The sequence below is a fragment of the Paenalicyclobacillus macrosporangiidus genome (genome assembly GCF_900116805.1).
Taxonomy (GTDB): Bacteria; Bacillota; Bacilli; order Alicyclobacillales; family Alicyclobacillaceae; genus Alicyclobacillus_H; species Alicyclobacillus_H macrosporangiidus.
The window spans coordinates 1-54,946 of record NZ_FPBV01000023.1 but is presented as its reverse complement, the minus strand read 5'-3'; the positions used below and the strand labels follow the sequence as shown (position 1 = coordinate 54,946).

At 54.3% G+C, this 54,946-nt stretch carries 51 protein-coding genes; 8 read left to right on the top strand and 43 right to left on the bottom strand.

What is annotated here, in order from left to right:
• The first annotated feature begins 242 nt into the window (after positions 1-242).
• Positions 243-1,088, top strand: coding sequence for a hypothetical protein (locus BM357_RS15725; RefSeq protein ID WP_139234758.1), 846 nt, complete (start codon positions 243-245; stop codon positions 1,086-1,088).
• A 142-nt stretch (positions 1,089-1,230) separates the two neighbouring features.
• Here the strand turns inward: BM357_RS15725 and BM357_RS19480 are convergent, their stop codons facing one another.
• The 13 genes from BM357_RS19480 to BM357_RS15665 form a co-directional block, all read right to left on the bottom strand.
• On the bottom strand, positions 1,231-1,830 hold the full coding sequence (locus BM357_RS19480) for a hypothetical protein (RefSeq protein WP_139234757.1): 600 nt from the start codon (positions 1,828-1,830) through the stop codon (positions 1,231-1,233).
• Positions 1,820-2,593: a ParA family protein gene (locus BM357_RS15715; protein ID WP_074955637.1), complete on the bottom strand. Its 774-nt coding sequence runs from the start codon at positions 2,591-2,593 to the stop codon at positions 1,820-1,822. Before BM357_RS15715 ends, BM357_RS19480 begins: the two co-directional genes overlap by 11 nt.
• Positions 2,594-3,138: 545 nt before the next feature.
• Positions 3,139-3,948 (bottom strand): hypothetical protein, encoded by an 810-nt coding sequence (locus BM357_RS15710; RefSeq protein ID WP_074955633.1) that lies wholly within the window; start codon positions 3,946-3,948, stop codon positions 3,139-3,141.
• A gap of 740 nt (positions 3,949-4,688) precedes the next feature.
• The gene (locus BM357_RS15705) at positions 4,689-5,069 is read right to left on the bottom strand and encodes a hypothetical protein (protein WP_074955630.1); all 381 of its coding nucleotides are present in this window, start codon (positions 5,067-5,069) and stop codon (positions 4,689-4,691) included.
• A gap of 552 nt (positions 5,070-5,621) precedes the next feature.
• A complete protein-coding gene (locus tag BM357_RS15700) occupies positions 5,622-6,812 on the bottom strand; it encodes an FtsZ/tubulin family protein (RefSeq protein ID WP_074955627.1) in 1,191 nt (396 codons plus the stop codon).
• Positions 6,813-6,814: 2 nt separating this feature from the next.
• Positions 6,815-7,153: a hypothetical protein gene (locus BM357_RS15695; RefSeq protein WP_074955624.1), complete on the bottom strand. Its 339-nt coding sequence runs from the start codon at positions 7,151-7,153 to the stop codon at positions 6,815-6,817.
• A gap of 137 nt (positions 7,154-7,290) precedes the next feature.
• A complete protein-coding gene (locus tag BM357_RS15690; RefSeq protein WP_074955621.1) occupies positions 7,291-8,178 on the bottom strand; it encodes a glucosaminidase domain-containing protein in 888 nt (295 codons plus the stop codon).
• Positions 8,179-8,181: 3 nt separating this feature from the next.
• A complete protein-coding gene (locus BM357_RS15685) occupies positions 8,182-10,617 on the bottom strand; it encodes a TraC family protein (protein WP_074955618.1) in 2,436 nt (811 codons plus the stop codon).
• Positions 10,580-10,918 (bottom strand): hypothetical protein, encoded by a 339-nt coding sequence (locus tag BM357_RS19955; RefSeq protein WP_175511558.1) that lies wholly within the window; start codon positions 10,916-10,918, stop codon positions 10,580-10,582. The genes BM357_RS15685 and BM357_RS19955 overlap by 38 nt, the downstream gene beginning before the upstream one ends.
• Positions 10,911-11,822 carry a conjugal transfer protein TrbL family protein gene (locus BM357_RS15680; protein ID WP_074955615.1) on the bottom strand — a complete coding sequence of 304 codons (912 nt, stop codon included), beginning with the start codon at positions 11,820-11,822 and terminating at the stop codon, positions 10,911-10,913. Before BM357_RS15680 ends, BM357_RS19955 begins: the two co-directional genes overlap by 8 nt.
• An 11-nt stretch (positions 11,823-11,833) precedes the next feature.
• On the bottom strand, positions 11,834-13,747 hold the full coding sequence (locus BM357_RS15675; RefSeq protein ID WP_074955612.1) for a VirD4-like conjugal transfer protein, CD1115 family: 1,914 nt from the start codon (positions 13,745-13,747) through the stop codon (positions 11,834-11,836).
• An 18-nt stretch (positions 13,748-13,765) separates the two neighbouring features.
• Positions 13,766-14,092, bottom strand: a complete 327-nt coding sequence (locus BM357_RS15670) for a hypothetical protein (RefSeq protein WP_074955610.1) — start codon at positions 14,090-14,092, stop codon at positions 13,766-13,768.
• An 88-nt stretch (positions 14,093-14,180) separates the two neighbouring features.
• Positions 14,181-16,547, bottom strand: a complete 2,367-nt coding sequence (locus BM357_RS15665; RefSeq protein WP_074955607.1) for a type IA DNA topoisomerase — start codon at positions 16,545-16,547, stop codon at positions 14,181-14,183.
• Positions 16,548-16,956: 409 nt separating this feature from the next.
• Here BM357_RS15665 and BM357_RS15655 point away from each other — a divergent pair, with 409 nt between their 5' ends.
• Positions 16,957-17,247 carry a hypothetical protein gene (locus BM357_RS15655; RefSeq protein ID WP_074955601.1) on the top strand — a complete coding sequence of 97 codons (291 nt, stop codon included), beginning with the start codon at positions 16,957-16,959 and terminating at the stop codon, positions 17,245-17,247.
• Between the two features lie 105 nt (positions 17,248-17,352).
• Here the strand turns inward: BM357_RS15655 and tnpB are convergent, their stop codons facing one another.
• Both tnpB and BM357_RS15645 read right to left on the bottom strand, forming a co-directional pair.
• Positions 17,353-18,465: an IS200/IS605 family element RNA-guided endonuclease TnpB gene (tnpB, locus tag BM357_RS15650; protein ID WP_074955650.1), complete on the bottom strand. Its 1,113-nt coding sequence runs from the start codon at positions 18,463-18,465 to the stop codon at positions 17,353-17,355.
• A 169-nt stretch (positions 18,466-18,634) separates the two neighbouring features.
• The gene (locus tag BM357_RS15645) at positions 18,635-18,859 is read right to left on the bottom strand and encodes a hypothetical protein (protein ID WP_074955598.1); all 225 of its coding nucleotides are present in this window, start codon (positions 18,857-18,859) and stop codon (positions 18,635-18,637) included.
• A gap of 575 nt (positions 18,860-19,434) precedes the next feature.
• Here BM357_RS15645 and BM357_RS15640 point away from each other — a divergent pair.
• Entirely contained in the window at positions 19,435-19,998 is a 564-nt protein-coding gene (locus tag BM357_RS15640) for a site-specific integrase (RefSeq protein ID WP_074955595.1), read from the top strand.
• Positions 19,999-20,077: 79 nt separating this feature from the next.
• Here the strand turns inward: BM357_RS15640 and BM357_RS15635 are convergent, their stop codons facing one another.
• The gene (locus tag BM357_RS15635) at positions 20,078-20,428 is read right to left on the bottom strand and encodes a helix-turn-helix domain-containing protein (RefSeq protein WP_074955592.1); all 351 of its coding nucleotides are present in this window, start codon (positions 20,426-20,428) and stop codon (positions 20,078-20,080) included.
• Positions 20,429-20,499: 71 nt separating this feature from the next.
• Positions 20,500-20,868, bottom strand: coding sequence for a type II toxin-antitoxin system RelE/ParE family toxin (locus BM357_RS15630; RefSeq protein WP_074955589.1), 369 nt, complete (start codon positions 20,866-20,868; stop codon positions 20,500-20,502).
• Positions 20,869-21,212: 344 nt separating this feature from the next.
• Between BM357_RS15630 and BM357_RS15625 the strand changes: the two genes are divergently transcribed.
• The 4 genes from BM357_RS15625 (at position 21,213) to BM357_RS15610 (ending at position 23,461) form a co-directional block, all read left to right on the top strand.
• Positions 21,213-21,458 carry a hypothetical protein gene (locus tag BM357_RS15625; protein ID WP_074955586.1) on the top strand — a complete coding sequence of 82 codons (246 nt, stop codon included), beginning with the start codon at positions 21,213-21,215 and terminating at the stop codon, positions 21,456-21,458.
• 504 nt (positions 21,459-21,962) lie between these two features.
• Positions 21,963-22,160 carry an alpha/beta-type small acid-soluble spore protein gene (locus BM357_RS15620; RefSeq protein ID WP_074955583.1) on the top strand — a complete coding sequence of 66 codons (198 nt, stop codon included), beginning with the start codon at positions 21,963-21,965 and terminating at the stop codon, positions 22,158-22,160.
• Between the two features lie 218 nt (positions 22,161-22,378).
• A complete protein-coding gene (locus BM357_RS15615; RefSeq protein ID WP_074955647.1) occupies positions 22,379-22,867 on the top strand; it encodes a helix-turn-helix domain-containing protein in 489 nt (162 codons plus the stop codon).
• 6 nt (positions 22,868-22,873) lie between these two features.
• Positions 22,874-23,461: a PIN domain-containing protein gene (locus BM357_RS15610; protein ID WP_074955579.1), complete on the top strand. Its 588-nt coding sequence runs from the start codon at positions 22,874-22,876 to the stop codon at positions 23,459-23,461.
• Positions 23,462-23,487: 26 nt separating this feature from the next.
• Here the strand turns inward: BM357_RS15610 and BM357_RS15605 are convergent, their stop codons facing one another.
• The 20 genes from BM357_RS15605 to iscB all read right to left on the bottom strand — a co-directional run bounded on the left by BM357_RS15605 (position 23,488) and on the right by iscB (position 48,081).
• Entirely contained in the window at positions 23,488-24,342 is an 855-nt protein-coding gene (locus BM357_RS15605) for an ATP-dependent DNA ligase (RefSeq protein ID WP_074955576.1), read from the bottom strand.
• Between the two features lie 315 nt (positions 24,343-24,657).
• Positions 24,658-25,566 carry a hypothetical protein gene (locus BM357_RS15600; RefSeq protein WP_139234756.1) on the bottom strand — a complete coding sequence of 303 codons (909 nt, stop codon included), beginning with the start codon at positions 25,564-25,566 and terminating at the stop codon, positions 24,658-24,660.
• A 674-nt stretch (positions 25,567-26,240) separates the two neighbouring features.
• The gene (locus tag BM357_RS15595; RefSeq protein ID WP_074955570.1) at positions 26,241-26,489 is read right to left on the bottom strand and encodes a DUF6504 family protein; all 249 of its coding nucleotides are present in this window, start codon (positions 26,487-26,489) and stop codon (positions 26,241-26,243) included.
• Positions 26,486-26,692, bottom strand: a complete 207-nt coding sequence (locus BM357_RS15590; RefSeq protein ID WP_074955567.1) for a hypothetical protein — start codon at positions 26,690-26,692, stop codon at positions 26,486-26,488. Before BM357_RS15590 ends, BM357_RS15595 begins: the two co-directional genes overlap by 4 nt.
• 38 nt (positions 26,693-26,730) lie before the next feature.
• Entirely contained in the window at positions 26,731-27,186 is a 456-nt protein-coding gene (locus BM357_RS15585) for a hypothetical protein (protein ID WP_074955564.1), read from the bottom strand.
• A gap of 226 nt (positions 27,187-27,412) precedes the next feature.
• Positions 27,413-28,699 (bottom strand): RNA-guided endonuclease TnpB family protein, encoded by a 1,287-nt coding sequence (locus BM357_RS15580; RefSeq protein ID WP_074955560.1) that lies wholly within the window; start codon positions 28,697-28,699, stop codon positions 27,413-27,415.
• Between the two features lie 347 nt (positions 28,700-29,046).
• Positions 29,047-29,271, bottom strand: coding sequence for a hypothetical protein (locus tag BM357_RS15575; RefSeq protein WP_074955557.1), 225 nt, complete (start codon positions 29,269-29,271; stop codon positions 29,047-29,049).
• Between the two features lie 1,501 nt (positions 29,272-30,772).
• On the bottom strand, positions 30,773-31,327 hold the full coding sequence (locus BM357_RS15570; protein ID WP_245784042.1) for a restriction endonuclease: 555 nt from the start codon (positions 31,325-31,327) through the stop codon (positions 30,773-30,775).
• Positions 31,328-31,406: 79 nt separating this feature from the next.
• The gene (locus BM357_RS15565) at positions 31,407-32,006 is read right to left on the bottom strand and encodes a hypothetical protein (RefSeq protein WP_074955554.1); all 600 of its coding nucleotides are present in this window, start codon (positions 32,004-32,006) and stop codon (positions 31,407-31,409) included.
• A 20-nt stretch (positions 32,007-32,026) separates the two neighbouring features.
• A complete protein-coding gene (locus BM357_RS15560; RefSeq protein WP_074955551.1) occupies positions 32,027-37,330 on the bottom strand; it encodes a hypothetical protein in 5,304 nt (1,767 codons plus the stop codon).
• A 27-nt stretch (positions 37,331-37,357) separates the two neighbouring features.
• Complete coding sequence (locus tag BM357_RS15555) at positions 37,358-38,686, bottom strand: hypothetical protein (RefSeq protein WP_074955548.1); 1,329 nt, start codon at positions 38,684-38,686, stop codon at positions 37,358-37,360.
• A 288-nt stretch (positions 38,687-38,974) separates the two neighbouring features.
• Positions 38,975-39,469, bottom strand: a complete 495-nt coding sequence (locus BM357_RS15550; protein ID WP_074955545.1) for a hypothetical protein — start codon at positions 39,467-39,469, stop codon at positions 38,975-38,977.
• A complete protein-coding gene (locus BM357_RS15545) occupies positions 39,466-39,843 on the bottom strand; it encodes a hypothetical protein (protein WP_074955542.1) in 378 nt (125 codons plus the stop codon). The genes BM357_RS15550 and BM357_RS15545 overlap by 4 nt, the downstream gene beginning before the upstream one ends.
• 387 nt (positions 39,844-40,230) lie before the next feature.
• Entirely contained in the window at positions 40,231-41,079 is an 849-nt protein-coding gene (locus BM357_RS15540) for a hypothetical protein (RefSeq protein WP_074955539.1), read from the bottom strand.
• A gap of 12 nt (positions 41,080-41,091) precedes the next feature.
• Positions 41,092-42,078 carry a hypothetical protein gene (locus BM357_RS15535; RefSeq protein WP_074955536.1) on the bottom strand — a complete coding sequence of 329 codons (987 nt, stop codon included), beginning with the start codon at positions 42,076-42,078 and terminating at the stop codon, positions 41,092-41,094.
• Entirely contained in the window at positions 42,078-43,517 is a 1,440-nt protein-coding gene (locus tag BM357_RS15530; RefSeq protein WP_139234755.1) for an ATPase, T2SS/T4P/T4SS family, read from the bottom strand. The genes BM357_RS15535 and BM357_RS15530 overlap by 1 nt, the downstream gene beginning before the upstream one ends.
• Before the next feature lie 5 nt (positions 43,518-43,522).
• Positions 43,523-44,605: a CpaE/TadZ family protein gene (locus BM357_RS15525; protein ID WP_074955530.1), complete on the bottom strand. Its 1,083-nt coding sequence runs from the start codon at positions 44,603-44,605 to the stop codon at positions 43,523-43,525.
• Between the two features lie 89 nt (positions 44,606-44,694).
• A complete protein-coding gene (locus BM357_RS15520; RefSeq protein WP_074955527.1) occupies positions 44,695-45,441 on the bottom strand; it encodes an SAF domain-containing protein in 747 nt (248 codons plus the stop codon).
• Positions 45,438-46,787 (bottom strand): CpaE/TadZ family protein, encoded by a 1,350-nt coding sequence (locus BM357_RS15515; protein WP_074955524.1) that lies wholly within the window; start codon positions 46,785-46,787, stop codon positions 45,438-45,440. The genes BM357_RS15520 and BM357_RS15515 overlap by 4 nt, the downstream gene beginning before the upstream one ends.
• Positions 46,788-46,845: 58 nt before the next feature.
• Positions 46,846-48,081 carry an RNA-guided endonuclease IscB gene (iscB, locus tag BM357_RS15510; protein ID WP_425426560.1) on the bottom strand — a complete coding sequence of 412 codons (1,236 nt, stop codon included), beginning with the start codon at positions 48,079-48,081 and terminating at the stop codon, positions 46,846-46,848.
• Positions 48,082-48,484: 403 nt separating this feature from the next.
• Between iscB and BM357_RS15505 the strand changes: the two genes are divergently transcribed.
• Positions 48,485-48,823 (top strand): hypothetical protein, encoded by a 339-nt coding sequence (locus BM357_RS15505; protein ID WP_074955516.1) that lies wholly within the window; start codon positions 48,485-48,487, stop codon positions 48,821-48,823.
• Here the strand turns inward: BM357_RS15505 and BM357_RS15500 are convergent.
• The 6 genes from BM357_RS15500 to BM357_RS15470 all read right to left on the bottom strand — a co-directional run bounded on the left by BM357_RS15500 (position 48,820) and on the right by BM357_RS15470 (position 53,883).
• On the bottom strand, positions 48,820-49,554 hold the full coding sequence (locus tag BM357_RS15500; protein ID WP_074955513.1) for a hypothetical protein: 735 nt from the start codon (positions 49,552-49,554) through the stop codon (positions 48,820-48,822). The two genes, BM357_RS15505 and BM357_RS15500, sit on opposite strands and share 4 nt — an antisense overlap.
• Positions 49,547-49,951 carry a hypothetical protein gene (locus tag BM357_RS15495; protein ID WP_074955510.1) on the bottom strand — a complete coding sequence of 135 codons (405 nt, stop codon included), beginning with the start codon at positions 49,949-49,951 and terminating at the stop codon, positions 49,547-49,549. Before BM357_RS15495 ends, BM357_RS15500 begins: the two co-directional genes overlap by 8 nt.
• Positions 49,952-50,491: 540 nt before the next feature.
• Complete coding sequence (locus tag BM357_RS15490; protein WP_074955507.1) at positions 50,492-51,352, bottom strand: ArdC-like ssDNA-binding domain-containing protein; 861 nt, start codon at positions 51,350-51,352, stop codon at positions 50,492-50,494.
• Between the two features lie 970 nt (positions 51,353-52,322).
• On the bottom strand, positions 52,323-53,024 hold the full coding sequence (locus BM357_RS15485) for a hypothetical protein (protein ID WP_074955504.1): 702 nt from the start codon (positions 53,022-53,024) through the stop codon (positions 52,323-52,325).
• A 94-nt stretch (positions 53,025-53,118) separates the two neighbouring features.
• Complete coding sequence (locus tag BM357_RS15480; protein ID WP_074955501.1) at positions 53,119-53,367, bottom strand: hypothetical protein; 249 nt, start codon at positions 53,365-53,367, stop codon at positions 53,119-53,121.
• A gap of 330 nt (positions 53,368-53,697) precedes the next feature.
• Positions 53,698-53,883, bottom strand: a complete 186-nt coding sequence (locus tag BM357_RS15470) for a hypothetical protein (RefSeq protein ID WP_074955494.1) — start codon at positions 53,881-53,883, stop codon at positions 53,698-53,700.
• Positions 53,884-54,946 lie beyond the last annotated feature (1,063 nt).

Genomic DNA, 54,946 nt, shown 5'->3' with positions numbered 1-54,946 from the left:
AAAAGCGCGGTACCGGACTGAGCGAAGCGAGGGAGGATAAGGAGCGCGACCCTTTGTGGCGGGGAGGAGCTGGCGATAGCCTTGATAAGGCGGAGCCGATCGGAAGCGCGAGCCAACCAATCCTAAGTTTCTCACCCTCACCTTGAATGCCTATAAAGCACGATATAAAGGCATTAGAAAGGCATTTACATTAGGCATGAAAATGATATACTGGAGGTACCACAATGTAGGGAGTGATCCATATGGCCCGGCGCACTGTCGATCTACCGGATGATTTGAGCGAGGAACTGGAACGGATGTCGAATGACTTGAGAATTTCGCAAGTAGGACTGTTGACAATTGCGGGTTATTCCTTGGTTGCGCGCTACAAAACGCACGGCCCGACGCTTTTTGAAACCTCGCAGTCCAATGTGGACGACCGTGTTACGTTGGTTGAAAGCGGTATTACAGAGGAAAACATCCAATACGTGAAAGACCACATTGAAGAGTTTGGCCGAATCACCTTAGTAAAGGTCTTTGGTGTAAAGGCAGTGCCTAAACAGTATCATGTACCGACTGTAGATGGGCAGCACACGTGGTACACAGACTATCGGTTGATTCTCGCCAATGATAAGGGCCGAGAATGGTGGTTCGCGGGATGTGCCTGTGGTTACGGTGGCGAAGGAGTGAGAGGGACACATCAAATATTGACGCTACTCAACATTCCTTTTCCGTTTGTACGGCTGGCCGAAGAGGATCGTATTATGTTTGAGCCGTACCAGGATCACACGATCAGAGTGGCGGTAAGCCGTTTGGGAAGTTCATTGGAGCGTCAGCCTATCGCACAGTATGAGCTCACTTTTGAAAGTGCAGGGGACCTCTACCGGTTCAAAGAGATCGCCGAAAATTTAGGCTATGTGAATGAACTTATTACGCCTGGTCGTGAGCATGACGACCGTTGGGCGTATATTCGAGACATCGAAATAGCGCGATACAGCGACGTTGACACTGGCGCACTGAAACGATGGTTCACGGAGAGCCTGGGATTTATCGTAAAGCATCGGCTGAGGGGCACTCTGAGAGTCATCAACGATTCCGATAGGCCATAGACAGGAACAGAAGTAAGGTCTCAGATTCGAGAGACACCAAAGCCCCAGGACTGGCCTGGGGCTACTTGTAATCGAATGAATAGGCTGCTGATGAAAACACTGTGTAGTGTACTGTGCAATACACAGTGCTATATTTATGGTTTCATTTGTCCGTTGCAATTCTATCTTGCTCCTCGAAATACGCACGTAGTAATCCGTTGATGAGCTTCGTGGGCCACCCGCGCGGCCGTCGTCTTGCCTCGGCCTCAAGCCGCTCCACCAGGTCGTTTTCAATGAGATACGTTCTCCTAGTGTGTGTTTCTTCGACACGTTGCTTTCCGACGTCTCCGGCAATCTCTCTCACGAAGTTCACGATCCCCTGACCGGGCTCTAGTGTTGCCTCCTGTGCAGAAGACTGTGCGATATTCTGTTCAGTGGTCTGTGTTTCATGCTGTGCAATATTTTGTGTTGAGGTGTTGGTCGCATCCCGAAGTGACGTATCTTCGAATGGAACGGGCGTAGTGCTGTCTTCGGTTAGGGTATGTTCAGACGTCTGTGTCATAAACTGTTCAGTATGCTGTGCAGAGTGTTGTGCATTACCTGGTGTTATATTCTGTGTAGTACTGAGAGTGGAATGTGGTTCACTCTTTCCTGTTGTATTCAGTGTACTACTCTCATCCGATTGGTCCTCAAACACCGGCATGGCCCGTGCCGCCAAGTTACGCTCCCGGATAGCTGCCCTAAGGTTGGTCTTACTGGACACGCCGCATTACCTCCTCAAACAAAGATTCATATTGGGCCAGGGCCTCCGCCATTTCTGGATTCGCTTCACCAAGACCATAAATGGGGAGCCGACCGGTGGCGGCCTTTCGACGGATGATAGTTTCGAAAACTAGATCAGGATACGTCTCTGCGATGAGTTCGTTGAATTCCTTGTTGTCCGAGCGGCGTATGTCATTGAGAGTCCTCACGATGCCGGCGACCTGCAGGTGAGGATTGAGTTTGCGAGCCACCTCGACGGAATCCATAAAGTTTGGGATTGCGGAAAAGCACCATTGCGAACACTCGAACATTACCACGACCCAGTCCGACGCCACGAGAGCCTGTACAGTGTGTTCAGACAGAGCAGGGGGGGTGTCGATGATAATGTAATCGTACTCGTCTTCGACCTCCCTTAAGAGATCTCGGAGTATCGTGTACACACGGTTAGAGTGGAATCCGTATTTCTGATACAAGAGACGCGGCAGTGTGGCTAGGAGATTATTTGCGGGCAGAATGTGTAGCTTGTCCGTGATCTTGTATATATACGGATGGATGTTTTCGTCTCGTATCGCCTCAAGAACGGAGCGGTCTGCAAACTCGTTGGCGCTTTGATTGGTCAGCAGCTCTGTGAGGTTGCCCTGAGAATCCATGTCGATCGCGAGTCCGCGGAAGTCGCGGGTTACAAGCTGATGAATGAAGATGCCGCTGGTGGTTGTTTTGGAACAACCGCCTTTCTGAATCCCGAAGGAAATTTTTGTCGCCACGGTCGCACCTCCTATTCAGTATTCTGTGTAGTGTTCTGCAGGATTCACTGTGAATGTAGCACAGAGGGGATATAGGTTACCAGAGAGCTTTTTTAACTAATTATCAGACCTGTTAACCTGTGGCATGTATCGTGTCGAATAGGCTGAGAGTCTAACAGAACCTCTAATTGCTGGTGGGGAAGTGAGGTGTCGCTGTAGCAGGAGCCATGGTTAAAAAGAAAAAGAAAGGTGGAGTATGAATCAATCAGGGTCGAAAAGATCAGGATTAAGTGTCATTGTAGCAGCCCCGAACTTTGCTGTAGTGGCAAGGGAAACAGGTAGGCGGAGGCAACCAAGAGATGCGCACCGGTGTCCAGGCATTGCGCTTGCTGAAAGGTGTACTGGCCACGAAACGTAATAAGTGAAGTCATGGTGATACAGGGAATGGTAGGACAGCCAGCCATGTATAAGTCTGGGATCGAAAAGAAGCGCTATGGGAAAAGGAAGACATGCTAAAGCCCACCGCTTGATTCAGCGGTGTTGACAGGGGATATGGAGGTCTGCGATTACGCGGCGTCCAGGTAGAAAGACAGGTCCAGCCGGCGGAGAAATGCGATAACGAAAGCAACAGGCTTGCGCACCGGTTCGCGAAGGTCCGCAATGCTGGTGACGAACTCGCGCGCTACGCGCCTTGCGAGCTCACCCTGGAGGCGCTTGAGCTTTATGTAATCCCACATCCGGGCGACAACCGCGTTCAGGTATGTGGGCACCGCAGGACGAAGGATTTCCTTCATCTCGCGTTTCAAAAGCCACTCATTGCGCTCAGAATCGCGCATGTGAGCGTCTTTTTCGTAGCGGAAGTGTAACACATCGCGGTTCTTGCCGGGGAAGGCCACAATGGCATCACGGAGGTATCCAAGGTACTTCCGGATACGCGACCGCCTGGAGCCGAGACGATAGGTTCGAGTGAGGGTGGCATATGTATAGTGTGGATCGGCATCTGGCACGCGGAGCTGGTTAAAAAGCTGTAAAGCAAAGTCGTAATACGCGGGCAATGCAGCCCGAACGTACCGCGCGAGTCCGTCGAGCGCAATGGACGGGATGTAGGTATATGATGCTTCGATGGCCCTGCATTCTGCGTATAGAGGGAGTGCTGCCTCGTTACCTTGGACTAGGAGCAATCCAGCCGATTGTAAGACATGGCACGCAGCGCGGACAGTATTAGGGGCCAAGTGGCTTACTTCTGCAAGGAGTGTCACAGAAAACGGAGCGGTGCCGGTGTCGTTGTCGAATCGTTCCAAGCAGTGAATGGTGGTGTAGATGTGCTTCGCGGATACCGGCAAGGCCTTCAAAGCCTCGATCTCGCGCACGTACATGCGCCCAAATCTCTTGGTGTAAGTCATGTCTTTGCGCGGAATACCTTTTTTGGGTTGACTTTAACCAAGCCCGCATGGTATCCTTTTTTTGCGAGTTTGTTTCGGATTTCCATGTGGGCGGCTGCTAAAGCCGTTCTTTTTTTTCGTCAACCGGTAGGTACCGCTCTACCCTCCTTTTGAGAGCTTCATCGAAGCAGTGTCGCGAACATGAAAGCGGGCGTCCCGTTGGTCACATATACCAAGGAATGCCCGCAGATTTTCTGGGTCAAGTAGGAGGAGTTCCGTATATTTTGTAGTATAATATACGTGAATCCTCGATGATCCAGGAATGAGGCGACATTCCTTGATCTATGGACCAGGGATTGCGGCCCTGGTCGTCAAACGCTCACCTTGGCAGGGGTGGGCGTTTAACTTTTGTGTTCGCGGCTAGGTTACCAGTTTCGACACATGATGGCGATCTCCTGCTCCCATCCCACAACACTGGCTTGTCGTTTCGTCCGTTCGGCCGACAGACCGTCGTGTTGCCGGCCAGGTCTTTGTTGGCCGGGTTTCAGACGAGCAGTTGCTCGTCATACCTTATCGAGTGTTGCCAGCGCGCGGGCTGGCACTTCTCGATTTGACGCCGCTGGGTCGGCGTGGCTTCTCGCAATCATAATTGCTTGATATAAGAATATAGAAAACTTGTTTGGATGGCAAGTCTGATAGCTTCAAGAGATTGGATGGGTATGGAAGGCCTCCGTTTATGCGGAGGCCTCAACAATGCTTACGAAAAAATGAGGATCGCTGGGGTCCACGAGAACTTCCACTTGAACCAAGTCATCGGGGTCACCGTGGTCACGGTGAGGAGGCCCGAGAAATTTTCTCCGGAACCAAGCTGGTATGACCAACTTCCCGTCGCGTACAGAGGGTATACCGTGATCTTTGCTGATCATGAGAGCAGAGGCATTGTAACGCGTACCGTTGATGACATACTCGGACACGTGGAGCATTCCCACATGGCCATTCTCCAGCCAGGACCGAATCTGCGCGACGGAGAAACGACCATATTCCGCGTCGTATCCTTCGTTCGTGATGTACCGGCCTTCGATGAACAGGTCTGAGCTGCGACGTTCGACTGTCATTGTGTAATTCCTCCCTTCGTGTTGGGCTCGTGCGCCCCCTAGGGGGGCTCCGCCCAAGGCGGAGGAATCGCCAGCTCAGGGGCCCCCACACAAAGGGGAAAAGCGCGGTACCGGACTGAGCGAAGCGAGGGAGGATAAGGAGCGCGACCCTTTGTGGCGGGGAGGAGCTGGCGATAGCCTTGATAAGGCGGAGCCGATCCGAAGCACGAGCCAACACAAAAAGGAGCCCCAGGATGTCCTGGGGCAACCTTTTTGCGGTTCCACCCCGATGGGTCTCCGGAGCGAGAGCAGGTGGCGGTGAGGTAGCGAAATCGAGTCCTAATCCAATGGCACTCCACCGACCGAAGGCCTGCAGATGAACTCAATGCTGGTTAGGATGAGGACCTCATGTTCGCACTTTGGGCAAGTGACAATTTGGTCCTCTGCCCAATCAGGGCTCCCGTCCACATCGCAGGGAGAATTAACCGAGCGACACCAGGGGCATTTCCAGTTATCGATCATCTTCGTTTGCTTAAGGGGTTTCTTGTATTTCGGCATATGAATTCCTCCGAGTTACCTCTTGCGCAGGAGAGGATTGTCTCGTGAGGCCTGAGCGGTCCCGGCAGAAAGCGTGGTGCGCCGCTTGAGCAACGGATTGTCCTCGGAAGCTCCTGCTTTGCGGCGCAGCAACGGGTTGGTAGTCGAGCTGAACGCAGGCAGATCGGAGACATCGAGATCGAGACGTTTGACCTGGCGCGATTCCACAACCTTGATCTGATCTTTGAATTGGAACACTCTTTCAGGTAGACCAAGGCCACTGACCACGGACAGCACGTGATTCTTGTGATTGGTGTAATAACCAAAGAAGCTGTCGGTGGCGTTCGGGAAGAGAGACTTTAAATGGGTGACGAAGTGCTGTTCGTATGTGGACGAGCGCACCTTAGATCCCTCTTCGTTGAGCGTGAAGCAAAGCGCGTAGTACTCGGCCTCTTCCAACCGGTACCCTGAGGAGAAGAATCCCTTTTGGATCGAGTTACGGATCGTTTGATAAACGCTGTCCTGGTCTAAGTCGCGCAGATTTGCGCTCCCGATGGCAAGGCAACCGCTCGAACAGAGGATCTTGAGCAGATCGGTGCGGTCGAAGTTACTCTGTCCGCTCTCAATGGTGATCGTGTTGAGGTCGTGAAGCGTCTTGGCCAGCAACAAGTTACTGTGATCACGCCAGTCACCGGGGCGATTCTCCGCGGCAAATTGGCGGAAGAAGCGGTCGTTGTCGACGATGAGGACGGCACCAATGCGCTTTTCGTTGATGGCGTCCTGGATGTACTTGAGCGCCCCCATGGCATTGGCCTTCTGAACAGCTCCATCGTCGTCACGAGGAATCGTGATAATGAGCCCAATGGGCTGCTCAAACAGCTCCGTACCGTGCTGTAGGAAGCCCTGGAGCGCCCCAGTACCAGTTCCGCCCCCAAGGCCTGCGACAACCCAAATAAAATCGCAATCCTTGGTGACCGTCTGCGCCGTCGCAACGAACTCCGGACCATTGTCGAGAAACGCATTGTACGCCAGCTCCGGAGTGCGCCCGGCACCAAAGCTGTTCCCTTTCAACTGAAGCCGAAAGCCGTCGGGGACGTTCGTGAGCCCTTCGAGGTCGTTGACGGCTGTGTTGACGGCCATACCCGTGTAGTGTTCGCTGAGGGGCAGTAGGACGTCAACCTGCCGACCACCGTACTGTCCAAAACCGATAAACCCGAACTTGAGCATCCTTAATTCCCCCTGTGCTCGCGAAGTTGTAGCATCCTTAACCCGTTTTCCGTGATCTCAACGTCTTTTGTCCGAGCGTCGGCGAAGCCGGCATTGACGCGGATGGCGTTGGCCCCTTGGAGCATCGCCACGTGGACACGAAAATGCTGCGGGCTGATTTTGATTCGGTCGGCGAGCTGCATCATCGTGAGTGTGACCGGCTTCGGATTGGCCACCTGTTCTCCCGTCTCGTCTACGAGACCAGCCAGGATCTCAAGAAGTGTCCAGGTGGGCAGCGTGAAATTTTGCATGAGCTCCAGCAGGATCTCGTCGGGGTAAAGACTGATCTTCTGCCCGTGCATCTATTGACCTCCCGTGTTGTAATCTGCCATCATGATACCACTATAAAAATTTATATACAAGTACATTATGATAACCATATTTATTTTCTTGTTGTATGAGAGCAAACGATAGGCCACGCTGAACGTGGCCCTATGGTTTAATGGCTGTTGATGTAAGCCTCTATACTGTGGAAGATGTCCTCGACGCCGTAGGCCCAGTGAGGGTCCTCGGCGTATATACCCCAAGGGTTGAGTGGGTCGTTCAGCCACTGGATGGCATCCTCGTTCTGAGGCGGAGGATTGAGGAGTTTATGATAGATGGTATTCGCCGCGATCATCGCCGAGTCTGCGAGAGTGGTGTTGTATTCCTGCCAGGAGTGGTAGACATTGAAAGGATTGTTTCGTATCTGCTGCGCATTGGGCCAGTTAGCAGGCACGAAACTCTCCTCCTGGCCGGTGATGGCGATGAGAAGTGCCGGGTTAATATCGTATGCCTGGGCAGCAGCCTCAATGGTCTGGATGTCTTGCAAAGTAAAAATGGAGCCGCGTTGGTGAACGTAGTCGTAAAGTTTTTCGGGCGGAATGGGTGTATAACGCAGCTCCGGTACGGAGATGTCTCCGATTGGGCCGGCGGGCATATCTGCTCCTCGAAGAATCTCTTCTAGGGATATGGCCATCTCGTAGTCATCGTGGGTGTATCCGGCTTGAGTCATCACGTCGAGGAGACTGAGAATGATAGTCTCGGTGTCATATTCCGCCTTACCATCGGACCCAGTTACACGGACACGTTTCTGTTTGATGAAGCGCCGAGCGGCATTCTCGATGTCAGTGTCGGTGATATTTTCGAAGTCATTTTGTCGAACAAAGTACTCGAACATATAAACATCCATCCAGTTGATTTGCGTGGACACCTTTGCCGTGATGTCCTGGAATCGTTGAATGACGTCAGGCGATCCGGACGGCATGAGTGCCGTAAATGCCCCAGCAAATAGGATGATGGGAAGACCGACCGCAAGAATGGCGGCGGGCAGGAGGTGTCGGGTCAATGGTCACGCCTCCTGTTCGATCCCGTAAAGTGCGTGGTACCGCTCGGGGTCGTACTGACGCAGCTCCAGCGGCGTCATAAAGGTGCGAATTTCTGCGTGTTGGCCGCCCACGATGAGAATGCCTTGACCACGCGTAGCTTCGGGGTCCTTTCCACCGGCGAGAAGCTTTTTTTCCCGTTCGGACAACGTCTCGAATTCAGCGATCTTCTCGATCTCCTGCTTGTTCATGCGCAGCAAGAGCTTGACTTGCGAGTTTGTGATGATGGCTTGGCCAGGCGGCTCCGGCAGGTCTTTGGACGTCCGAAGAAAGTCGCCCACATTTTGAGTGGCCCCAGTGAGATAAACCCCGTACTTACGCCCACGCTTGACCATCTTGTAGATGAAGTCGAGGCTTTGAGGATTACGGGGGTCCGCGAGGACGTGCTCTTCGTCGATGATCATGTTCTTGGGCACCTTCGGATACCGCTTCATAAACTCCCACATGTCGTGAACCAACAGGTGCATGAGGGGACGGAGTGCCGGTGTGTCCGTATCGTACAGATCGCGGATGTCCAGGCGCGTATATGGGTAGATGACTTCCTGCACGACGGACTGAGAGCCACGGGTCACGGTGCGTTGGTAGGTGTAGCTCCAGTTGGTCGGGCCGTCAAACATGCGGGCATACACACCGTCACCGTGATACGGGTCGAGAGCCAGGAGCAACCTGTCAGTTTGAGGCATGTCGCGCAAATAGGTCACGAGATCCGACATCGTCGGAAAGGCTTCTGGATCGTCAGGGATGGTGGTCGAGTCAAATGTGAGACCTTTCTGCTGATACGCCTGGATCATAGCCTTTTGGAGCGCTGCCTCGTCGATGGCGTTCATCTCCGGATGAATCCAGCGGAAAAAGGTCAGCAGATGGCCGATCTTGAGGCGGAGGTAATCTCCAGCGGTCGTGGGTGTGACCGTCGTCCGCTCATCTGTGTCCACCACGGCAGAGCGAATGTGGAAGGGATTTACGGTGTTTTTGTGGTTAAGCCCAAAGTAGATGTGATTTCCGGGTATCGTCGCGCGTTCGCGCTCGACGTCCATATCAATGACGTGCTCATTTTGGTCCAAGTGCCGGAGGACTTTGTAAAACAAAAAATAGGATTTGCCTGAGCCTGTAACCCCGAGAACGATCATGTGGGGATAGACCTCGCGTACACCTTTCCCGAGGATCACCAGGTCGTGAGACTGGCTGTTTTCACCGAGGACGAAACCGTCATTGGCAGCGAGGGTGGAGGAGTTGTATGGTTGCATACTGGCCAGGCTTTCAGCAGGAAGATTGTAGTAGATCACTTTCTCCAGATCACCTTTGTAACAGAGCGGCAGCGTGTACCAAAGTGGTTGCTGCGCCCAGCGCAGTAGAGGGCGGGAAGCCATCTGCTTGGAGCTGATGCGGGTACGCAGGCTCTTCTCGGCGTGCTGTAGCTCCTCGAGGGAATTGGCCCGGATAGTGAGAACGGTGGTAACCTGGAACAGCGCCTCATTTTCATTGGTGAGGAGCTCCAGGATGTACTCCGCATCGGCCTCTTGTCGTTCGAGCTTCTTTTGCTGCAACGCGTCGCGTTTATTGGTTGACTTCGCAAAGCGAATGGTGCGGATGGACTTGTTAAAGGCCTGCAGAATCTTTTCCTTGTCCGTCGCGGCCAATGTGATGCTAATGTCCACGTCGATGGGAAGTTGCGAAACAGGCGCAAGCCACCCTGCCCGCGACTGTTTGGTCGGGTACGAAATGATCGTGAAGCTCTTGCAGTAGGTCTCATCAAGAATGTAATACCGTGGGCTGCTCTTCGTATCGAAGAGGGCGGGATATATGTCAGGTAGCTCCATGTTGGGTTTTGGCGGCTCGACCAAGGATGTATTGGGATTCAGCTTCTGGTACCAGAGGGCGAGGAGCTGTTGCTTGGTGAGCCGTCGGGTGGTGATGGACTCGTTCTTGAGAATGTCGTTGATCTGTTTACACAGGTCGGCGAGTTCCGCCAAAGCAGGTGCCTCTTTCTCGAACTGACTCTGGATTACCAGGTAAAACTTGAGAACCTTTTCGTTTTGCACAGATCGGCCCCGGATGTAGTCGATCATGGATTGGATGCGCTCGAACTGAGCGGCGTCGGCCGCGTCGTCAAGGAAAGTCTGAAGATAGGAGATGTAGTCATCGAGGTTCAGGCGCTCACTGGAGACGAGCATTTGAATGCGTTCGGGAGCTGCATTTAAGGCCTCTCGAAGTGCCTGAACAACCCGGTCTGCCTCCTCGTCCTCCAAAAGGGCCATATTGACGGGCGTGACCGACATGCAAGCACAGAAGCGTCCATCTTTCCGCTTGAAGTAGTCTGCCCCCACCTCGGCCACAGGAAAAACTTCAGCAAACGACGATTGCTTGTTACTGGCGGCGGCCTTGGATTTTTTGAAGAACAGCATTCGGATCACTCCTCCAACGTAGCATGGTGGCGTGTTTTCTGTGGTAGCGGACTTGTCGTAGAGCTGAGAGCAGCGTTTCATCTGATAGGGCGATCCAGGTTAGAAAGACGACGAGCGCAGCGATTGCAAATTTCTTGGCCAGCCACCCGAGTTGGTGTGTACCAAGGAACACGAAGAGGATGGCCAGAATGACGACGAGAGAAAAGATGATCCAGCCCGTGACATCCAGGCGCCAAAGCGTGAGTTTGGTGCGGATGTTTTTGGGGATTCGGTACACAGTCGTAGGTTTTGGGTTAGACACCGAGTTTCACTCCCTTCGCGGCAGTTTGAATGATCGACCCGACAGCCCGGAGACCTGTTTGGTTACCGGCGGAGATAATTCCGCGGAGGGTACGAGGGCCAGCAATGGCAAAAATGAGGAATCCAATAATCATGAGAATCTTGAGCGCTGCTTCGATGGGTAGACCGTTGGCACGATCCATGAAGTCGGGATGTGCGAGGACGGTCAATGCCATGACACAGCCGAAGTACTGAACGATCTGCGATAGAGTTGTAGCGACTGTTTCCCGGAGCCAGAGGTTCCAGGAGTTACTGAAACTCGCCTTGCTCAGTGCGAGAATGGGGCCAACGAGGGCCAAGAAGTATAGCTCTGCCCAGCGCAGGCCAGCCTGAACGCCGATGATGAGTACTGCGAGCAGGATAATGGCAGTGACAAGAAGGCCGCTCCAGGGCCCGATTTCGGGCGCTATCCGGAGCAGGACAGCGCTGACGCCAGACGTACCAATGGCGAGGCCTGAACTGAGGTCGACGGTTAAGTTTGGTGTGCTGCCAATGGTCGCGTTGACGATATCGATGAGTTCCAACGTGATGGGTATTAGAACATCCGTGATGAGCATTGGACTGAGCCAAATAAGCACAGCAGCTATGAGTGTGTTTTTTAGGATCACAAGAGGCGAGACGGCGCTGTCCCCAAGCTCTTCTAACTGGTTGAGGAACAGTTCCTTCACCAAGACGAATGCGAGAGCAAGCGAACAAAGGTACTGTATCCACGCGATAATCGCGTCAAAGCCAGGTAAAGCGTTCATTTGGATGGGATTGACGAGTAATTCATTCAAAATGCTCATGATGAATTTCAAGAGGTCGTTGATGACGTTATCAAGGAAGGTCGTGATCATGTTGGTAAACTGCTGGGCTAACCATGACATAGACGAACCTCCTAAATGTAACGGGATGCCTTGGGCTGTGGTTGTGGCTGTGACTCAGCGACGATAACTGGCTCCGTTTGCTGATCTTCGTCCGGACCATTCTCTTCGGTTGCCGTGCTCTCCGTGCTCTCGAAGTTGGCGGCAGGAGGGTGCGCATCGGCGGATACGTTGGACTCCAGACCGTAAGAGGGCAGGTCATCGAGCGAAGCATGCGGGCAGATTTCGTACTCCCAGTAGCGGTATTGCAATTTGTTGAGGAGTACGGGCGGCCGGCCGCTCTGGATTACTACGCTGAATCGGCGGTCAAGGGCCATGAGTTCGGCGGGCTGGAGCAGTCGTCGCCCGGTGAATTGATTTGTGGCCTGGGCTGTGTCGACGAGGATGGTGCGGCTTGCCCTTTTGCTTTGCGTCTCAATGGTGGTATCACCGAGAATTTTGCTCACGAGTTCGGCGGTTGGCATGTCACCGCAGGCCAGAATGATCTTTGTGTCGCAAGCACCCATGATCGCGTCGGCGTAGTCGGTGCCGTACTTGAGTTTTAACTGGGGATAGGAATGCCAGATCATCATTGGATAAATCTTGCGGCTACGCATCGTCGTGAGTTTGACGTCAAAGTCTGCAATCTTGCCAATGTTGCCCATCTCGTCCATGAGGCAAACAACAGGATTTGGGAGTGAGCCCCGATTCTGACGCGCTCGTTCGTAGAGGGCCGTAAACAGTACGGTCCAAAAAACACTGATGATCGGCGCGTACGTCTTTTGAGAGTCACTGATCCAGACGTACAGAATGGTCTTTTCATCAGCGATGCGGCTTAGATCAAAGTCTGTTGCAGAAGTCTGCGCTTGGACGTTGCTCAGCGTGAAGAGATTGAGTTTTTCGCTCAGGGTGCCCACGACGCTGGCCATCATGGCTTCGGCTTTGGCACCTCCGAGAATGCCTTGGATGAGCAGCATAGGCGCGCCGTGTACACCGTTCTTTTTGAAGAGATGTAGAAGTTTGTCAGGATTGTTGGCAACGAGAGCAAGCATATTGTAAACGTCCGTGAGAGTCCCCTTCTCCCGAAACACTTGATGGACGTACCCGATCAAGGCCGTCATGAGCTCCTGAGCCTTGCCCTCCCAGATATCACGTTGATCACCCTCGTTTCGAGTGGCGGAGAGGTACATCGAAGCGAGTTCTGCATACTGTTCTTCGGCGTAGATGTAATGGAGAAGATTTTGCCGGTGGCCGTACTTAAACCACAGGTAGTCAAGGACAAGGACGTTGTAACCGCGTTGGCGGGCATATTCGGCTGTGAGCTCGTACAGCTCGCCCTTCGGGTCGGTCACCACCATGGACAGACCTAGCTGAGCCAGATGAAAGATGTTGGGCAGGATGAAACCTGTGGTCTTCTGGCTTCCAGGCGGTCCGAAGATGATGTACTGCTGATTAAGTTGCGACGCAAACGGATGCACGCTATAGGTGGCAATCCGCGGATTGTGGAAGGCCTCATCCGGTAGCGGCCGGTAGACGGCCTTGTCGTAGTCTCCCAAAAGGATGCCCTTGTTATCCCGATGGTAGAGAGCCCTGGTCTCATGTTTCTCCTGCCAGTGGGCGGTACCGTGACTGGCATATCCGTGGCGCTGCTTGTACTTTTTGCGTGTATCGCTGTAAGAGCGGTAGAGACGAATGGACTGCCACAGGACGAACACGCCCGTTGCGAGGAGGGCAAGGTTGGTCCACTCCTGCGGGTGTGTAAAGGCCCAGAGGAGATACGTTCCATGTTCGGCATGGGTTTTTATCTGGACCAGGTCGGCGGTGGTGAGGTGCCTCAAGTGCAAGACCGCCTCCTGGAACGCTCCTGCAAGAGTTGTGAGTCCGGCAAAGATGACGAAGGTTAAAGAAGCAATGGCTCCAATGCGTAGCCAGAGAGTCCGGTCTTGCACGTTGAGGCCTCCTTTCGTTTACATGCCGTAGGCGTTGCGCACGTACGCGACGATAGCATTGCCGAGGATGCCAATGATGAGGCCACCGATGGAGCGTCCGAGCATCTTCTTGCCTTGTTTCATGTCGGCCTCGTCGTCGGCACCACTGATCTTGAGGCCGGCCCGGATGATGAAACCGACCGCACCGGCCGTAAAAAGGATGAGAAACCATTGGACGCCCTGACCAATGAGGTCTTGAGTTGTGGTAATCCCCTGGTCTAGGCTCGTTGGGGCAGCCATAGCGACACTGGCGGGAAAAGTGGCCGTGGTGATGATCGCGGACGCGATGCGCTTGATGGACTTCATAGAGATCCTCCTTGTTATAAAATATTGTATACAAGTTATAAATACCATATAGGGCAAGAGACGTGCCATTATTCGATGGATGGACTGACTATGAACCGGAATTCGACTTGGTGAATCGAATCGCTCCTTTCTCGTCGAGTTGCAAGCCTGCGGCGAATGTCGTACCGTCCTTCTTTTTGAATCCTTTAATGTTGGGAATGGACTTGCGGTCGAGCAGCCGTCGAATCTGGGCATCGGTAAGATTGACGCCGGCGACCGTGCGAAAGAGGACCCAGTCGCAACGGTTGCAGCCGCAGATCTTGGGCGTTTTGGAGTACACGATGCCATCTGTGCACATGGGACAGCTCCCGAGGCTGCGCTCTTCGACGGTGGGGAACGCGATGGATACGCGCTGACCGTCGAGGACGAGTTTTGCCTGATACGTCCGCCTGCCGTCTTTTGTTTTGAAGGTTAGGATGGTCGTGTGGCCGTGAGTTACGAGGTCCTGGATGTCTTTCGGTTTGAGGGAGTATCCGTTGTAGACCTTGGGAATCTTGAACGAACAGTCCGTGTTGGCACAGGCGTAGAGCCGGCCCTTGTCAACGATGTCGGCGTGAGCATCGCAAAAGGGGCAGGCGACGCCGACCTTTGGCAGCTTGAGGAAGCTAGAATCGGCTTTTTTGCAAAAAGAGACGTTGCGTTGCACGAGCTCGAAGACATCTTTGAGGTACGTATCGACTGCATCAGGGTTCGTGAAGTCGTTAAGGAGTTGCTCCATCCTGGCGCGCTGGACAGCATTCCGGAGCTCGGGAGCCACGGTAGCAATGACTGCTCGTCCAAGCGGCGTGGAAATGAGAGATTTTTTCTTCTTCTGAAGATAGCCGCGACGTAACAACAAGTCGATGATGGCAGCTTGAGTGGCGGGTGTCCCCAGGCGACCGCCAACTGCCTTCATGGCCTGTCGGAGTTCTTCGTCTTGGATGGTGTTGGCGATGTTCGCCATGGCTTTGAGGAGGGTTGCCTCGGTGTAGCGCTTGGGCGGCTCGATGGTTTTGTGCAATAGCTTCGGACGGTCGACGAACTTGAGCACTTGGCCCTGGCGCAACTTAAAAAGGGCTTCGTGCACCTGGTTATCCTCCTCATCCTGGGATGGGGCATGTCCAAGCTGGCGCCATCCAGGCTCGGTTTGGACGCGCCCTGTTGCTTCGAACTGGGGAGCGTCGAGGGTGTTCACGACCTTGAGAGTGACCTTGATCTTCTGGTCCATGCCCGGCAGACCGAAGGCCTGAAAGAAGCGGATGAGAACCAGGTTATAGATCTTCTTCTCGCTTTCGGAAGCGGTCTCCGGAAGCGGCTTCAACGGCAGCAAGGCGTGATGATCAGTGAGCTTGGCGTTGTTGACGTTTCGTTCGGTAAAATGCAATTCGCCGTACTGAAAGCCGTAATGTTGGGCGAGTTGCTGTGCGAGGGTGTTCACCATCGTCAGCATGGAGTCGCCGATGACCTCAGAGTCGGTGCGGGGATAGCTCAAGTAGTGCTCGTCGTACAATTTCTGTGCAATTTTCAGAGTGGCGGACGCTGAAAACCCGAATTTACGATTGGCGTCCACCTGCAGGGTGGTGAGACTGTAGAGCAGTGGCGGCGCGACGGTGGTAGACGTGGTTTCGATGGATTCGACTCGCGCTGTCTGACACTGGAGAAAGTATTCCAGCCATTCTTGGGCCTCCTTTTCATCGAGGCTGTACGGGTGGTCAGGATATTTTGGAGCTAGCGGCTTGTAGCGGGCAGTGAAGCCTGGAAAATAGACCTCGATTTCGGCGTACGGGATGGACGGGAAGTTTTCAATGGCGTCGTCTACGCCAACGACAAGGGCGAGTGTGGGTGTTTGGACGGGGCCGACGCTGTAGAGCGTGCCGGCCATGGCCGAGTAAGCGACGGTGAGGTTCATTCCGACGTACCAGTCCGCTTGTTGGCGGGCGTACGCGGCTTTTCGGCGCGGCTCCCAAAAGTCTGGTCCCTTGAGATTTTGGAGGCCTCTGAGCACCACCGGGCGGGACAGGGACTCGGACTCCCAAAAGCGCAGGACGGGCTTGTCGCAACCAGCGTACTGATATACCTCCCAAAATAGGAGCTCTCCTTCCCGCCCGGGATCGCAAGCATTGATGACCGTGTCGATCGCGGGATCGAGTAGATGTTTGGTAACGGTTTTGAGTAATGCCTGGTCCGTGACCTTGTACATGGACTTGTGGGCAAGATCAGGGAAGACGGGCAAGTGGTCGAGGATCGAACGGTCCCATTTTCCTTGGAAGACTTCGTAGAGCTCCTGAAGACCTTTGAGTGCCAAAAGGTGTCCACGGAGATGTACGATCCTGTACTCATGGCATTCGTAGGCCTGGGTGTCTTTGTTGAACCGAGCCCCGAGAGCAGTGGCGAAATCCTGTGCGGCACTGGGTTTCTCAGCGACGATTAGGCGCATTATCATCCCCCCGAAGAAGTTCAGCGACGGCGTGCAGGGTGTTGCGGGTGTGCCGGTGTGTGAGATCAGCCATGGCCCGTTGGAGTGAATAAATACGCCACATCAGGACAGCGAGTATTGGAATTGGGGCGAGGAGCAGGATAACCAAGGCGAGTTGCATGAGGATCCCTCCATCGGGCTCCAGTTTGTGCAAATAGTATACCTCTATATATGATGTATGACAAGTTTTATTAACTTGTTTTCATGTGATGGGCGACAATACATGATATAAATGTGGTGATGACGAGGGCAGAATAGATGTATAGAGATGCACCCCGCAAGACAGGGGTAAGGAGATAAAGGGTTTTCAATACGGGGTGTGGAACAAGATGGATATGACACGGGAGATCGGACGAGCGGAGGTAATGCGGTGGAGCGGGATTTGCATGAAACGGAACTGACGAATCGAATAAAGGCATCTGGCATCATAGAGCGGCTGAGGGAGGCGATGGATAGGGAGGACCGCGATGCGGTCGAGGCCATTGTACGCGAACTGGTGCACTTCATGGAAAGTGAGGAGGAGGAATACGAGAAACGGACGTTTGAGATCCGCAAGAGTCTGCACAAGCGGATGAAACAGTACTGTGCGCGACACGGATATACACAGAAGACGTTCATCAACGTGGCGATTGAGGCATTTCTGGATTTAGAAAACGATTGACACTCCGCACGGCTAAAGCCGTGGGATTCTTGGAAGCACTCCTGCAACCAGGAGTTCTGCCGAGAGGCCCCAAGCTATCCCCGTGTGTCCCACGGTTGAGTCCGCTCAGGCGGACAAAAGACGCAATCCTTCGTGGAGAATGTTTCTTGCGGCGTTAATATCCCGATCGTGTATTTCGCCGCACATTGGGCACGCCCATTTCCGGACAGACAAGTCTTTTGTCTCAGTGTTACGGTGTCCGCAATTGGAGCAAAGTTGGCTGGAAGGGAAGATAGGCGACACGAACACCACCTGCCGACCATACCATTTCGCTTTGTACTCCAGTTGCCTCCGTAATTCCGACCAACTGGCGTCGGCAATACTTTTAGCCAGGCGGTGATTCTGCTGCATGTTCCGCACACGCAAATCCTCCAAGCACATCACTTGGTTCTCGCGAATCAGCATGGTGGACAACTTGTGCAGGAAGTCAAGTCTCGCGTTTCGAACCTTCTCATGAAGCCGGGCCACTTTCAGCCGGGCCTTCTCCCGGTTCTTCCCGCCCGGCTTCCGACGGGAAAGAATCCGCTGCCATCGTTTCAGTTTCTCTTCGAGTTTCCGGAGGTGTCTAGGATTTGCGATCCTCTCTCCAGTGCTGAGAACGGCGAAATCCAACAGTCCAAGGTCAATGCCAACAGCATTTGTCCTTGGCTTCAGAGGCTGAATCTTCGTGTCCACCAACACAGAGACGAAGAATTTGCCTGACGGAGCAATTCGCACTGTAGCAGAGAGAATGCGTCCCTGTACTTCGCAGGATTTAGCAAACTTCACCCATCCCACTTTCGGGATCCGAATCCGGTTGCCTGCAATGCGGATGGTCGCTTTGTCATCCTCTCTGCCATTGCGTTTGGACGTATAGGACTGCTTCGGGTGCTTCTTGCTCTTGAAGCGTGGGTAGCCTTTCTTCTCCCGGAAGAACCGCCGGAAGGCATCTTCCAGTTCTTCCACGGCTCGTTGCAGGGCAGTAGAGTCCACTTCCTGAAGCCAAGGGTACTGCCGTTTCAATTCAGGCAATTCCCGCATACAGGCGTACTGGTTCAGGGTAGTACCGTCCCGTTCATAGACTTCTTTCCGGCGAGCGAGGAAATGGTTGAACACGAACCGGCAACACCCGATCGTGCGTCGAATTTGCCGCTCCTGCTCTTTGTTTGGATAGAGGCGAAAGGAAAAGGCTTTGTGCATGTTGCTCACCCGCGCTTCTTCTGGGCTTCGACATATCGGCGAATCGTATCACTGGACACTTGGCCGGATTTCAGACGAGCAGCTGCTCGCCATACCTTGCCGAGTGCCGCTTCCGCACAGGGCAGCACTTCGTCGGCTTTGCGCCGCTGGGTCTGCGCGAGGAGATCGGTCATTGTTCAATTCCAAGTTGCACGAGACCGAGGCGGTAACAGGCCTTCTCCGCTGCCGCAACAGGGATATTGCTAAGCTGCGCCAGGGCCTCGACGGTGATCCCAGCTCGATCCTTGAGGACCTCGAGGATAAAGTAGATCGCAAACGCGTCGGGTCCTGCCGTGGTGAGCACCTCATACGCCTGTTCGGTGTCGATCAGTGCCGTACTTGTGAAGCGGTCCATGTCCATCCCCCTGTCCGTTCACAAAATGAAAACCGGCTTCCCAGCGCAAGCCGAGAAACCGGTAGTACATACCGAAGACAGGGGTTGTACATGTACCCAAAGGACAGGTACAATATTCCCAAGTCTCTCTCAGCCTGTATCTGAGAGAGGCACGCGCCTCTGTTGGTGTTCCCGCACCAGCAGGGGCTTTTTATGTGCCGAGCCGATTCATTTGTTGGGAACATTCTATCACAAACCGGAGAATCATGGCAATAGATTGGGCGAACGTGTTTTCGGATTGAGGTGCGCGAGGATTTACAGAAATTCCGCGCGAAAGCCCACGGTTTTAATCGTGGGATGAAGCGCGGGATCTCTTGTAAGGGTGAGGATTGGCTGTGTATGATCACAGCCTTTTAAGTTGTCGTGTACAATGATACACAATCGCATTGTGTTGCATTCAGCAGAAACCCGAGATCCTAAGCCACATAAGGGATTTTCGGCACTTCGGATACGAGTGAGCGGGAAGCGGTGGTGATGAATGATACAAAACTTGTGTTAGACTGATGATATGTATCATGAGTTGGGCGGTGTTTGATATGGAGTTCGTGCAGCCAATTCGTGACAGAAGACAGATCGAAGCGATGAAAAGGGTGCTCCGCGGATCGAATTTGCGGGACTGGCTGCTGTTTGTGTTGGGCATCAATTCAGGTCTGCGGGTGTCGGACCTGTTGAGTCTAAAGGTGGCGGATGTGTGGGAATCGGGGAAGGTGAAGGATCGAATCAGTTTGCGGGAGCGGAAAACCGGGAAGATGAAGGACTTTCCACTGAGCCCAAACGCGAAGAAGGCGATACAGGAGTACCTGGCCAGTCGAGATATTGGGAGCGAGGATGAACCGTTATTCATGAGTCGAAAGGGAGGGGCCTTGCAGCGGCAGCAGGCCTGGCGAATCCTAAACCGAGCTGCTCGAATGGTGGGGATTAAGGAACGGATCGGCACGCACACCCTTCGGAAGACGTTCGGGTACCATGCGTACCGACAAGGACAGGATATTGTCCTTCTGCAGAAGCTCTTTAACCACAGCTCCCCGGCGATAACGCTACGGTACATTGGGATTCAACAGGACGAGATCGACGATGTGTATTTGACGGTCAATTTGTGATGGGGGCATATAACACGAAATCGGCCGGAGGGAAGGCTTCCCCACGGCCGGATTGATACCTTGAACTGCCGTTCAACGGTCAGGAATAAACCGTCATAGCCGCAGCCTCTTCACGCCCGTGATCATTTTTCGGTTCTAGCGTGAGATTGAGGTCGAGCGCGTCGGCAACTCGGATCAACGTGTCCAGTTTCGGGACAGTGTTTCCACTCTCCAGTCTTGCAACAGCGGATTGTTTCAGACCCGTCCGCTTCGCAAGCTCCTCTTGTGTTAGGCCAATACTCTTGCGGCGCATGACAAGTGCCCCAATGAGTTGTACGATACGGTCTGTCTCTCGGCGCTCCTCTTCGGTGTAGAGGTCCTTTCGAACATCATCCCAGTGCAGGAGACCGTCGTCTCTAACATTAGAGATCCCCCGCCTCTCTTCGTGCATTGTACATACCCTCCCAGTATTTTTTTTGAACACCCTCTATGTCCCCGTGGGGGGAGGGGGGAGTTCCCCCCTCATTTCCCGTGCCGTTCGATCCAGTCGGCCAGCTCTCGCTTCGCTTTTTCGATTTCTCTCCGTGGCGTTTTTCGTGTCGTCTTTCGAAATTCGTGCAGCAGCACGAACCGTCCATTGGACCACGCCACGAAGAGAATCCGATGACTGCCAGGACGGAGTTCCCAGATGCCGTCGCCCAGGTAATCCACGTACGGTTCCCCGATTCTTGTCCCGTACGTCTTGAGGATTTCCAGATGCAAGTCGACTTGCTTCTTTAACGACACCGCATCCTTTTTCCCCTGAGCTGCCTTCGTCGAAAGGTCCTTCAGGAACTCATACACTGGACTTCGGCCACGGGCATCCACGTAGAACACGATGTCGTAAGTCACGAGGGTGCCCTGCCTTTCTCCATAGTATGACCTTCTACGCGGTAATTATAACACACGCGTTATATTTGGGCAACCCATTTTACATCGTTTTCCATCTGTGAAATCTAAATACTCTCCATCCTATAACATCGACCCGTAGGAATCGCGCTTTTGTTCGGCTCCGCCTCGGCCCAGGCTACCACGGCTGCCCCCGGCACGAAGGGGCGCTCCTTATCCTCCCTCGCTTCGCTCAGTCCGGTACCGCGCCGTTTTCCTTCGTGCCGGGTCCCCGCAGCCGTGGTTCGCCCGCCTCGGGCGGAGCCCCCCAAGGGGGCGCGCGATCTACAAATACAGGAGGGATTTTCATGACGGAAGTCGCACGAGTCATTCGACTGACGGGGGAGAGCATGGTCATGATCGACATCGAGCAGGCATTTGACGTGTTGCGGTCGGCTGGTCCGGCGGCGTTCTCGGTGTACTTTGCATTGGAGTCTGGCACGCTGTCGGAGAAGTCCATAGAGGGACTCGCGGAGGCCTGTAATATGTCGCGTGAAGCAGTGAAGGAGGCTTGCTACCGGCTGGGCCTGTTTAACCTGGGAATTAAGGAGTGAAGCTCGTCGGACGAATGGTAAGGCATGAAGGGAGCGGCTGAGGAAATGCTTCGGTCGCTCCCTCGCTTTGATGGGGAACTCACCGTGACCGGATGAAGTCTGCGATCTGCTGTCTCGTCCACACTGGGCCGCTTGCCAAGCGGATGGCCGGCTCCGGGAACGCGCCGCGGCGAATGTACACAGCTCAAGCAAAAAACTGTCTCGCGCGCCCCCTTGGGGGGCTCCGCCCAAGGCGGAGGAATCGCCAGCTCGGGGGACCCCACACAAAGGGGAAAAGCGCGGTACCGGACTGAGCGAAGCGAGGGAGGATAAGGAGCGCGACCCTTTGTGGCGGGGAGGAGCTGGCGATAGCCTTGATAAGGCGGAGCCGATCCGAAGCGCGAGACACCAAAGCCCCAGGCCTAGCTTGGGGCTTCCATTTCCGCTATGTGTGAGGAAGCATGCAATGAAGTCCTCCTGCGCAGAATACGATTGCACTTAACCTCTACAGGAGGGTGATTAAGATTGGGAAATCGTAATCAGTACGTTTCCGCTCAATTGAGGAACGCCATCGAGCAGATGAAGTGGGAGATCGCGGCAGAATTTGGTATCGATTTGGGACCTGACACCCCGGCGCGTCTGAACGGTTCTGTCGGTGGAGAAATCACCAAACGGCTTGTGGTGTTCGCTGAACAGCAGATGTTCGGTCGGGTTAGACGATAGCTCGTTTTCGAAGGTCGCTATCCGTCAGGGTGAGGATTTTTACTCGCTTGGGACGTTGTGCAGGATGGAAAAGCGCTTTTTTGGGCTAAAATGTGGTTGCGTTTATTGCACTTGTTGCGTATATTTCAGTTAGGGGGAGTAAATACTACGCGAAGACGGGGAAGAAGTGGAGAATTGAAGGTTGCTGATGGCTGAGGGATATGAAGGGGATGTATGGGATGACGATGAAGACGGTGAGTGTGACACGAAACCTGATTGCCCCCGATGAGAAGGAAGTCACGAATATTAAGGAGGTGGTTCGCAAGCTTGGTTCAGTGGCGGAGTCTGAACAGAGATATTTGTTGGTAGATCAGGCCAAGGGACAGGAAATTGAACTTCCGCGCGCTTTGTTTATGGTGCTGTTAGAGGCAGCGAAGCAATTGGCGAAAGGAAATTCCGTTTCCATCCTGCATTACGAACAGGAATTGACCACACAGCAGGCTGCGGATCTATTACAGGTGTCTCGTCCATACCTGATTAAGCTTTTGGAGAGCGGCCAAATTCCGTATCACCATGTTGGCTCCCATCGCCGGATACGCATGCGTGACGTGCTCGAATACAAGAAGACGAGGGACGCACTGCGCCGGGCACATTTGCAAGAGATGGTACGTGTCTCCGAAGCCCTCGGGTTGTATGACGAAGACAACCAAGACTTTTTGAAGGAGTAGAACCCGATGGCGTTTGTGGCGTTTTTGGATGCTTGTGTCTTATATCCTGCTGCGCTTCGCGATGTAATTTTGTCTATTGCTGAGGCAGGGATCTGTCAAATACGATGGAGTCCAGATGTGTTGGACGAAATGGAACGGAACGTAGGAAACCGAGCAAAGGCAAAATCTTTAAAGGCAGCACGGGCTGGGGCAAAATACGTCCGTTCAGAAATGGAGAACGCGTTTCCAGATGCGATGGTTCCACGGAAAATGTATGAAATGTTGATACCCACGATGCCAAATGAGGAGAAAGATCGGCACGTTCTGGCGGCAGCCATCGTGGCTCGTGCCGATGTCCTCGTAACTGCGAATCTTAAGGACTTTCGGTTTGATCCGGAGTTCGCCACTATTGACGTCCAACACCCCGACAAGTTTCTGTGCCATCAGCTAGAGCTGTCACCGGACGCATTCTTTGCCACCTTGGAAGACTTGGCTTCCCAACGGCATGAACCCATGAACACGGTCGAGGGCATCTTGAACTCTCTCGTCAAGACAGTCCCCGAATTCTCGAGAAAAGCGCTTGAGATGTACGAAGGGCATTCGCAGAGTGATTAACGGCGAATTTTCGATATCCGCGTCGGTCAAACCACGAAATGAACAAAACTGGCCGAGCGCAGCAGGCCGTTCTTCGTGTAGGACTGAAACTTCACCTTGCATCGGACCGGCTGGATAAACAGCCAGTGCTTGTTCTCCGTGTACACCAAGGCTTTTGTTCTCGCATACTGGATCAAAGCTTTCCGTGCCACAGGCGGAGCAAACTCAAGCACGCCGAGTGGTTGACCTCCATCGCCAAGCAGCCAACCGAACTCGCCTTTGCGAATCCCGATGATATCCACTACCCTGTACTGGTAGTGCTTCACCTTAAGCCAATCCATACTGCGAACGCCCACGACGTATCTGCTACCCAGCCTCTTCGAGACAATCCCCTCAAGCCCCATTTTCGCTACGGCATGGAACAATGCAGAGCCGTCATCAAACGTCTTGCACACCGAAATGTACTCTGAGGGCTGTACAACACGCTCCAAGAGCTCCAGACGTTCCTCCAGAAGGCGACGGGTCACGTCCTGGCCATCCACACTCAAGACATCGAAAGCCACAAAATGCGCTGGCATCGTTTGTGACAGACGCCTGATTGTCGATTCACTTTGAGCACGTAAGCGTCGTATCACCGACTCAAAACACAGCTTTCCCTGGTCCAGGACAATCATCTCTCCGTCCAACACGGCCGACTCCGCACACAACCGAACAAGCTGCAGCTCCGGATACTGGCGAGTACAGTCATTTCCAGTACGCGTATAGAGCTGAACACCGCGAGAGCGATAGTGCAAAATACATCGATGGCCGTCAAACTTCACCTGGTGCACGTACGGGCCTTTCGCCGGCGCGTCGGCTGATGTAAGCAACATAGGCTGGATCGGTGGTGCCAGGGTGCGCATGGGATACAGTCTCGCCTCCTGGTTCCACCGTATCATGCTGAAAATGCGGGGCAATAGGAGAAGCATGGCAGGGACGGAAGAGTATGGTTAGCTGACCGGCTGTATACACTGTCTGGGGAACGTCATTTCGGACTCGTCCAGGCTGTGTACCGAACGGGACGAGACATCAAAGCCCCAGGCTGTGCCTGGGGCTTCCATGTTGCTTTAGGTTCTCGCCGGGACTTTGCCTGCGAGGTTCGACAAGCCAGGCGGTTTTCCCGCTTGCCTGTCGTAAATAATAATGTCTTTTAGAAAGGATGTCAACGGTTTTCGGTACTATTTGCAAAAGAAATTGTCGTCGAGGCATTGCCAGGCTACAAGTTTCGGTTGAATAAATGGTATTGAGTCTAATGGTGGATGGTCCGGAATAGCAAGGACGGTCTTGTGCATGTCGATGTTCCAGATGTACCTAGAGACCATGACGGCGAGAAAGTCAGTGATTTCATTTCCTGCATGGGTAATACCCCCGTTGGGGGTTGCTTGGGCGACTTCATTTTTTCCAATAAACCGGATCTCATCGAAAACCCTCTTGACGAGTTGGGGTCTGAAATGACGGGTACCTAGAGAGATGCAATGATTGAACGCTTCTCGTACATCATCCCTTTCACCAAAGTCCACGTCACCGTCGAAGCGGAGCTTGGTAAAGAAGCAGTTTCGGGCGTTGTATGTACCACTGTAAAGATTCATAAGGTAAAGGGCCATGAGATTCATGTGTTCCTTAAAGGCATGGTATGGCGGACGGTATGTAAAATCCTGGAAATAGTTGAGGTTAATCTGTCGAATTAGTCCGTTCCTGTCGGACTTGATTCCGGTGGCGTGTATTTTGAGTGGTTCGGCTTTGATAAAGTTCAACACATCGAGAAAAAAGGCGTACAATCGCGGATAATCAATCTCTATGCTTAGGGGAGAACGGCTTTTGGAAAAGAGTTGAAGTAAGTCGGGACTGTACTTCTGAAAAGGTTGCCCAGGTTGGAGTAAAAGTCGAAGGTCCGTGAAGTGTAATGTCAGTCCATCTGGAATTCCATGTTTGATTCGTAATGAATGCCAGTGGGGCTCGATGGACGATAGGTAGTCTGAAGTGGTGGCGGTGATGCTTACAATGGTGTAATGGTGAATGGACCGGTGCTGGCCACGGCCGGAATGCTTTGCCTCGTCTAAATAGGTGATGCACGGCGTAGAAGCCAACGATAACCCCCCCCACAGTCGCGGAATACATTTGGAGTGTTGGTGCATACTGTAGTGTAGGTAATCAGGCACAGTCCCGGATTACCGACCCTCGCGGGCAATGTCCTGGCGAGTGTTTTTATTGTCTTCCCATCCCATCCCACAACACTTGCTGGCGTGTTCGTCCGTTCTCATGGTGACCGGTGTGTTGCCGTTCAGGTCTGTGTTGCCTGAGCTTCACGTGGGGACATGGCCCACGATACCTTACCGGCTGGATGTATATTAGCTGGTTGAGGTTGAGGGCTTCACAAACTCCTCTCGACAATCTTCCGGACAGATGAAGACGTAATCGCCCTCTTCCCATTCGTAGACGATAAAATTTCCGTGTTTGTCCCGACGCAAGACACGAAATGTTTCGCCGACGAGTTTTTCGTACCACCCTGAGCCGCGAGTGATTGTGACGACGTGAACCGGCTCGTTTCCGTCGAGTACGGTGAGGGTGGAGAGAAGCGTAAGGTTTTTCTTTTCATGGCAATGAAGGCAGAATACATCGTTGATGCGGTCGTCTTTGACTAAGGTGAACGTCCTCGAACACCTACCACATTGCCAACGGCCGATGACCTTTGGTGGCAGCATATCCGCGAGAACACCCCTTGCGGTTTGATGTGTTTTGGTTGTGGCCGGCGTGGCTTGTCTCAATCATACACCCGATACAGGGTCCATTTACCACCCTGGAGTTCGAGCTCATAGATCGCCAGGGTGTCCGTCATGACGCGGTAGACCGTCCTATAACGCTCGCCCTCCCACCATTTGCCGGACTCGATCCACCGGTCAAGGACTGTCTTGACAACGTGTTTGTGGCCGCGGTCGATGAAGACAGCAGGAGCACCTGTGTCTGGCATGGTTTCGGTGACGATGATGGGCCGGTGGACGAGCCTGGTCATGGTAGATCGAAACCTCCGGGAACGCGTGTGGGACGTTCGTCCAGGCGAAGGGTGAACTGCTTGACGACGATCCGGCGCATCGGGGTCTTGCAGTCCCGGCAGCGGGGCCCTGAGATCACTTCACCTTGGGCTTCTACGCGGTAGACGGACTTGCAGTTCGAGCATTGAAAGTAGTGGCCTTGCAAGGCCTCGTTCAGTTTCATGGGTTCACCCCCCAGCGGGGAATGGGACTGCCTCTCGTTTAGATGTCAGAATTACGTTCGAGCTCCTTCTGCACTCGGCGGATCGTGACCGGATCGAAGACCTCCAAAAAGGTAGCAATGGCTCGTTTCCGTAAGTCACGAATTTTCTCTGTTAAATATTCATCGCCTTGCTGTTGATCGGTCTCGTAGTTGCGACGGCCTAACAAGATGTCTATAGGGCTAAGCGTGAGAACAAAAGGGTTATCGAGTTCGATGCTCTCTTCGATTGTGGATGATGAAATGTCTTGAACCTCGGCTTGTATAGCATCAAGCATCAACGGAGTGAAGGACCGCATAATATGCGCGGTTTCACCGAGATGGTAAAGAATTTCATTTTCAATGGACCCCAAGTTGATGCCTTTGCCATGTGATGCCGCAAGAATTGTCAAGCCGTTTACGACCATGCGCAAGGCATAATATTCCCGCAGGATTTCATCAATACGAGATGTCTCCAATTGTGCAGCCCCCTCGTTGAGGATCTCGTTGCCGAACCGTTGAGTTGTTCCCCACAACACTCACTTGCGTGGTCATCCGTCCGGATGCTGGCTGATGTGTTGCCGGCCCGGTCTTTGTAGGCCGGGTTTCACGCGAGCACAGGGCCCACATACCTCATCGAGTGTTACCCTCACGTGGAGGGCACTTCTCGATTTTAAGCCGCTGGGGCGGCTTGAAAGGGAATTGTTACACGACGCTTGCCTTGTTCAATGCAGCAGCGATGAGTTCCTCTATGCCTTCCGTGGCGATGTTCCGCGCCGCGTTGTAATCCGCGTTGGTCTCGAACCCGCACGCCAGGCATCGAAACTTGGCTTGCTCAGGCCGATTATCCGGATGGATGTATCCGCAGTCGCTGCAACGCTGGCTGGTGTACTGCGGCCGGACGTACCGGACTTCAATGCCGTATTCTCGCGCCTTGTACTCAATCTTGCGCTGCAGGTCGTGATACGGCCAGTTCGCCAAAAACAGGTTTTCTTCGCGGATACCGGTGAGATCCTCCATCTGGATGACCCCACAACCCAGCTTCCTGGCGGTTTCGACGACGTACCGGCTGTATTTGTGATTGATGGTGTCGCGGAACCGCGCGATCTTGTCGGCGATCTTGTCCAACGGCCTGGTGCGGGTGGCCCGCCCGTGTCCAATGCGGCCGTCGCCGCAATATTTGCCCTGGCGCAGAAGCTGCCTCCTCCGGGCCTCTACCCGTCGGCGAAACTCTTCGATCTCGCCACCGGGGATACCGGCGCGAAAATGTCCGTCTGCGACCGCCATGTACACGGGGAACACCACGCCCAGGTCTACGCCAAGGATCTTCGTTTTGTCCAGTTGCTCCGGGCGGGCCTCGAAGTGGTACGCAAGGTTGACGAACCATTTTCTGTTCCGCTTGTCCCAGACGATCTGCGATCCGGAGACGGTGTACTCGCCCGTTAAGAGGCGAGCCAGGATGACACGCTGGGTCTTGTCGGGTGTGCCGATGAGAACTTCGATTTGGCATTCCGGCAAGCCCAGCTCCTTCTTGTAGGCGCGGCTGACGAGGCCAAGGCTCAGTATGTAATCGTGTCCACGCCGCTCGATGTGGATGGAGTCCTTGCGGAGGTCAAGGGGTACATCCTTTTTGTATGACGGAATGGATACCTCGCCTTTGAAGATGGCCTTGCTGTCTGCACTCCATTTGAGCATGGCGCGCTGGATGGTCTGCGACAGATTCGGGGTGTACATCTTCGGAAACTGAACCTTCAGGCGATCGTAGACGTATCCTTCGAGAGAACGGCCCAATGTGTCTTTTGGGGTCGGATAGGTGCCGTTCGCCGCCTTGTACTCGCTGCTGTAGCCCTGCCATTCCCAACAGAGCTGGATCGTTTTGTTGAGCACGCTGTGGGTGTCACGCTGGAGTTCCCGGAGTACGGTACCAAGCGTGTCCCAGTCGCAGGAAAGCGGTTTGATGATCTGATACCGCATGGTTTTCACGAGTTTCACGGTGTTCGCCTCCTGCGAGCGCCTCCGGATGTTTCCGCGTTGAGGAGGTGCTCGCTAGGTTTCGTGTGCGTCCTTTCATTCGTTCGGACGCAATCCGGAGCTTCTTTTGACCCACCCACAACACTCGTTCGCCCTTTTATCCGTTCGGACGGCCTGAAACTCTGCGATCCCCCACAACACTCGTTCGCCTTTTTATCCGTTCGGACTGCTGGCCGTTGTGTTGCCGGCCTGGTCTTTGTAGGCCGGGTTTCAGACGAGGAGCTGCTCGCCATACCTTGTCGAGTGTTACCAACGCGCAGGCTGGTACTTCTCGACTTAACGCCGCTGGGCCGGCGCGAAAGAATGTATTATTGTTCGATCCCGAGCTGGACGAGGCCGAGACGATAGCAGGCCCTCTCTGCCACGGCGACCGGGATGTGGCAGAGCTGTGCCAGGGCCTCGACGGTGATTCCCTTACGGTCCTTCAGGGCTTCCAAAAGGAAGTAGATCGCAAACGCCTCGGGTCCTGCTGTGGTGAGCACTTCGTATGCCTGCTCGGTGTCGATGAGTGCCGTGCTCGTAAAGCGCTCCATTTCCATCCCCCTCGTCCCTCAAAATGAAAACCGGCTTCTCAAGCGACAACCTGAGAAACCGGTAGTACATACCGAAGACAGGGGTTGAGCATGTACCCGCAAAACAGGTACAATGTACCCAAGTCTCTCTCAGGTGTCCTCTGAGAGGGGCACGCGCCTCTGTTGGTGTTGCCGCACCAGCAGGGGCTTTTAATGTGCCGAGCCGATTGATTTGTTGGAAACATTCTATCATAGCGCGGCTAATGTGGGCAATAGATGAGGCGAACATGCTTTCTGCTTTCGAGGGACGAGGCGTAACGAGAGACGGAATGGGACGCTCTGACATTAGATGGGATCAGAATGAACTACACGGCACAAAAAAGGACTGAATGGGACGAAAAAGGTTTACACGGACGAACGGGGAGTTCATAATATAAGTGATCAACCGAGCGCATTATGTATACTGCCCGCCAGATGGCGGTCTGACGGGCAGTAGAGCGGGACCTGCAGCACCGGCGCTCGGGCCGATTGGGCGAAGATGACAGTCACTCCAAAAGGTCCGGCAACCTTTTAGGCGGAGTGGCTGTCGTCCCTTTTCAGGACAATCTCGAGTTTGAACTGAAGCAACGTGAGATGCGACAGCGGGATCGGCACCTTCAGCTCGAGAAGAAATCTCCGCTCCAGTGGGCCTCACCTCCCGGTACCCGCAGCGCGGGAGGCAGGTCCCTACGTTCGGGAGGCGAGTGGCCAGGCACAGTACTGATTGTGCTGGAAACACAAGCCTCAATGTCTATTATATTCAGGGCGGGCGAGAATGCTAAACATTACACGTGTCAATAGGTTTGGGATGTGAACGGTTCGCAGTATTGGATGTCTACCATTCGACGCGAATTTAATGATCGCCGGTGATTTTGCCGATTTTCCCCGTTTACCGCGACGGATAATGTGTTAAAATGTGCGTAGAATGAATAACGGAAGAGGGATTACCCTCTTCCGCGGTGGGTTGAGTTGGGACCCCGACTGGTTTGGCGACTCGCGGGGTCCTTTCTCATTGCCCAAACCAGGTTCGCCACCGCACGAATCACGGCGGCTACGCCCAGCAAGGCGAGAAACACACTCAACCCGTCCACCCCCTTTCCATAGGGAGTGCACGCGGAGAAGGTTTCCCCTCCCCCGAAGTCTATTCTACCATTCAACCCCACTTTAACGATCCCTTGTAATTTGGTCAGTTTTGTAGGCCTGCGATTTTGCGAGGGTGGTTTGGACCCGAGTGCGTTTCCGCTGCCATGTCTGATGGACTGACCTGTCGGCCGGGATCTTTTTCGTGAGTACCCCCCACAACACGAGCTTCCCGTTTCGTCCGTTCGGACGACAGACCATCGTGTTGCCAGCCAGGTCTTTGTTGGCCGGGTTTCACGCGGGCACCTGCCCGCGATACCTTGCCGAGTGCCACTGCCGCGGAAGGGGAGCACTTCTCGACTTTGCGCCGCTGGGTCGGCGCGTGGTTAATAGGATTGAAGCTTCAGGAATATAGTACCTTTCGGATTTCGATTTCAAGGCGCCTTCGATTCCATACCTCCACATTGGATTTTTTCGCAAGATCATAGGCTGCATCTGTTAAATAATTGTTCGTGATCAGGAGCGCACGCTGGGCGTTGTAGTAGGCCTTCGCTCCGATCACTTCCTGCACAGCCTTGATGCCCACACGTTGATTCCAGCGCTTCGCCTGAATTACGCAAGGTACTCCCTGCGGGTCCGTACCGACGAGATCCGCACCGAAGTCCCCGGATCTGGGGGTTGTTCTGACCTTCCATCCGGTTCGCTTGAGATAGTATTGCAGGGTCAACTCAAACTGCTCACCGGACATCTTGTCGATCTCGTTGAGTGTTGCCTTCCGTCCTCGCGGTGAGAGCGCAAAGGCCAACATGATCAATGCGAGGATGAGGATCGTAAAGGCAATGATCGCCCACCAGGGATACCTAAGATAGCCGTAGGCCCGCATGACAATGAGAAAGCCGGGAAGAAGCAGTAGACCGACAGCTTCCTCGACGGGGTCGCGCGGACGTCTCCTAGCCATAGATAGGCTCCTTCCTGTTGATTGCCGCCACCGGGACGGCACTGTTTTATTTTGTCTCCATTCATAGAAATTCCTCCGGTTATTTAAAGAAGTGCTGCCACTTGTCTGTCTCGGAGTCACGGAGAATGCCGGGCATCTCCGTCCACGCCTTTCCGTCTCGATGGTAGGCATCGGGCACGGGGATAGACGCAGTGCTATAGAGGTTTACGGCATCCGGGAGGGGATCGCCATGATACCCCAGTGCGGCCCACTCCTTTTTGGCAAGCTCGGGTGTGGTGTTTGTCCACACCACAACGGGTTTCTTGGTGAGCTGTGGCCAAACTTGTGTGAACTGTTTCACGGCGTAGCCCAGTGAAGGGTTGATGAAGAGTACATTGTCGCCCTCGATGGACCGCGGTTTGCCCGCGGCGTCGTTGGCCTGCGTAAGAGGCAGGGAGGATACGGTTTTGAGGCGAGACTGATAGCTTGAAAGATGATCCGAGACAGCCTGCGGGAGCTTTGTCTGGGGAGTCGTATAGACAGGTTCGGCGTGTTTCTGTGCTTCAGTGGAAGCGGGAGCCGCGATCGCAGTTTGGCCGCGGTTGACAGTGAGAAGCGCGGCAAGTACCGAGCCAACTGCGCACACACCGATGATGGACAGGATGAAAATGCGTTTTTTGATGTTCAGCTTGTGACTCATGAGTGATCCTCCTTAATTCCTTAATAGACTTGAGCGTCTTTCCAATAGTCGGTCCATTTACCTGCGATGGCGAACTGGGCGGTGAGAGTGGCAACCTGGTTGTCCGTGCTCTTTGCCCAGAAGGTCGCGGTGTAGACACCATCCTGTAGGTACTGGAACCACGTGGACCAGGATGGATCTGTATTGGCCTCCAGGTATCCCGTGGAGGAGTCGTACGCCAAGTGGAGCTGCAGAATTGCCGGTGCGCCTTGGGGCACATACGGGCTATATTGCAGTCCAACGACGGTTACGGTTGCGGTGGCGATAGGTAAGTTGCTCTTTACCTTGAAACGGAGCTCCTCTCCAGCCCAGAAGTCTCCAAGGCTCCTTTGTTGAGATGGATACTTGGCATTCCAATCGTTCAGGTTTTCGAGCCAGTGATCCGTGTGGTACACCTCAGCCTCGGTCAGGGTGAGCGGAGCTTGCTGCCATTGGACATCGACGGTGTTACTCGATTGATCTTGCTTTCCGGTGGACGGATGCACGAAATAGGCGATGAAGGTATCCGTCTGCGGTTTATTCTCGGTCCAAGGCGCGGTGAAGGTCTTGGCATTGGGTGCACTTGTCCCGACAACCTGGTTCGTGGTCAGGTCGTATATCTCGATCACGTCCCCGACAGGTCCGCCCGTCGTGGACGTGGCCGTTATCTGGGTTGCTGTCCCAGTAGGCAACGTGGTTGGATTTGCCGACAACTCCAGGTCGTAGGCGTACCACGTGACGGACACTGGCGACGACGTTGCAGAAACGTTCTGCGCAGTCGTCATCAGCGAGAAAGACTGCTGCTGATAGATCGGTTGCGATTGGTTCTCTTGCAGCAGAGACTCAGTGAAGTTGTAGGTTCCGACGCCACCCGAGAACCATCCAGACGGGAGTTGCGTGACGTAACCCGTGGTCATCCATGCGGACGCGGAGTTTGGTACCAAGACCCCGTTCTGTCCAGTGACCTGTAAGCTGACACTCGCGGAGTTGGCGTTTGAGTTCGCAAAGGCGTTGGTGTTTGTCCCCTCGATGATGACCTGGTGCATTCCAGCGGGCAGTGTGATGGTCACAGACGTTCCCTGGATAGCTCCGGACGGCACCACAGGAGCGTAACCGTTTTGCAGGACGGGTTGTCCATCAACGTAGACGAGCTCACCGTCATTGGCGGCAGTCGGAATGGTCAGAGTCACCGCTTGAGTGCTCGGCAAATTAAACGTCGCCTCAAAGAATGCGGTGCCATTCGGTGCATTCCCGGTTTGTGTCCAGAAACCGCCGCCACTCGCGACAGCCTGGCTTGGGAATAGAGATGTCGGAACATAGCTCGGCATGTTTTGGAACGTCCAGTAAGGGAAATACTGGACGGCTTGACCTGAACCCAACGGTACGTACACGGAGGGTCGAAAGCCGGAACTGGAGGACGGTGCATTTTGAAAGACAGTCCATGTTCCATTACTGGGCGAATACTCCTCCAGTGTTGAATTCAAGAACGTGATGATATCGCCATTCTGCGGGTTTACGATAGGATAAGAGATGCAGGAATTAAGCCCCCCAGGAAAGGCATACACGCTCCCCGATGAGATCGCTACCGAATCGTAATAGATTGAATCGGACCCAACGTAGAAGGTTTGGTTAACGGAGCTATAAGCAACTCCGGAACTCCCAAGCACCGCTAGGCCATATGCCCCAACGTAGCTAAACTGGGAAGTTGCAGGATTATAAAACTCGTAATAGTCCCCGTTGTTCCAGCCTATTAGTAATAGTTGCTGGTTAGCCGGATCTAAGAAGACGTAATAACCCAGTTTCAGTTGCGCTGTCGTATCTGCAATCCACTTCCTAGAACCAAAACTGTAATGGATTAACGGCGCAGGTGGATAATTATCCTTACCGCCTGCGGTAAATCCCGCATAAATAGCGTCATTGTACGGATCGTAGGCCGCATTTTTGAGATACAGATTAGTCCCTGTTTCCGGTACACCAAGATTCGTCCACGTGTGTGTGTTGACGTTGAACTCGTAGAATGTAACTGTGCTAGGTCCTGTTCCCGTAACCGCAATAATGCTATTTCGAGTGGAATCATAGTCCTCTGGTACCATTTGACCACTCGGAGAAGGGTAATTGGTCCACTGCCCGGTTGAGAGCGAATAGGCAGCAAGTCCGGTATCTGAATTCGTCCAAATATAACCATTCTCCGCTTCGTTCATGACAGCCAGCGAACTAGTACCAGAATAATAGGGATTTGCCACCTGAGTGAATGTACCATTACTGGTGTTGTAAATCCCTAATTTTGTACCGACGGATCCAAAGATAAGCGCTTGCGGAGGCGTCGACGGAACGGTAAGCCCCGGTATGGGCGGATTGCCCGGCTTTACAATCCGGGCGACATACTGATCCGTTTCTGGCTGTGTTTTGGTCTGCAACGCCTGGAGAGTTGTCTGTCCAGGTTGTGCGGTTGCGATCACCTGGTTGGTGGTCTGATCCACAATGTCCACCACATAACCACTGGGCAGATTTTGTGCCGTCGCGGTCAAAGTGCTGGTGTTGTTGATCGGCAACCGCGTTGGGTTTGCAGTAAGCGTTATCCCGTACCAAACGACGCTCACTGCATTGGACTGGATGGGCGCTCCGCTGCTGTTGGGTGCGGTGTTCAGGTACGCGATATAGGTGTCGGTTTGTGGCGTCGGTTCGGTTTGCGTAACCGTGTAAGGCACTGACTGGCTAGATCCTACCATCTGCCCCGTTGTAGCGTTGTAGAGCACGACGTACGCGCCGTTCGGGACATTGGCCGCGCTTACGGTTAAAGTCGTCGCCTGACCCGCAGGGAGCTGCACAGGATTGGCGTTCAGCGCAAGTTGGCTCCACGTCACTTGGACGGTGTTTGAGGGTGTACCCACGTTCTCATAGCCGTCCGAAACAACGGCAATAAACGTGTCGGTCTCTGGGTTAAAACTCGCATACTGACTGTTCTCCGGCGCACTCGATGATTGGGAGACGAGCTGCCCGGTTGTTTGATCGTAGATGTTCAAGGTGAAACCGGCGGGAATCGCCTGAGACGTAGTAGCCGTCAAGGTTGTGGAATCCCCGGTCGCTAACCACAGCGGATTTGCGGCCAAGGAAATGGTGCCTGTCCAAGGATTCGTCCAGGAGACGCTCACACTGGCCGTAGACAGAGGATTGCCTGTCGCACCGTCATAAATTGTTGCCGTGTAATTCACAGTGATGGTCTGTCCAGCCGCAGGGTCTTCCTTCTCGACATAGCTTTCCTTTTGTTGTGTTTGATGCGACGCGTGCCAAGCATTTGAGCCTCCCGTCCCCACGACGTCCACGTAGTCAATCGGCGGAAGCTGCTGGTCCACTTGATAGCTGATCGTCGCCGGTTCCCCAGGCAGGTTGGATTGCGGAACCGCCGTCATGGTGATATGTGGAACCGTACTGGTCCAGGTGACCGTCGCGGTCCGAGTTTGCAACACGGCCCCGGTGGAATCATGCAGTTGGCATGTATACTGGACGGTGGTCGTTGCCCCATTATATGGAGTTTCGATCTCCGTGCTCTTGTCGGAACTGTTGGTGTCTTTTGTGACACTCCACATGTTTTGACCGCCCGTGCCCTGCACGGTCACATAGTCCCCGCCACCCATGTTGGTTACGGAGTATGACAGAGTCGTCGCTTGGCCGCTCTGCAGATTAGTTGGCGATGCGGTGAACGTCAAAGACGGTTGAGGGCTTGTCCACGTGATCGTCGCAGTACTGTCCGTGGCCAAGACCTGCCCGGTATCGTCGTCAATCAGTTGAGCGGTGTAAGACACGGAACTGCTCTGACCGTTGGCAGGACGTTCGACCTCGATGTATGTATCGCTTTGATTCTTGTCCTTGGGATTATTCCACGCCATGGTGACGTTGTGAGGATTGTTAGGCGTGATCACGACATGGAATTGCCCAAATGTGAGTGATCCCGGATACGCATAGTAGTAGATATTTACGGATTGGCCAGTGGTTACGGTTGTGGGTGTTTTTGGGTAAATCGAGATTGTCGCATTGTTAGTCCAGGTTACTTGGACGTTCGGAGATGTAGCATCCACCTGGCCTGTAAATTTGTTGATCAGTTGAGCGTTATAAGTTACGGTCTCCGCGGTCTTATCTGTTGCCATGGTGGTCAAGCTGGTTTCGCCAGCATGACCGTCTTTGTACGTATTACTGCCGGATAGTGTGTTATGGTTGCCGACCTCGTTGATCTGTATGTAGTCACTGGCGGGAACATTGCTAGCCGTAGCCGTAAGTTGGGTATTGGTTCCGACAGGCAGACTGGTTGGATTCGCGGTCAGCGTAACCGCAGGCCCACCGTTGTTTGACGAAATGGTAAACGTTGTCGTGGCAGGCGTGGCCGCGGGGCGGTCCACACCGTCCCGGACGTAAAAGTAGGCAGTGTAGGTTCCTGCAGTAAGGCTGGACGCGGCAAAGGTCAGGGTGTCGGTCTGAGATCCGTTACCGCCGCTCTGGACAGACATGTCTTGCATATCATCCGCATCGGTACCAATGAGCCAGGATGCTTGGCCAGTGGAGTTGTCTATGACCTTCACCGCGTCATAATGATGGGTGTACGTCCCCCAGGGGATGTCCTCGGTTGACTTGAGCGTGAGAGTCCCCTGATTTCCCTGTATGGTTACTGTGATACTGTCGGCCGTCGGCGGGTTCGTTGTCTGGATGTGCCGGAGCCACTTGTAAACCGGGTTTCCATAGGCATCCGTCTGACCCGTGGGAGTCATGTCGTTTTGCACAACCGCCGCCGCGCAAGCCGTCAGTACAGCAGCGAAGGAAGAGAAATGAAAGGTGTTTGAGTTGACCCAATCGTATCCTTGGATATCATCCAAACCGTTCTCTTGTAGATAACGCTTTACATAGTTGATATTGCCTCCTAAGCGATTAACCCAATCCTCCACGTTGGTGCTATCGCCGGCCGAGTTGCCGATCAGTAGATACCCATTGTTCGCGTTTTGACCGAGAATATCGGCTTGAGCGAGCTGCCACTCACCTGCGGAGTCGCTGTCGACAATTGCGTATGTTTTCATGAAGTTGACGTCTTGGTTATTTAGCGCTGGATAGCCAGCCGCAGAAGTTATCTGGACATGGTCACCACCGTCAATCTGGTAATCGCCTTGTTGGTTTTTTACAAACACGCCATATCCGAGCTGACTAGAACTGGGATACGGAGAATAGGCATACGCAGTCCCTTGGGACAAGAAGCCGAAGGTTGTGATGCCAGCAAGGGCCGCAGCCGCAATCGTTGACGAAAGTCTTATCCTTTTCTGCATTCTCGCCCCCTCCCCCTTTGAGGCAGGTCAATTGGACGAACTTGGATATTGGAGATCCATGATGTCGTACGGCTGGCCGTAGACCAATCCGCCATCCGTGTTAACGTAAGCGATTGTTAAGCCGTGAGCATCTGCATTAAGAGAAGCCATCCGGATGGTCAATCCCGGCCCCTTATTGGGAACGGTTAGGGTAATCCCGCCATAAAAACCCTGACCAGATGGTCCGTGCGAGTAACCCCATGTGTAGGATCCATCGCCTACTTGCCACGCCAAGTTGCTCTTCGACGCATCGGGAAGAGCAACAAGCAGGTTCGAGCCGGATTGCTTCACCTTCACCTCGTCGAAGTAAGTCGTATCATCGGCCATCATCTGGTTGTACTGCGCTTGTGTCAGGACATTACCAAGCACCAGTTGCCATTCGTTGTAATGAGAGTAGAAGGGCAAGTGGAGCTGAACCCACCCATCGGAGGTAGTCTTGTACCCAGTGACCCACCAACGGAGGTTCGCAAGAATCGTCGACTCGTCCGCCGAGGTGATCACCGACGATCCACTGCTCACACTGGTTCCCTGATAGAGACCGTTGATCGTAGCCCAGGTATACGGGTCCTGAGAAGCCTCATATTGCAGGGACCACGGACGGTAACTCATATCGCTGCTGTTGTTGTACGGATGCGCAACGTACCCCTTGGCCTTGCTGGCCCAATCCCCCAGCCAGGTCGCCACGTCTCCCGCCGTCACAGGAGCGTTTGTCGGATTCACACCCGCGTCCGACATGCTCGGATGACTGTTGACATCCCACGTGGTAGCGTTTAAGACCTGCCACATCGCGTTCGCCATGTCCTGTTGCGTGACGGGCTTGGTCTGCGTCAATCGCCAGTTCGTCCCGTCCCACGTGGAGGAGATACCCAATCGGTTGAGCACCTGCGACAGATACCAGATCGGGATGAAGGTCGTGTCCTGGCCGCTCGCAGGGTCCTTGGCCACCAGTTTCGGCGCGGTCTGCACCACCTTCCCATTGATCGCGATGCTCATCTGGTTCGGGCTGGTGGCCGGATTGTCCAGGTTGACCGTGATACTGCTCGGGACCGTCAAGCTCCACGTATGCCCATCCCAAGCAGACTGAATGCCCAACTTGTTCAACACCTGCATGGCGTAATAGATGGGCAGGAAGGTCGTCGGTTGCTTGGACGAAGGATCGACCGCCGTGGTATGGACCGGATTGGTGACGTCCTGGCCGTTGAGATAGATGTGTGTGGGCGAGAACGTCTGCGTGGCAGCCTGCGCACCAGGTGCGAGGACGGAGAGAACTGCCCACGCGGTTGTACTGGCCGTCAAGAAAGCGACTGGTTTACGCATATTTGGGACCCCCTCAGTTCGGATGGAGTGTTTGGAGCGCCCCCAGGGGGGTGCCGCCTGAGGCGGACAACTCACCGGCCTGGGGGTCCCCACACAAAGGGATAAGCAGCGGTACCGGACGAGCGAAGCGACGGAGGATAAGAAGCTGCCCCTTTGTGGTGGGGAAAGGCCGGTGATAGCCTCGGCGAGGCGGCACCGCCTCCCCAAGCGGAAAACACTCAACCTCTTATGTACTTTTTGATTGTCTATGTTTTAGCCCCTGTTTGCGCGTCTTTCAGAAATGATTTTTTATTTGTCTGGGTACGCCGCGACGGTGGACCACTCTCTGTCGTATGCCGCATTCTTGGTCCACACCTGCGGAATCGGAATCTTGACCACGTACACAATGCTTGGACCGTTAAGCACTACATCAATCCCGTATGCCGGATTGCTGTAGTGGTATGGAAAAGATGGCGTGTTGCTGTAATCCACGAACTGCTCCAGCTCCACCGTGAGCGGTTGCTTAAACATGCTTCCGGCCAGAGGCGACAGGGTATTTGCGTCCAACTTCATGTTCGATGCAATGACTTCACGGAAGATCGCGTCGGCCTGGGTCTGGTCGAATACCGGATAACCGTCGCTTACACTTGCGGAAGTGACCTGCATGGAAGCCGCGTGACTGGCGTTTTCGAGAGCGTATGTCACTCGCTGCAAAGCCTGCTCTTGGTATCCAGTGTTTAGGACCGAGAGGTGCACCTGCACAAAGAACACGATGAGTATCGAGATCGCGATGACGTACCTCATTGCAGCGCCTCACTCATGGCGGTTGCAGACCGCGAGAGCGTGATAGTATTGCTATCCGGCGTAAGATGCAGGAATGTGAGCTTTGTCGGTACGCTGATACTCAAAGTGATCAGGCTGCCTCTGGTCTGTGGTGTCGTCGTGCCTTGGACATAAACCCACGAAGGTGGATACCCCAGGTGTTGTGCGACCGTATTTTGAATATTTTCGAGGTCGGCCTCGGTGAAATACCCCTTGATCTTTGCTTGCTCCAGTGCCACGTGCACTTCGGTCTCCAGGAGCATTCCCCTGGCTTCGTTGAGCTGGTCCATGAGCGGCTGGTAAGCAAAGTAAAAAAACATTGGCAGCAGGAGTATAAAGACGATGACCGACCTCATCGGATTTCACCTCGTAGAACTTAACTGATTGCCTGTGTTACCGCGGTATCTGCACTGTTTTGGACCTTACTTTGTTGATTGTTGAAGAATAGCTGGGCCCCAGCGTACATTGAGACTGCGAGGATGAGCAGGAGCCCTGCGATGACAATAGATCGCATGTAAGTTTCCCCCTCTTAACGTTGTGCGAGAGTCTCATGAGTGGTGATGGTTGACTGAGTGAAGTTTTGAACGCGACTTCCGGAATATTGGTAGGTTTGACCCACGGTTTCGACTATCCCAAGGATGGCTACAAGTAGCAAAGACGCCACGATGATTTGCCGCATCATCCCTCCTCCGTTCGACAATATTTTATAACTTTATATGATGTATAGCAAGCATTATTTCCCATCATTGAAACTGCATCATAGAGTCTGTGTAGAGTTGAATGATAGCCGCAAAGTCCCAAGCCGCAGCAGAGATGCCGAGAAAAGCGAGGGCAAATCCGACGAGACCGCGGAAGTACATGCGTTGTCGAAAGGCAGCTAGGCGTTCTTCCTGGAAGTCGTCATGGCGCTGTTCGAGGATGTCGAGGGCTACCTCAGGAGCGCTGGATTCAACCTCTTGAAGGATTTTGGCGAGTGCGGAGGCCTGTTCGGTGCCGATGCGCTCCGCGAACGTGTCCAGTGCATACTTGGGATCACGTGACCAGAGAGTGAGGCATTGATTGAGTGCCTGCGCAAGTTTCGGAAGCCGGGGCGTAAGCCGTTGGAGAATGGCATAAAGGCTCCGGGGGCGCGTGGCGTAAAACTGCAGTTGTTGCTTGATGAGCACGTAGAGCAGATACAGTTCTTTGTTGATGACGAGGGTGTGCTGTCGCTTGAGTAAGCGGAAAACATAATACATGGGACCATAAGAGTGGTACGAAAAGAACCACCAAACCCCGGCTGGCAGGACTAAGACGAGAGGATTTCCAACAGTGACGACAATCCGGATGCTAAAAAGAGCCACGAGCAGGGTGGCAAGAGCACGTACATAGTAGTACGTGGCCGCAGTGATGCGAAGTCCGCTTTGCTGGAGGTAAGTGGCCAAGGTCTCATCGTGCATCTTTTCGCGCACGCGGACCTGTGTGATTCGCCACTGGCTGGATATACGGGCACGAATCTGGGACTGCGTATATTCGGTGGTGTTAGCCACGTAGTAGAGATACACGCTGGTCGAGGCAGCGACGCCGAGAATGCCATACGCGATGAGATCCACTGTGAGTCCCCCTTAAATGTCCTGCTTGGGACGGAAGAAGATGATGGCCACCGCCAGGCTGAAGCATGCAATCAGGGCGGTGAGAATGAAGAGCGCAAGTCCTTGGGTGGTACCGAACTGATACTTGAACGCGTTGTGAGTCACGCCGGCGTACAGGTACCAAAGTCCGACGGGGAAGGCCACAAAGGGTGTCACGGCCACCATCAGGGTGTCGGTGCGGTCCAAGCGTTGCCGTTTCAGCTCGGCTTGAACATGGGTGATGTCTTCAGCCAACTCTACGAGAGAAGTATCGACATCAATGCCCTCGACGAATCCATCGTAGATGAGGCTGGAGAGCTGCGTGGCCCAAACGGTGCCGGTTTGGTTGTTAAAGCTGCGCAGGGCTTCGAGAGCGTCCCTCTCGCCCACATGCCGGCTGAGCCTTACAAGAAGTCTGGATAGGGCGCGACGAATCGCGGAAGGCGGAAGCTCGTCCACCGTGGCGGCAAGGGCATGCGCCATGTTGAGATGCTCTGCTCGGTACTTGGTGACCAATAGTGAGATCGCCGGAGTGATGTCGTACGAATTCTTGATGGATAACCGGTACTTCTGCACACGCAAGACTGCGTACGGCAGAAAGAACGAAAGAGTGGCAGGGACAACGGGTAAGAGGTAATTGGCGGTCACGAGATAGAAACCAATGTACACGACCGCGGCGACCGCCAGACTGAAGTAGAGAAAGGCCCTCAAAGGATCGGGCGTCTTGTAATCAAGAGTGGCTTCGAGGACATCCAGTATGTGCTGTGTCAGACTGATTCTCGGCCGCACCTGCCCTGTACTAAAGCGCTGATTGTACAGGGACGCTGTCTGCAACCTGCGACGCTGGGCGACACCGGTCCAGGCGATACGCGTGCGTTCCCAGGCAGAGATCCAAACGCCGCGAAATAGGTATACGGCCCCGCCGAAAATCGCAACGTACAGCAGCAGTCGAATGAGCGCGTCAAGAATCCGAAATGCCATTATCGTTCCTCCCGAGCAAGCGACTTGCGCGTGACACTGGCGCTGGACGGATAGGTGTGTGCGAGTCGTGTGAGTTCGGTCTTGAAATCACGGTAGGCAAGCGGATCGTTGCGTTTCATACGTTGCTCGATTGCAGGAGTGAGACGGTCGAGGAACGCCCACTGTCCGTTTGATTTGTCGTATTCCATCCAAGGGATCATCGTGAGTTCGCCGGTTTCTGAGTTGAAGTCGAAACCGTAAACTCCTGTTACCACCTTCCTGCCATTGTCCAATTCCGTCATGGACACCACCACATCAAGGGTCTTGGCAGCGCGGACGTACTCCGCGTAATAGCTGCGGGTTGGATAGTCGTTCAGACTCAAAGTTGCGAACTCCGCAGGGATGTCCAAGATGTGTGGGCTGTGATAAGTGCCGAGGTACCCACCACCCCGTTCCGCGGAGAGGAGCAGCATTTCAAGCTCTCCGGACCGGACTTCTGGGACGATGATGTAGTGCGCGTCCATACGCAGGAGGCTCGGGAAGAGAGTTCGCATCTCTTCGAGCGTGGTCCGGATGGCGATCACGTGCGCGGCACGTTCAGGGAAGTCCTGCTTTAAGCGGATCTCGAAGGAATCGCGTTCAAGCGTAATGACGGTGAGATCCGGTTCGCGGGCAGCGTAGAAGACCTTGAGAAGAGTGGATTTGCCAGTGCGAACGGGACCGGTGATGATCGTGTTTAGCATGAGTCTGGCGAGGGCGTTGAACCACGGGACAGATTCAGTGGGTATGGTGCCCGTTTCAGCTTCGTGTTCGAAGGTAAACTCCTTGAACGTGTACTGACGAAAAGTAATGATGGGTTCCTGGACCGTTGGCGGGACCATGATAGATACCCGCGTTCCATCGAGCATCTCGACTTCGGCCGATGTGTCGACCGATGACACGTGAGACAACGAATCCCGCAGTGTAATGGACCGGATGAGACGATACACCTGATCCAGCGAGTCGAAACTGAACGGTTGCCGAACCTTACGGCCGCCTTTGTGGAACAGAATGGCAGTTCCATTAACTTGCGCTGCCTCCGTGGGCTGCCTGAACCAGACACTCATTGGCCCGAAACCCAGGCACGTTTGAAAGAGGGCGTCGGTGAGGTCCAGGTAATAGTTGGGGTACGTAACCGTGCGAAACTCCGGATGCTGACGGAGGAAGTCCTGGATTCGGTCGCGGAAGAATGACCGAGCTGCCGGATCACCAATGATGGCCTGGTGTTGACGTTCACGGTACGAGTCCCCGTGTTGCTCGAAGAGCTTGTCGAGAAATTCATTCAGCGCGGCTACTGCCTTGGTGAATCCATGATCACTGCGATAGGTACGGATCGTACTCTGTTGCTCAAAAACATACGCGTGTGCATCAAAGTTGTCCGGAGCGTGAGTAAGGTCGACGATGGTCTTATTCGTGGTCATGGCCTTCACCTGCTTTCTGCCTTTCTGCTGGCTGCCGCCGCCATGGCATATTTGGCAGCGATGCCTTCCGTGATTAAGCGCATGGCGTCCTTCCAACGTCGCTGGTCGAGAAACAGCCGGAGCTTGTCTGGCTGCTGTTCCGCGTAGTAGGCGATCTCCCGCATCTCGGGAATTGCAGCCAGCGGAGTGACCCCCATCGCTTTCGCATGAGCGGTGAGGAGCTTTACTTGCTGCATGCGATTGCCGACAAGGAGGATGTGTTCGGGATCGATGCCCAGCGGTGACAGCGCGTGCTGGGCGTGCAGTTGAAATTGTGTCTGCGCATACAAGAGGTCCGTGGTCACTGCGTATAGGCAACTGGCAGATAGTAGAGCTTGCAGGGCAGGCGCGGTATTGAGGATGGAGCCTGCATCTAAGACCACAACCTCAAAGGCGCTTTTGGCTGTGGAAATCAAGTAGGACATGTCCTCGGGTCGGAACTGTAACGCGGCAGTCTGGTTTCGGTTGCCGAGAAGATACGACACCCCGGATGGGAGCACGTCCATGGAGGACTTGAGTTTCTCCGGTGTGAGTTGCTTGAGCCGAATGAATGATCTGAGGTCATCGAGGTAGTAGGATGGATCGGTCACGGCCCAGGAGCCAGGATTGTAGCAATTTAATCCCAGAACCCCAACAGAAAGGTTGTACTCCTGAGCGAGATAAGTGGCGACGGATAGGGCGATGGTGGTGGTACCGAGCTGCGGGAGAATGCCCCAAAAGGTAAGCACAGGTTGGTCATTCCGTGAACCTTCCAGGGTTCGGAGGTAGGTCATCAGGCTTGCCGCATCTAGCACGGAGATTTTGTAGGCGGTGCCGAAAGTCTCTTTGGCTGGTGTAATGCCATTGACGAGATAGACCATCGTGAGCTCCGGACGCAGCTCCCGATATTCCCGCAGATCGGCAACATCGACAGCAGCCTCATCGACGATGACGACGTCGGCCAGGGCTTCAGTCGGGACATCGGCAAGGGAAGCCAAATCGTGGAGCGTATAACGTGTACGCACGAGAGCCTTGAATTCGTCTCGAAGGCCTACGCTGTATAAATTCACCGCTGTATCGCAGCGCGGAGCCCCCAGTGTTGAGAGATGGGGGAAACGCTGCGTCCCTCCCTTCGTTACATTGACTTAACTTGTTTTATTTACTTGTTCGGAGCGTACACAAAAACCAATTGATTGTTGGCTTGGACAGCCGCATAAAGCTTGTCCCAGTCGGTTTTCGTCATAAGAAGTTCCATCTCGCTGGGATTCGCTGTGCCATTTTGCCGTTCTGCTAGCACACCGCCTCCGAGTGTGACGGGAGGGGCATTTTGGACTTCCTGGTTGGAACCATTGCGCACAAACTCCACTGGGACATCTTGAAGTAAAGGTTCCTGGGATACCTGGCTCATAAAGTTATTGGGAGCCGTGGGAGCCGGTGTAGAATGCTGCGAGACCGCGGGAGGCGCAGTGGGAGATGTCCCAGAAGTTGATGAGGGCGCAGGACGGACGTAAATCGTCACTTTGTCGCCACGGCGCAAGCTATCCGGCATGGCAGCGATCCACTGGGAGATGATCGGGACGATATATTGACCTTTCTGGGGGACTAATGGGTCAGTCTCCAGATCGACAGGAGTGATCTGCTGGTTGACGACAATGGTTTGTGCCGCCATCTTCCCGACAATGGCGTTGGGGTCTGAAATCGCAGACGGAACCACGATTGCACGCGGGACATGGACAGCTTTGATGTCACCCGCCTGAATCACGGTATTGGGCTCGATATTCCGAGTTGCCACGTAGGCTGGTGCATCATTGATGATGGGAGACAGATACTGATTGTACACGATGGTACCACCCACGCCGACGAGAAGAGTTGCACCGGCCAGGGTATTCTTGAGCCAAGGTTTCATGTCCGTTTCCTCCTCCACGGGATTGGGAGTCGCCTCTTTTGGGACTTCGGTGAATCATTTGGTCCCGCACGAGTTCGGGGAATCCACTGGTCCACCAACTTCTGCTGGAGGATGGCGAAGGCCTCTGAGGCCTCCGGAAGGGCGGCTACACATTGTCCCGCCCAGAGCGCTCGTTGCACAAGCTCAGGGGAAAGATACGGGACACGCAAGGCCTTCGGGAAATAAGGTTCTCCGGTTTGTGGGTCCTCAAGGACTGCGTGTTTGGTCCATTTGTTCAAGATGGTTCGCACCCGCTCCCCGTATTTGCTGTGGATTTCTTGATAGAGCTGCGCGTACGCGACTAGATTGAGCATCGTAGGATCACAATCCATCACCAGGAGGAAGTCATCTGCCGTTTCGAGGAGAAGGTCATCATCGAGGTTAGTCCCCCCGTCCACGAGGACGAAGGGTCTTCTAAGCTGCCGGTATAGGTAAGTGATGAAGGCCTCCTCCGTTACGTCTTGCGAGAAGTCGGGCTTCAACGGGACGAGGGTCACTCCGTCTTTGGTGATGGTGTCTCCCTTGCCGTTCTCCGCCCAATGGACATAGTCCGGTTTCAGGTCGGCACACGTGAAGTACTCCCACATACGAGGGAGCTGCTTTGGGTGTTCCACGAGAGTGACACTACCCGGCGGCATACGTCGTGCCAGGATGTACGCCAAGTTTGTCGCCACAAAGGTCGCTCCAGCTCGTGGCCAAAGATTCACAACGACGATGAGCCGTGGGCTCATGGTCAATGGGACATGCTCGGTTATGTAGACCGGTTTCTCGACGGGAACCTCGATGACTTTTTCGATGACTCGTTCTTGGATCACCGGGGAGGAGACCGGTGTATTTGTAGTCGTGGCTTCCGCAGCCCCAGGCGATGGCGAGGCAGGACGCTTCCGTTTTAGCAAAGGATTGTCCTGGCGGGTCCGTAGCTGGGGAACCCGATCGGAGCTGTTCGTCCCTTCGGATGGTTCGGAAGCTTCCTGTGCAGGAGCGGCATTCGACGTATCTGTGTCTATCTGTGCTTCCGCTTCCCGTGCGATGGCTTCGGCATGGGAGGTTATCCAGCTCTCCGCGATGGTGAATTCGCCTGTAAAGGCTGTTACAGGGACGCCCAGGCGCGTAAACAACTCCTGCGCGCCGGCAGCATCAGGCCACTGGGGATCGAGCAGCACTGCGACCGGAACGTGCGCCTGCAGCCACCTTTGCACAGCCGGAAGGTCACTGAGGTATTCAGAGATGTGCTGGTGCGCAGCATCTCGTGTAAGTCGTCGGTATATGGCTTGACTTCTCACAAGCACCAGGACTTTCTGTGCCACCGACATATATCCTGCGCCGGGAGCCACTGGCTTTAACCATGGGGAGGAGGGGCCGGAATCATTCCGTCGCGTACGCATATCCATCGCCTCGCTGCAGGATTTTAAGGTACTTGGGATGCACGTCGAACCCATTCAACCTAAAGCTCGGTCTATGACGTATGGCAATGCGCCCGACGTGTCTTCCCGTATTCTTCCCTCTCGGTATAGTGGCTCGCACCAAGTCACCCGTCCGAAAACCCATATACGACTTTGCGGCGGGTGCGTGTCGGATAGGGAATCCGTGCTTGTCCGTCCCGCACCGTCGCCTTGTACCATGTCCCTTAGCGACAATTCGCGTAACCTGCATTTCCGGGTGAAGCCGCATACGTTCACCCAACTCTCCTACACACGCTGCGTCGATCCAGTGCGCTTTCGGATACCCCTGCACGGCGCGGTTGTACTTCGTTCTCCCGCCGCTTCCCACTTCGAGAGGCAACCCGGTAGCCTGCAGACGCCTGAACAACGCCCATCGGGTTGCATTCACGACAGCAGCTCCCTTGAGAGACGTCTTGAGCCCCGCCTTGATCTGACGCAGGCGTTCAGGGTCGTGGTGGAGAAATTCCTCAAGGGACTGGTTGCCTTTGGCCTGGTTGCACTCGTGGCAAGCCACAGTGAGATTGGACACGCGATCCGTGCCCCCTCTCGACCGCGGCACTACGTGCTCAACCTCCAAAGGGACATCTTCCGCGCCACAATAGACGCATTTCCTGCCCCACTTCTCCAGCAGGTATTCCCTCACCTCGTATCCGAACAGCGTGCCCTGCTGATACTCCACGCCGTGGATCTCCGGGTCTTGGAGCTTCTGCGTGTCGAACCGCACCAGCTCCATCGACAGGTGTGTGAGGGGCGCGAACCGGCGCAACCGTTCAACCCATGTGACGACGTTCTCCACTCGGCTGACCAAGCTCGGCGGCAGCCACCCTTCCGGTCGCCGCCGATTGTCGAATCTCGGCTTGCGATAACGTGTCTTGCGATTCCGCCGGGCATGTCGCAGCGCTCTACGTGTCAGCAGTGCTTGCCGGATCTGGTCGCCCCGATGATGGAGTTCAGCCGCCCATACCACTGTATCGCCCCGCTGGAAGGCGGCGGTCACTGCAATTCCTGTGACCTTGGCACCGGGATCGAGTTTCAACCGCACTGACTGCACTTCTCCCCTGTCGCGGTCGTGGAGGATGATGGTGAACGGATACCATCGGAACACCGACGCCCGGCCTGCTTTTAGCAATTGTCTCGCACGTGCCGGATGACAGGGCATCAAAGGGTGGTGATTCTTGTCCAACACCAAAACGCGGTTTTGTTTCATGGCAGTTACCTGCCCTTCTCCCCGATTGGGGGTAACGTTGGCCTCGCCCGGTTACCTCGGCTTGTGATGTCCGGCACACTGGCTTCAACCCCGTATGCCTGTTTAATGCCGGACGGCAGGGCCTGGAGCTGGCCTCGCACCCCAGGGTGCCATGACCGGGATAACGGCTGCGCGAAGGCCGTCGCCTTCGTGCGGGCTGGTCAACCCCGGGCTTACTCATCGTAAGTCCCCGGCTTTAGCCGTGGGGTGGTTGACGCCTGGATTTTAAAACAATATGACTGTATCATGAATGACAATAATGTGGTGACACTCTTATATTTACGATATAAGTTCTATAAAAACAAGGAGGTTTTACGTGTTGACTACGTACAAGCCGTGGATCACGAAGGTCCCAGAGTCGTTGCGTCGGGACATCCGTTTGGCGTCAGCCACCAAGGAGCGCAGAATCCGCGATGTGATCGAGTCTGCGCTGAACCACTACTTTGCATCCGTGGATGAGGGTGGCATGCCCGCGGTGGATCAGGAAAGCCTGGATCGGTATGCGGAGGAGCGATGGGTGGACTGGGGCATCCAATTGAGTCGGGACGTATACATCCAACTGAAAACCCTCAGCTTGCAGACAGGAAACCGGATATATGACCTCTTTGTGACGGCGATGGTGCGATATCTTCGAGATATCGCGGTCGGCAGTTAACGGTCGAGATTCGGTTGAGATTGTTGGATCTGGATGCGAGTCTTCGCGCGCCGTCTCCTCCTTCGTGCATTGGTTTGCTCCGCGAACTTTGTATTGTGTTGCAGCGGCTGGGTATGTTCGGCCAGCCTCTTGATGTGGTGCCCAGCCATACGTTGAGCACGTCGAAGCCGAACGCTGTGAGAGCCGATTCTTGATTTCTCCATTTCGGTTTTGCGCTCTGGAACGTACCGTTCAAGTTTTTTATCCAAGGCTTGACGTAACCATTCGCAATCTTCCTTGTTGAGATACAAACGCCGGTTGTGCCCTTGTGCATCCGTACCAACACTCATGATCGACAGATGAATATGCGGGTGCCTGGATTTTTCGTGGACGGCGCCGATCCAAGTGAGCTGAATGCCCTTGCGTTCCTCAAGGTCTCTGATGAGCTCCCTCGCCATGTCCTTAAAGCTGCCTCCTGCCTCCAAGAGCGCTCGGTAATCCGTTTCCCGGAGAGAGAGGATCATGGTATGCGCCTTCACCGCGGAGGGATGCTGGAGTGCGGGGTGGTGCTCAATCTGGCTGAGGAACGTACGATAGTCCGCTCCGTGGTCGAGTTTGGCATTGAAGAAACCGCGTTCCTCTTCCTCTTGTTCGCGGGCGCGAAAGCCGATGTACTTGACGTTGGCCCGGACACGGTCCATCGTCTTCTTGTATCGCACCAGGACGACGGTACGCGCACGCGACTTAGCCATGCTTCATCATCGCCCCCACTTGGAAGGCACGCTTCCTGTTAAAGAGCGCCACTCCCTCCTCACGCAGTTCCGCGTAGATCTGCTTGGGATCTACTTCTGTTCCTGGCGATTCACTTATCCTCTCGGCCTCTCGCTGTTCCAAGACGTCGTACAGGATCATGCACACATCAATGGCGACGGAAGAAATGAGGGTCCGAAGACCGGATTCCATCCTCATCAGTCTGCGCTCGATGATGTTTTCAATCACCTGTTCTGCATGGTTCCGGTTCTCCATCAGCACGTAATTGACGATGGCCTCCGAGACGATATCCCCCAACGTCCTATCGGGATGGCTCTGCTTGAACTGGTCAAGCATGACGGAGGCCTGATCGGTTAGATGCAGGTTCCGTTTGGGCATGATGGTAACACCTCCCTATACGTCATCGAGTATACCACGTTTCTTCCCGAATATCACTAGAATGGCGAGGAATATCTAAGATAGCTTCCAGTAGGATAATTGAAATCTTCCTGTTCAAGCCTTGCTATGCAAGGCTTGTTGAGACGCTGGAAGCGTCTCTTTATCCTGCACCCCTTCGGGGTATCGGCTCCGTTCCTTCGCCGTGCCTCATCTACCGCTTGAGGCACGGCGAAGGAACGGGAATAAGCCGATAGTCCCGAAGGGTTGGACCGCGCCGCCCTGGCGAGGGCGTCGCGGCCGTTTCATGGACCTCGTCCGGAAACGGCCGCATTCCGCCAGAGCCCGCAGCCAGGGCGAGCGCGCGATCCGTTCCGTCTTAGCGTCTCAGAGATGCCATCAGCGGAGCCCGCAAGGGAAGGCCGCCGAATAGAAGAAATAAATTTAAAAAAGACTACATCACATAACATAAAGTCATAAAAAACAACACTACATCACATTATGTACCAGTATAAAAAGACAACGTGTAATAAAACCCAGGGTTTAAGCACCCTGGGCCACCTGTCCGGAGCACTGACGTTTCAACTGCGCTTCAAGAGCAGTTATGATGGTATTCGCGGTCTGCTGGATGGTTGTTCCAACCTTCTGCACCAGCTCCACCCCGTTTTCCTCGTGTGCCCAGCTTGCGACATATCCAAAGCTGTAATCGCTGGTGTCCAACCCGAAGTAATTCGCTACCACGTAGGCCGTACCCTCGGCTTCTGCTTCAACCTGAGAGCGTCTCTTCTCCTTGCGGTCGCTGTCCTTGTGATGCAGCAGGCTATGGACATATTCATGAATGAGCGTCTTCGCTGTTTGGTCGGTGGCCATGCCAGGTTTGATCACGATTCGATGCGCAGATGGGTCGTAGTATCCTTTCGCCTTCCCAGTTTCCGCGAAACTGACGGGCACATCGATGACGTGTTGCAAGGCCTCCAGGAGTTTGGCGGCCACCTCGCTGTTGCCCGTGAGCTCTTCGGTGAGTGACGGGAGAGGCTTTCCCTCCGTCTGGCTGACATCAAAGACATTGACCACGCGGAATCCACACAACCGTTGACGAGTGACAGGCTGCTCGGCACCGTCTTCCTCGTTTTCCTCAACAGTGACGGTCTTGATGAGAGGGGCAAAAATCTTGAGGGCCTTTTCGCCTTTCTTGACGTGTCGGCCCAACTCTTTCCACGTGTGGAAGCCGGCCACCCTGGTAGCCGTGGGCATCTGGAGCCAGATCAAGAAGGTGTTGTTGAAGGAGTAATTGTGAAAGCGAGACTGCACAGCCAGCACCTCTTTCCAGGTCGCGGAGTCGTAGACCTGGGCCACACCGGATACCAACCGCTCGTAAAGTTCTTGGACCTTCTCGTTCTTCATGCGGATCTCTCTCCCTTCAGTGTCTCGTGCGCCCCCAGGGGGGTGCCGCCTGAGGCGGAGGAATCACGGCCCTGGGGGTCCCCACGCCAAGGGGAAAGCGCCGGTACCGGACCGAGCGCAGCGAGGGAGGATAAGGAGGCGCGACCCTTGGTGTTGGGGAAAGGGCCGTGATAGCCTCGATGAGGCGGCACCCGACTCCCGAAGCACGAGACACGGGAGAGACGAGGGGCCCAGGCGTGGCCTGGGCCTACCTTTTCCGGGCAGATGTGACTTCTCAATGGCTGTGAAGTGTGTTACGCTTGGCGCATAGGGAAAGCCCAGGCACCCTGTCGGGCACCTGGGCTTGAGGGGCGGCTCCTAACGCTTCTTGCGTCGGGAGCCTTTGCCTTTTCTTGCCGCGAACACGGCTGCGACACCGCCCAGCAGCGTACCGAGGCTGGCGAGCACCGCGGCGAGGCATTGACAGGCCTTCATGTGGCCACCCCCCTTCGGCCCCGGTTGGGGCGACCCGAAGGGGCGGGGCGCGAGTCACCGAAGGCCGGAACGAAGTGGAGGACGGCGCGAAAGCGCCGTTGACCGCGCCCGCACAATGAGGGGAGCCAAGCGGGGCCGCCAACGCCAAATAGATGATTCCGGGCTTGTCGCGGAATCCTCCTTTCTCCTGTCGCTCAACTTGATCCTCGATGACGAGAAGCTGCCCTTACCATTGCGCATCCCATCAGTAAGACACTGAATCCAACAACCAGGTCAGTGAGATCCCGCAGGCCTTGCCATGTGAGATACGGACGAACGATGAAATAATACGCGATGAGACCCCAGATAAACAGTAGAATGCGCTTTGTCCAGGTCACAGAGGACCCTCCCCTCGGGCGGATATGGAATGAGATGGACGTGGTAAGCACCGAAATCGGGACTTGGATCGAAAACCTGCTGCACGACGATTTTCACATGCGGCGATTTGGTTCATGAATCACTCACTCCCCTCCCGGAGGCGAAAGTATAATTTTCCGCCTTCACGTTTACTCTCGCACCAATGATGCTCGAAGTTCAACAACGCTCGCGCCACGGATACTCGTGGATTGGCGTAATGGGTCTCAACACGCTCGCAGATTTCACGGACAGACAGCCAGCCGTCTGAATCGCGGCGATTGCGTTCCCACCGCAAGACATTGCGGATTCGCTCCATCGTGATCCTATAAGAGGTCACATACCCCCCTCCCCGATGTCCTCCTGGTGGACCGTAACGCTGTTCTTCGTATAAGTGCTTGAGCAAGTAATGTGTTGCAGCGTGACGATTCAATTGTGCATGGACGTGGATTTGAACATTCCACCAGTCTTCCTGATGCAACCAATCTGCTTTGTGATGCTCGACGGTGAGAAGGCCAATTCCTTCTCGACGCAACAGATCACGCGCGTACGAATTCAGATGACGTTTCGGCCGAGGGACCGCCGCATAAACGTAGTGAGTGTATCTACGCCAATCCACGCATTGTTGAATCAGGTCTAACGAAAGGGAGGTCTTCAATTCGACGACCACGAGAAGATTCCCCAGTCGTCCCACCACGTCAGCACGTCTGTCGAATTGGACCTCACTGTAGACAGTGAAGTCCCGTTCTTCGAGCCAATGCTTGACCGGTTCGAATAGTTCCGTTTCTTTTATGACCGCGAGCATCATGCTCTCTCCTTTGTGTGATACCCTACAGCGCGGTTCGCTGCATAACTTGACTTTTCAGCCAATACATGCCTGAAGATAGGGCGGGCCCCCCTCATATCCCAAGTGTCAACTGTGGTCGAAGACCCTTCTGGATGACATACTCGTCCAGTTCTGCGCGGCTCGTGAAGATTGCGTCCGACATGTCCGGCCGGTCCAAGCGCGCCCACTCCAGCCGCCATGGATACCGGCTCTGTGGATGGTGCTTAACGGCGTACAGACATCCATCGTGCTGCCAAACCTCGATGGCGTCTTGCTTGACGGCGCGCACGAAATGCCCAATGTATCCATATGGCTCCCTCACTTCACGCACCTCCTCACTCTATGAGGTCCTCTACCGTCGTCCGCGGCGCCGGGACCACCCGGAAACTCCGTCCCGCCGCGTCTAGCTGTTGTCCCAACGCATCGGCTTCCTCACGAGTCATCCTTGGGGTGGGTATCCACCCATCCCATCGCTGCATCCAGATCAAGTACCGTTCGGGAGTTTTAGGAGCCTCGCGCATTTCGACTGCCTTCATCGATCTCCACCTCCAAAAGTCAGTGCTCGCTATCAAATATATATAAAGAATATATAAATATTGTTTTTATAGCAAGGTTGATGAGCGTAAAATGGGCCGTCGGAACATTTGAAACTTCACTGTCGGAATGTCTTTTTCAGCAGCTTCTCGTTACGCACACGCCTCCACTTGGTGTAAGACCAGAACCAGACTACGACCATGAGGACGGCAAGCGTGTCGAACTTCCAGCCACTCTGGATGAGATACCCGACCAAGATGAATGGAAGTGCCACGACACGATACAGGCGAAACAGTTGGAACATGGGCGATTCCCTCCCCAAAACTCCCCAAAAGGGTCGTGATCGATTAATGTACTGCCTAACTGATGCATCAGCTTTCCTCGGAACCGAGTTTCCAACGTCTAATTTCCGGTAAGAGGTCCTTCTTGAACTTCGACCTCCGGATGACCTCAATCCTTGTTCCATCGGTGCACACCACAGTAAAGCGGACAAAATAAGGCTTCTCACGCATATTAGTCTCTACCATCACATCGCTTATGGGATACACATGTCCGTCAATGTGTACGTGCGGTTTATCACGCATGTATTCAACACGTACCTTATTTTGAGTCTCTATCCACCGGCCGATCGGATAACCATGGTCAAACATGCGGATTCTGATTGGTGCTCGCGTAGAAGCCCTCCCTACAGCGGCTTGGGACGCTTGGAGCCAATACATCAGGATGTCTGGTGAGACGTGTTTACCGCCCCTGTCTGAGTGGACCGGGTGAGGCGCGCGCGTTTTGGATAGAGCGGGCACGCCAGCTGGATTAGTCACTACAGGAGCCTGCCAGGTCTCTAAGCGTGTTTTCCACTGTAGCAGCCGAGTGCGTTCCACCTGTCGCAGAACGTCCTTGATGGGCTCCTCGCCGTCCAAGGCCCGGGTGATCTCCTCCAAGGCCTTAGGGACCGGTCCCAACGAGGCAATGTACTTACGTTTGGGCTTTTGGCCTGGCTTGCGTTCTGAGCGACAGACTTGGATGTAATGGGTACCCTTGACTCGCGCTCGATAGAGGAACATCACTTGCACTCCCTGGTCGTTTGAATTCTTACGTGTACATTGTACACAGACTCAACCCAATTAGTCACTACAAAGATTTGCAGGCTGGTTGTTTCAAGGCCTGCCGCTTACGCCACCTCCTTTCTTAAATTGTCTCGCGCGCCCCCTTGGGGGGCTCCGCCCAAGGCGGAGGAATCGCCAGCTCGGGGGACCCCACACAAAGGGAAAAAGCGCGGTACCGGACTGAGCGAAGCGAGGGAGGATAAGGAGCGCGACCCTTTGTGGCGGGGAGGAGCTGGCGATAGCCTTGATAAGGCGGAGCCGATC

Excerpts from the sequence above, each read along its gene's own strand:
- BM357_RS15640 (WP_074955595.1), top strand. The coding sequence starts at position 19,435 with ATGGAGTTCGTGCAGCCAATTCGTGACAGAAGACAGATCGAAGCGATG.
- BM357_RS15530 (WP_139234755.1), bottom strand. The coding sequence starts at position 43,517 with ATGACCACGAATAAGACCATCGTCGACCTTACTCACGCTCCGGACAAC.
- BM357_RS15495 (WP_074955510.1), bottom strand. The coding sequence starts at position 49,951 with ATGCCCAAACGGAACCTGCATCTAACCGATCAGGCCTCCGTCATGCTT.
- BM357_RS15625 (WP_074955586.1), top strand. The coding sequence starts at position 21,213 with ATGACGGAAGTCGCACGAGTCATTCGACTGACGGGGGAGAGCATGGTC.
- BM357_RS15500 (WP_074955513.1), bottom strand. The coding sequence starts at position 49,554 with ATGGCTAAGTCGCGTGCGCGTACCGTCGTCCTGGTGCGATACAAGAAG.
- BM357_RS15615 (WP_074955647.1), top strand. The coding sequence starts at position 22,379 with ATGACGATGAAGACGGTGAGTGTGACACGAAACCTGATTGCCCCCGAT.
- BM357_RS15590 (WP_074955567.1), bottom strand. The coding sequence starts at position 26,692 with ATGAAACTGAACGAGGCCTTGCAAGGCCACTACTTTCAATGCTCGAAC.
- BM357_RS15545 (WP_074955542.1), bottom strand. The coding sequence starts at position 39,843 with ATGAGGTCGGTCATCGTCTTTATACTCCTGCTGCCAATGTTTTTTTAC.
- BM357_RS15470 (WP_074955494.1), bottom strand. The coding sequence starts at position 53,883 with ATGTTCCAACTGTTTCGCCTGTATCGTGTCGTGGCACTTCCATTCATC.
- BM357_RS15570 (WP_245784042.1), bottom strand. The coding sequence starts at position 31,327 with ATGGCTAGGAGACGTCCGCGCGACCCCGTCGAGGAAGCTGTCGGTCTA.
- BM357_RS15560 (WP_074955551.1), bottom strand. The coding sequence starts at position 37,330 with ATGCAGAAAAGGATAAGACTTTCGTCAACGATTGCGGCTGCGGCCCTT.
- BM357_RS15535 (WP_074955536.1), bottom strand. The coding sequence starts at position 42,078 with ATGGCATTTCGGATTCTTGACGCGCTCATTCGACTGCTGCTGTACGTT.
- BM357_RS15520 (WP_074955527.1), bottom strand. The coding sequence starts at position 45,441 with ATGAAACCTTGGCTCAAGAATACCCTGGCCGGTGCAACTCTTCTCGTC.
- BM357_RS15665 (WP_074955607.1), bottom strand. The coding sequence starts at position 16,547 with ATGCGCCTAATCGTCGCTGAGAAACCCAGTGCCGCACAGGATTTCGCC.
- BM357_RS15555 (WP_074955548.1), bottom strand. The coding sequence starts at position 38,686 with ATGCGTAAACCAGTCGCTTTCTTGACGGCCAGTACAACCGCGTGGGCA.
- BM357_RS15605 (WP_074955576.1), bottom strand. The coding sequence starts at position 24,342 with ATGCGCACCCTGGCACCACCGATCCAGCCTATGTTGCTTACATCAGCC.
- tnpB (WP_074955650.1), bottom strand. The coding sequence starts at position 18,465 with ATGCACAAAGCCTTTTCCTTTCGCCTCTATCCAAACAAAGAGCAGGAG.
- BM357_RS15595 (WP_074955570.1), bottom strand. The coding sequence starts at position 26,489 with ATGACCAGGCTCGTCCACCGGCCCATCATCGTCACCGAAACCATGCCA.
- BM357_RS15490 (WP_074955507.1), bottom strand. The coding sequence starts at position 51,352 with ATGAAGAACGAGAAGGTCCAAGAACTTTACGAGCGGTTGGTATCCGGT.
- BM357_RS15645 (WP_074955598.1), bottom strand. The coding sequence starts at position 18,859 with ATGGACCGCTTCACAAGTACGGCACTGATCGACACCGAACAGGCGTAT.
- BM357_RS15710 (WP_074955633.1), bottom strand. The coding sequence starts at position 3,948 with ATGTACGTGCGCGAGATCGAGGCTTTGAAGGCCTTGCCGGTATCCGCG.
- BM357_RS15575 (WP_074955557.1), bottom strand. The coding sequence starts at position 29,271 with ATGGAGCGCTTTACGAGCACGGCACTCATCGACACCGAGCAGGCATAC.
- BM357_RS15685 (WP_074955618.1), bottom strand. The coding sequence starts at position 10,617 with ATGCTGTTCTTCAAAAAATCCAAGGCCGCCGCCAGTAACAAGCAATCG.
- BM357_RS15680 (WP_074955615.1), bottom strand. The coding sequence starts at position 11,822 with ATGTCATGGTTAGCCCAGCAGTTTACCAACATGATCACGACCTTCCTT.
- BM357_RS15550 (WP_074955545.1), bottom strand. The coding sequence starts at position 39,469 with ATGAGGTACGTCATCGCGATCTCGATACTCATCGTGTTCTTTGTGCAG.
- BM357_RS15725 (WP_139234758.1), top strand. The coding sequence starts at position 243 with ATGGCCCGGCGCACTGTCGATCTACCGGATGATTTGAGCGAGGAACTG.
- BM357_RS15700 (WP_074955627.1), bottom strand. The coding sequence starts at position 6,812 with ATGCTCAAGTTCGGGTTTATCGGTTTTGGACAGTACGGTGGTCGGCAG.
- BM357_RS15485 (WP_074955504.1), bottom strand. The coding sequence starts at position 53,024 with ATGCTCGCGGTCATAAAAGAAACGGAACTATTCGAACCGGTCAAGCAT.
- BM357_RS15695 (WP_074955624.1), bottom strand. The coding sequence starts at position 7,153 with ATGCACGGGCAGAAGATCAGTCTTTACCCCGACGAGATCCTGCTGGAG.
- iscB (WP_425426560.1), bottom strand. The coding sequence starts at position 48,081 with ATGCCCTGTCATCCGGCACGTGCGAGACAATTGCTAAAAGCAGGCCGG.
- BM357_RS15635 (WP_074955592.1), bottom strand. The coding sequence starts at position 20,428 with ATGCACGAAGAGAGGCGGGGGATCTCTAATGTTAGAGACGACGGTCTC.
- BM357_RS15610 (WP_074955579.1), top strand. The coding sequence starts at position 22,874 with ATGGCGTTTGTGGCGTTTTTGGATGCTTGTGTCTTATATCCTGCTGCG.
- BM357_RS15705 (WP_074955630.1), bottom strand. The coding sequence starts at position 5,069 with ATGACAGTCGAACGTCGCAGCTCAGACCTGTTCATCGAAGGCCGGTAC.
- BM357_RS15565 (WP_074955554.1), bottom strand. The coding sequence starts at position 32,006 with ATGAGTCACAAGCTGAACATCAAAAAACGCATTTTCATCCTGTCCATC.
- BM357_RS15670 (WP_074955610.1), bottom strand. The coding sequence starts at position 14,092 with ATGAAGTCCATCAAGCGCATCGCGTCCGCGATCATCACCACGGCCACT.